Origin of the sequence: Flectobacillus roseus, assembly GCF_030056595.1 — a bacterium.
GTDB classification, from domain to species: domain Bacteria; phylum Bacteroidota; class Bacteroidia; order Cytophagales; family Spirosomataceae; genus Flectobacillus; species Flectobacillus roseus.
This window is the reverse complement of the sequence record NZ_JASHIF010000029.1, coordinates 1-57,671: the sequence shown is the minus strand read 5'-3', so window position 1 is coordinate 57,671 and position 57,671 is coordinate 1. Positions and strand designations below refer to the sequence as shown.

Annotated in this window: 41 protein-coding genes (1 of these 41 running past the window's edge); 32 read left to right on the top strand and 9 right to left on the bottom strand. The window is 37.9% G+C overall.

Going from position 1 to position 57,671, the window contains the following annotated elements:
- On the top strand, positions 1-1,995 hold the 3' portion of the coding sequence (locus QM524_RS24710) for a glycoside hydrolase family 3 protein (RefSeq protein WP_283346700.1). 327 nt of this gene lie to the left of the window's left edge; the window shows 1,995 of its 2,322 coding nt (coding positions 328-2,322); the start codon falls outside the window, past its left edge; it ends in the stop codon at positions 1,993-1,995.
- Between the two features lie 65 nt (positions 1,996-2,060).
- On the opposite strand, the gene QM524_RS24705 is transcribed toward QM524_RS24710, so the two are convergent.
- Together QM524_RS24705 and QM524_RS24700 are read right to left on the bottom strand one after the other, a co-directional pair.
- Positions 2,061-3,128, bottom strand: coding sequence for a phosphotransferase family protein (locus tag QM524_RS24705; RefSeq protein WP_283346699.1), 1,068 nt, complete (start codon positions 3,126-3,128; stop codon positions 2,061-2,063).
- Positions 3,129-3,139: 11 nt separating this feature from the next.
- Entirely contained in the window at positions 3,140-4,351 is a 1,212-nt protein-coding gene (locus QM524_RS24700; RefSeq protein WP_283346698.1) for an acyl-CoA dehydrogenase family protein, read from the bottom strand.
- A gap of 600 nt (positions 4,352-4,951) precedes the next feature.
- On the opposite strand from QM524_RS24700, the gene QM524_RS24695 reads away from it, so the two are divergent.
- Positions 4,952-5,281, top strand: coding sequence for a hypothetical protein (locus QM524_RS24695; RefSeq protein WP_095168338.1), 330 nt, complete (start codon positions 4,952-4,954; stop codon positions 5,279-5,281).
- 86 nt (positions 5,282-5,367) lie between these two features.
- Here the strand turns inward: QM524_RS24695 and QM524_RS24690 are convergent, their stop codons facing one another.
- From QM524_RS24690 to QM524_RS24680, 3 genes are all read right to left on the bottom strand, one after another.
- Positions 5,368-6,081 carry a recombinase family protein gene (locus tag QM524_RS24690; RefSeq protein ID WP_095168336.1) on the bottom strand — a complete coding sequence of 238 codons (714 nt, stop codon included), beginning with the start codon at positions 6,079-6,081 and terminating at the stop codon, positions 5,368-5,370.
- A gap of 161 nt (positions 6,082-6,242) precedes the next feature.
- Complete coding sequence (locus QM524_RS24685) at positions 6,243-6,659, bottom strand: organic hydroperoxide resistance protein (RefSeq protein WP_095168334.1); 417 nt, start codon at positions 6,657-6,659, stop codon at positions 6,243-6,245.
- An 84-nt stretch (positions 6,660-6,743) separates the two neighbouring features.
- Positions 6,744-7,175 carry a MarR family winged helix-turn-helix transcriptional regulator gene (locus QM524_RS24680; protein ID WP_283346697.1) on the bottom strand — a complete coding sequence of 144 codons (432 nt, stop codon included), beginning with the start codon at positions 7,173-7,175 and terminating at the stop codon, positions 6,744-6,746.
- A 74-nt stretch (positions 7,176-7,249) separates the two neighbouring features.
- Between QM524_RS24680 and QM524_RS24675 the strand changes: the two genes are divergently transcribed.
- Positions 7,250-8,305, top strand: a complete 1,056-nt coding sequence (locus QM524_RS24675; RefSeq protein WP_283346696.1) for a bile acid:sodium symporter family protein — start codon at positions 7,250-7,252, stop codon at positions 8,303-8,305.
- On the opposite strand, the gene QM524_RS24670 is transcribed toward QM524_RS24675, so the two are convergent.
- Positions 8,302-8,907, bottom strand: a complete 606-nt coding sequence (locus tag QM524_RS24670) for an RNA polymerase sigma factor (protein WP_095168328.1) — start codon at positions 8,905-8,907, stop codon at positions 8,302-8,304. The two genes, QM524_RS24675 and QM524_RS24670, sit on opposite strands and share 4 nt — an antisense overlap.
- A gap of 333 nt (positions 8,908-9,240) precedes the next feature.
- Here QM524_RS24670 and QM524_RS24665 point away from each other — a divergent pair, with 333 nt between their 5' ends.
- From QM524_RS24665 to QM524_RS24575, 19 genes are all read left to right on the top strand, one after another.
- Positions 9,241-10,290, top strand: a complete 1,050-nt coding sequence (locus QM524_RS24665) for a FecR family protein (protein WP_283346695.1) — start codon at positions 9,241-9,243, stop codon at positions 10,288-10,290.
- Positions 10,291-10,517: 227 nt separating this feature from the next.
- A complete protein-coding gene (locus tag QM524_RS24660; protein WP_283346694.1) occupies positions 10,518-13,907 on the top strand; it encodes a SusC/RagA family TonB-linked outer membrane protein in 3,390 nt (1,129 codons plus the stop codon).
- A gap of 86 nt (positions 13,908-13,993) precedes the next feature.
- Complete coding sequence (locus QM524_RS24655; protein WP_283346693.1) at positions 13,994-15,547, top strand: RagB/SusD family nutrient uptake outer membrane protein; 1,554 nt, start codon at positions 13,994-13,996, stop codon at positions 15,545-15,547.
- A 246-nt stretch (positions 15,548-15,793) separates the two neighbouring features.
- A complete protein-coding gene (locus QM524_RS24650; protein WP_283346692.1) occupies positions 15,794-17,230 on the top strand; it encodes an arabinan endo-1,5-alpha-L-arabinosidase in 1,437 nt (478 codons plus the stop codon).
- Positions 17,231-17,275: 45 nt separating this feature from the next.
- The gene (locus tag QM524_RS24645; RefSeq protein WP_283346691.1) at positions 17,276-20,686 is read left to right on the top strand and encodes a VCBS repeat-containing protein; all 3,411 of its coding nucleotides are present in this window, start codon (positions 17,276-17,278) and stop codon (positions 20,684-20,686) included.
- A gap of 22 nt (positions 20,687-20,708) precedes the next feature.
- Positions 20,709-22,691, top strand: a complete 1,983-nt coding sequence (locus QM524_RS24640; protein WP_283346690.1) for an alpha-L-arabinofuranosidase C-terminal domain-containing protein — start codon at positions 20,709-20,711, stop codon at positions 22,689-22,691.
- Positions 22,692-22,781: 90 nt separating this feature from the next.
- Positions 22,782-23,744, top strand: coding sequence for an arabinan endo-1,5-alpha-L-arabinosidase (locus QM524_RS24635; protein WP_283346689.1), 963 nt, complete (start codon positions 22,782-22,784; stop codon positions 23,742-23,744).
- 458 nt (positions 23,745-24,202) lie between these two features.
- Entirely contained in the window at positions 24,203-24,904 is a 702-nt protein-coding gene (locus QM524_RS24630) for an NUDIX hydrolase (protein ID WP_283346688.1), read from the top strand.
- A gap of 199 nt (positions 24,905-25,103) precedes the next feature.
- Positions 25,104-26,741: a ribulokinase gene (locus QM524_RS24625; protein WP_283346687.1), complete on the top strand. Its 1,638-nt coding sequence runs from the start codon at positions 25,104-25,106 to the stop codon at positions 26,739-26,741.
- Between the two features lie 111 nt (positions 26,742-26,852).
- The gene (gene araA, locus QM524_RS24620) at positions 26,853-28,358 is read left to right on the top strand and encodes an L-arabinose isomerase (RefSeq protein WP_283346686.1); all 1,506 of its coding nucleotides are present in this window, start codon (positions 26,853-26,855) and stop codon (positions 28,356-28,358) included.
- Between the two features lie 143 nt (positions 28,359-28,501).
- Positions 28,502-30,040, top strand: a complete 1,539-nt coding sequence (locus QM524_RS24615) for an alpha-N-arabinofuranosidase (RefSeq protein ID WP_095168306.1) — start codon at positions 28,502-28,504, stop codon at positions 30,038-30,040.
- A gap of 76 nt (positions 30,041-30,116) precedes the next feature.
- The gene (locus QM524_RS24610) at positions 30,117-30,818 is read left to right on the top strand and encodes an L-ribulose-5-phosphate 4-epimerase (protein ID WP_095168303.1); all 702 of its coding nucleotides are present in this window, start codon (positions 30,117-30,119) and stop codon (positions 30,816-30,818) included.
- A 287-nt stretch (positions 30,819-31,105) separates the two neighbouring features.
- Positions 31,106-32,761 (top strand): sodium/sugar symporter, encoded by a 1,656-nt coding sequence (locus QM524_RS24605; protein ID WP_283346685.1) that lies wholly within the window; start codon positions 31,106-31,108, stop codon positions 32,759-32,761.
- A gap of 159 nt (positions 32,762-32,920) precedes the next feature.
- Entirely contained in the window at positions 32,921-33,865 is a 945-nt protein-coding gene (locus tag QM524_RS24600) for a glycoside hydrolase family 43 protein (protein ID WP_283346684.1), read from the top strand.
- Positions 33,866-33,877: 12 nt separating this feature from the next.
- Complete coding sequence (locus QM524_RS24595) at positions 33,878-34,534, top strand: HAD family hydrolase (protein WP_283346683.1); 657 nt, start codon at positions 33,878-33,880, stop codon at positions 34,532-34,534.
- Position 34,535: 1 nt separating this feature from the next.
- The gene (fsa, locus tag QM524_RS24590; protein ID WP_166579266.1) at positions 34,536-35,192 is read left to right on the top strand and encodes a fructose-6-phosphate aldolase; all 657 of its coding nucleotides are present in this window, start codon (positions 34,536-34,538) and stop codon (positions 35,190-35,192) included.
- A 172-nt stretch (positions 35,193-35,364) separates the two neighbouring features.
- A complete protein-coding gene (locus QM524_RS24585) occupies positions 35,365-36,528 on the top strand; it encodes an aldose epimerase family protein (protein WP_283346682.1) in 1,164 nt (387 codons plus the stop codon).
- A 683-nt stretch (positions 36,529-37,211) separates the two neighbouring features.
- The gene (locus QM524_RS24580) at positions 37,212-39,557 is read left to right on the top strand and encodes an efflux RND transporter permease subunit (protein ID WP_095168289.1); all 2,346 of its coding nucleotides are present in this window, start codon (positions 37,212-37,214) and stop codon (positions 39,555-39,557) included.
- A 155-nt stretch (positions 39,558-39,712) separates the two neighbouring features.
- Positions 39,713-40,582, top strand: coding sequence for a hypothetical protein (locus tag QM524_RS24575; RefSeq protein ID WP_283346681.1), 870 nt, complete (start codon positions 39,713-39,715; stop codon positions 40,580-40,582).
- A 218-nt stretch (positions 40,583-40,800) separates the two neighbouring features.
- On the opposite strand, the gene QM524_RS24570 is transcribed toward QM524_RS24575, so the two are convergent.
- A complete protein-coding gene (locus QM524_RS24570; protein ID WP_283346680.1) occupies positions 40,801-43,401 on the bottom strand; it encodes an outer membrane beta-barrel family protein in 2,601 nt (866 codons plus the stop codon).
- A 320-nt stretch (positions 43,402-43,721) separates the two neighbouring features.
- On the opposite strand from QM524_RS24570, the gene QM524_RS24565 reads away from it, so the two are divergent.
- The 9 genes from QM524_RS24565 to QM524_RS24525 all read left to right on the top strand — a co-directional run bounded on the left by QM524_RS24565 (position 43,722) and on the right by QM524_RS24525 (position 51,087).
- Entirely contained in the window at positions 43,722-44,756 is a 1,035-nt protein-coding gene (locus QM524_RS24565; protein ID WP_283346679.1) for a sensor histidine kinase, read from the top strand.
- Entirely contained in the window at positions 44,746-45,441 is a 696-nt protein-coding gene (locus QM524_RS24560; RefSeq protein WP_283346678.1) for a LytR/AlgR family response regulator transcription factor, read from the top strand. Before QM524_RS24565 ends, QM524_RS24560 begins: the two co-directional genes overlap by 11 nt.
- Positions 45,442-45,676: 235 nt before the next feature.
- The gene (locus QM524_RS24555) at positions 45,677-46,060 is read left to right on the top strand and encodes a hypothetical protein (RefSeq protein ID WP_095168279.1); all 384 of its coding nucleotides are present in this window, start codon (positions 45,677-45,679) and stop codon (positions 46,058-46,060) included.
- Between the two features lie 159 nt (positions 46,061-46,219).
- Complete coding sequence (locus QM524_RS24550) at positions 46,220-47,314, top strand: cytochrome-c peroxidase (RefSeq protein WP_283346677.1); 1,095 nt, start codon at positions 46,220-46,222, stop codon at positions 47,312-47,314.
- Positions 47,315-47,345: 31 nt separating this feature from the next.
- Positions 47,346-48,155: an MbnP family protein gene (locus QM524_RS24545; protein ID WP_283346676.1), complete on the top strand. Its 810-nt coding sequence runs from the start codon at positions 47,346-47,348 to the stop codon at positions 48,153-48,155.
- A 292-nt stretch (positions 48,156-48,447) separates the two neighbouring features.
- Positions 48,448-49,431: a cytochrome-c peroxidase gene (locus QM524_RS24540; RefSeq protein WP_283346675.1), complete on the top strand. Its 984-nt coding sequence runs from the start codon at positions 48,448-48,450 to the stop codon at positions 49,429-49,431.
- Positions 49,432-49,466: 35 nt separating this feature from the next.
- Positions 49,467-50,381 carry a transporter family protein gene (locus QM524_RS24535; RefSeq protein WP_283346674.1) on the top strand — a complete coding sequence of 305 codons (915 nt, stop codon included), beginning with the start codon at positions 49,467-49,469 and terminating at the stop codon, positions 50,379-50,381.
- A 14-nt stretch (positions 50,382-50,395) separates the two neighbouring features.
- The gene (locus tag QM524_RS24530; protein WP_205749670.1) at positions 50,396-50,644 is read left to right on the top strand and encodes a YHS domain-containing protein; all 249 of its coding nucleotides are present in this window, start codon (positions 50,396-50,398) and stop codon (positions 50,642-50,644) included.
- Positions 50,645-50,748: 104 nt separating this feature from the next.
- A complete protein-coding gene (locus QM524_RS24525; RefSeq protein WP_095168266.1) occupies positions 50,749-51,087 on the top strand; it encodes a hypothetical protein in 339 nt (112 codons plus the stop codon).
- A gap of 94 nt (positions 51,088-51,181) precedes the next feature.
- On the opposite strand, the gene QM524_RS24520 is transcribed toward QM524_RS24525, so the two are convergent.
- Entirely contained in the window at positions 51,182-54,919 is a 3,738-nt protein-coding gene (locus QM524_RS24520) for a ThuA domain-containing protein (RefSeq protein WP_283346673.1), read from the bottom strand.
- Positions 54,920-55,177: 258 nt separating this feature from the next.
- Here QM524_RS24520 and QM524_RS24515 point away from each other — a divergent pair, with 258 nt between their 5' ends.
- Positions 55,178-55,921, top strand: coding sequence for an NUDIX hydrolase (locus QM524_RS24515; RefSeq protein ID WP_283346672.1), 744 nt, complete (start codon positions 55,178-55,180; stop codon positions 55,919-55,921).
- Between the two features lie 136 nt (positions 55,922-56,057).
- Here QM524_RS24515 and QM524_RS24510 read toward each other — a convergent pair whose 3' ends face one another.
- Positions 56,058-57,389, bottom strand: coding sequence for an FAD-binding protein (locus QM524_RS24510; protein ID WP_283346671.1), 1,332 nt, complete (start codon positions 57,387-57,389; stop codon positions 56,058-56,060).
- Positions 57,390-57,671: the final 282 nt, after the last annotated feature.

Sequence of the window (57,671 nt, the reverse complement as noted above, 5' to 3'; positions counted from 1 at the left end):
GCACGACCAATGGGTTATTTTTCTGGTACATATAATGGAAAGCCCTACAAAGAAGGTGAAACGGACCCTTCAGACATGACCGACCAGCAGAAATCGTTTTTGGAGAAAGACAATTTACGTCACGTATTGTTAACTACCGTAAAAAGCCCTGAAGTAGCTGCCAAATGGAATAATAAAATGCAGGCATTTGTCGAAAGTACTGCATTAGGTGTTCCTGCCAATAACAGCTCTGACCCTCGTCATGGCACTTTGGCAAGTGCTGAATACAACGCTGCGGCTGGTGGTACGATTTCGATGTGGCCAAGTTCATTAGGTTTAGCAGCCACCTTTAATCCAACAATCACACACCGTTTTGGTGAGGTGGCTTCAGCCGAGTATCGTGCATTGGGAATAGCTACGGCTTTATCTCCGCAAGTGGATATTGCAACAGAACCTCGTTGGAGTCGTGTGAGTGGAACTTTTGGTGAAAATCCTTACCTGAGTGCGGCGATGGCGCAGGCATATTCGGATGGTTTTCAGACCTCTTATGGCGATAGAGAAATTAAGGATGGTTGGGGTTTTGGAAGTGTAAATGCGATGGTAAAGCACTGGCCTGGGGGTGGTTCTGGTGAAGCGGGTCGCGATGCTCACTATGCTATTGGGAAATATGCGGTTTACCCGGGCAAAAATTATGCACAACATTTTATTCCTTTTACAGAAGGTGCGTTCAAACTAAAAGGTAAAACTAAGATGGCTTCGGCTGTAATGCCGTATTATACTATTTCGTGGGGTTTTGATACAAAAAATAATGAAAACGTGGGAAATAGCTATAACAAGTATATTATTACCGATTTGTTGAGAGATAAATATCAGTATGACGGGGTAGTTTGTACAGACTGGAGTATTACCCATGCTCACACGGTGATGGACAACTTTGTGGATGGAAAACCATGGGGCTTGGAAAAACTGACCGAAGCTGAATTGCATTATAAAGCATTGATGGCTGGTGTTGACCAATTTGGTGGTAATAATGATTCAAAGCCTATTATTGATGCTTATGCAATGGGTGTAAAAGAACGTGGGGAAACATGGATGCGTGCTCGTATGGAAAAATCGGCAGTGCGTTTGTTGCGTAATATTTTCCGTGTTGGTTTATTCGAAAATCCGTATTTGGATGTTCAAGAAACTGTGAAAGTAGTTGGTAATCCCACATTTATGCGTGAAGGCTTTGAGGCTCAAACTAGCTCGATCGTAATGCTCAAAAATAAGGGAAGTATCCTACCACTTCATTTGGGTAAAACAGTATATATTCCTAAGCGTTTCGTTGCCAAATCTCGTAACTTCCTAGGCATGGAAACTCCAGAGTCATTGGATTACCCTGTCAACTTGAATGTCGTTAAAAAGTATTTTAATGTGACAGATAATCCTAATGAGGCTGACTGTGCGATCGTGTTTGTCAATAACCCATCTTCAGGTATAGGCTATGATAAAGCTGATTTGGCGAAGGGTGGCAATGGCTATTTGCCGATCAGTCTACAGTTTAAAGAATATACTGCTACTGATGCTCGTGAGACAAGTATTGCAGGTGGAGATCCATTGGAAGCTTCAACGAATCGTTCTTACAAAGGCAAAAGTATAAAAGCTTCAAACTCCACAGATTTGGATATGATTTTGGAGACAAAAGCCAAAATGAAGGGAAAGCCTGTGATAGTTTCTGTTTCGATGGATAACCCTATGGTATTCAATGAATTTGAAAAGGAGGTAGAAGGGATCTTAGTTAATTTTAAAGTACAAGATCAAGCTATTTTTGAGATTATTTCTGGTAAAAAAGAACCATCAGCTTTGTTGCCGATTCAGATGCCAGCTAATATGAGTACTGTTGAAAAACAAGCTGAGGATGTTCCGCAAGATATGGAGTGTCATAAGGACTCTGAAGGAAATGTCTACGATTTTGGTTTTGGCTTAAATTGGAAAGGCGTTATCAAAGACGGACGTGTTAAGTTATATAAAAAATAGTATCAGAGGCTTCATTATTTGTAATTAAAAAGACAGGCGAAAAGAGTTCCTTTTCGCCTGTCTTTTTAATTACTTTTCTTAATAATTCTTTTGCAACGCCAATTCAGATAATTGACCATAAACCAAAAGTTTTTGAAAGCTGGGTTGCTGGTCTGTTTGTGATAATACCGAAAATAAATTTGCTGAATTATCACCAATAACCTAAACAATCCATATACTTCGTAGAAAGTAAAATCTACATTTTGTAGATTCATTCGCTCACAATAATACTTAATAACTTCTTTACGCGTTAACATTCCATTTAAGTGCGTGGGTTGTCTTCTAAACATTTTGAAAACAAAATCATCATCAGCTTGAATCCAATAAGCTAGACTATTGCCCAAATCCATCAATCCATCACCGACCGTTGCCATTTCCCAATCTAGTATACCAATTACCTCCAACTGCTCATCTGCGGAAAGCACTACATTATCAAAACGAAAATCGTTGTGAATAAAGCAGGTATATTCTTCACTAGGAATATTAGATTGCAACCACCGAATTACATATTCGCAGGAAGGTACATTCCATGTTTTGGCCTTTCGAAAACGTTCTACCCAACCTGTGATTTGTCTATTTGCATAGCCACTCCCTTTACCAAATTGCTGTAAATCCGTATTTTCTATTTTGATTTTATGTAAATCAATTAGTTTATCGATTACCCTTACACATAAGTTTTGCACCTTTTCAGGACTTAATTCTAATCCTTTAGGAAGATTTGCTCTAGGAATTATTCCTGATATTTTTTCCATGATATAAAACTCTCGACCTATTACCGCAGTATCGCTACAGTAAAGTTCTACTTTGGGAACGTATGGATAATGAGGAGTCAATACCGACATTATCTTAGATTCCCTTGCCATATCATGCGCTCCTTTGGCTTTTGTACCCTTCGGTGGACATCTCAGAATATATGCTTTTTCATTGATTGTAATCTGATAGGTTAAGTTAGACGCTCCACCGCTAAATTGCTTTAAGGAAATAGAGTGAATAACAATAGAGAATTCTTTTTCTAAATAGCTTTTCAATAGATCCAAATCCAATTGGTCTTCTGTTCGAACGTCCTTTGGAGTGTCAATTAAAATGTTTTCCATTCTCAGTCCATTTATGATTCACCGTACTTTTTCAATTCCAATTTAGCTACCACATTTCTATGAACTTCATCAGGGCCATCGGCCAATCTCAAAGTTCTTGCATATGCATATAGTCCTGCGAGAGGGGTATCATTGCTAAGACCTTTACCTCCAAATAGTTGCATTGCTTGATCTATGATTTTGCAGGCAATAGTAGGTGCAACTACTTTAATTTGTGATACCTCACTCAAGGCGCCCCTGATACCAAAAGTATCTAGTAAATAGGCCGTCTTCATAACTAGTAATCTTACCATATCAATTTCCATACGAGCATTGGCGATGATATCAGCATTTCCTCCAAGTTCAAGAAGTGTTTTGCCAAAGGCTTTTCGAGATTTTCCTCTTTCTATCATCAGTTGGAGTGCCCGCTCACTTGCACCAATTACACGCATACAATGATGGATTCGACCAGGCCCGAGACGTCCTTGTGCTATTTCAAATCCTTTTCCTAGTCCGCCAATAAGATTTGATTTTGGTACTTTTACGTTTTCGAAACTTACTTCCCCATGACCATACGGTGGGTCATAAGTGCCAAATACAGGCAACATTCTTTTGATGGTTACACCTTCAGTATCTAGTGGAATGAGTACCATAGAGTGCTGGGCGTGTTTGGCTGCTTCGGGATTTGATAAACCCATAAAAATAGCAATTTTACAATTAGGGTGTCCGATTCCTGTACTCCACCATTTGGTTCCATTGACTAATAAATAGTCGCCTTTGTCTTCAATTGTAGCCTTCATGTTGGTTGCATCGCTTGAGGCAACTTCTGGTTCGGTCATACAAAAAACAGAACGGATAGAGCCTTCCAAGAGTGGTTTGAGCCATTCTTCTTTTTGTTCTGTAGTACCATATTTCCAGAGTACTTCCATATTGCCTGTATCGGGAGCATTACAGTTAAAAACTTCTGGAGCTAATAATGAATATCCCATCGCTTCGGCAAGGGGTGCATATTCAACATTACTCAAGCCACTAATTTCTGGTAAGAAAAGATTCCACAATCCTTGAGATTTAGCTAAGGTTTTTAAGGACTCAATTTCTTCATCGAGAGACCATTCAGGAAAACTAGGATTTGAGATAAAGGGTTGTTCACGAAATTTTTCCTCAATAGGTAAAATGTGTTCATGGACGAAGTTCTCAACTTTTTGAATTAAGTCAAGGGTTTTTGGGGCATGGGAGAAGTTCATATATTTTTTTCAAAGTGAATTTTGAAAGAAATTTACAAAGAAAAGTTTAATATTTTCTTGAAATGAGAATAATCACTTTAGCATAGGCACAAAAAAAACTGACACCATAAATATTATAGTGCCAGTAACTACACCCAATTTTCTATAAAAACTATGATAATATGTTCTAGCTCAATGAGCTTTCAAAATCACAAGAATTACCTGTTGTACAGGAAAATAGGAATTTTATGTAAAAGTAATATATTACCGCAAATTTGACAACTAAATTAGGATAGTATTCAAATTATTCCAACGAGGATGAATATTTTTTTTATGCAATCGTTATCGGTAACGTTTTCGTCTTGATCACGTATGTATCAAATTTTTTAATATACTTAAAAGGATATCATGGGTATTATTTACTACATAAATTGATTAATTTTTACTCAGAATTATTATTCGGGAACTTAGGTAGGCAAAATTATTTGTGAATTCATTATTACCTAATCATCTTGATTTGACTTTTCTTGAGTTTTTGAGAAATACAAGCTATTGAAAAAATTAGTATCTTTCTGACAGTTTGGTTTGAGTTTGCCAACTCGGTAATTTTGATTGAATCCGATGAGATATTCACTTTTTAACGAACAACCTATTTGGTATTTAGATGTTTTTGCTGAATCTATCCTAGAGCGAGGTCGTGTGAGATTGCGCCCTTTGGATGGACAAACAGCTGATAGCGCACTTCGTATCGAGTGCAGCAGAAAACTTCGTCAAAAATATGGAGTTGGTACTGTTTTTAAATTAGATCTTAGACTGGTACGGCCTCACAATAAAAAACCGTATCTAATTTGTAGAAATAGAAAAGAACTCACTCGTGCACTTGAATATTTTGAAAGAAATAAGCGCGTGCAAATAGACCATCTGATAGGTACTCAACTCTCTCTATTTTAAGGAGTTTGACTAAAAAACAAAAGCGTCGAAGGCGCTGAGAATTGATTATTCTCTAAAACAGCCCACGACGCCTTACAATAAGCTACCTACGACGCCTTCAAAATGCTTGAAACAGGTACTTTTCGGCGCTCAATTAATCTTTTTACGGTAGTAGGGTGAAACAATTTTCCCTTCGAGGTCCTAAACCCTTTCGAATTTAGTTCATCTGCAATCTGTTGAAGGGTGTACAATCCTCGGTCGAATCTTTCAATTAAGGCCGAAGCCAAGCGATTGTTTAAATTTTTTAAGGCTTTTTGTTTTGTTGATGCGGCTCCCACGGCTCTTGATTCATTTGTAAAATTTTCAGGTTTACCTAATTTCACGCCCCGATTCTTCTTTGCCTGCAAGGCTGCTTTGGTTCGGATGCTAATCAGTTCACGTTCACGCTGCGCCAAACCTGCAAAAACTGCTAACGTGAAGGTATCCAAAACTCCGTTTTGGGTAGGAATGTCACAACTTACAAATTTCCCTCGAACTTTCTCTAAAATATCAAAAGTATCTTTTACGTCACGGCTAAGTCTATCCAATTTGGCAACTATCAAAAAAGCATCTTTATCATTCAAACAATCTGCAATTGCTGATTGAAGCATCGGGCGGTTGTCTATCTCTTTACCCGATTCAGCTTCGATGTACTCTTGTGCAACCTCAATCTTATCAAGGTTTGCATAATGATAAATGATGGCTCGCTGTGCTTCTAGTCCCAAGCCTGAGCGTTCTTGTCCTTTGGTCGAAACTCTCAGGTAGGCTATATACTTCTTCATATAACAGTTTAGAAAATTTTACAAGGCTACAATGCTCGTTATTGTCTTGTAAAAATAATAGAAAAATACATAAGTCCAAACGACCTCCAACCTTAAAGACAAAAAGTCTGACCAACTTGTGTGCTGATCAGACTTTCTGAAAAAAAATAAAACTGCAATGCTTAGATAATTTCGAGCGTTACAGGCATATTACCTCTGGTAGCATTTGAGTAAGGACATACCTCATGCGCTTTTTCCACCAATGCTTGTGCTACCTCTCTTTCTACGCCAGGAATATGTACTTTTAATGTTGTTGCTAGTCCAAAACCTCCAGCATCATTTTTACCGATAGCAACTTCAGCTGTTACAGTAGTTGTACCAGTAGTAATTTTTTGCATTCTGATCACAAGGTTCAGTGCACTATCAAAACATGCTGAATAGCCTGCCGCAAAAAGTTGTTCAGGATTTGTGAATGCTCCTCCTGTTCCTCCTAATTCTTTTGGCATTCTTACTTCCAAATCTAATACTCCGTCTGAAGATTTTACCTGTCCGTTGCGACCTCCCGTCGCTGTTGCAGACGCCTGATATAATGCTTGCATGATTGTATAATTTTGTTGCTCAATTAGCGTACTAATTCGAGCAATAGTTGATTTATAGATTTATATTAAAATTGTATTTTTCTGCTATCTAGTATTTGAAGTGGCATCCATTAGTTTATCTAATTGAGCTTTCAAATTGATAAACTCCTCCATCGTAAGTGCCAAGCATGAAGCTAGTTTGAAGGGGATATCTTTTGCTTCATTTTCAAGTTCAATACCCTTATTTGTTAGGCTTACAAATACGACTCTTTCGTCCGCTTTGTCACGTTGTCGATTTACTAAGCCATCTTGTTCCATACGCTTTAGTAGTGGCGTTAAAGTTCCACTATCGAGAAACAGCTTTTTTCCTAAATCTTTTACAGACAAATTTTTGTGTTCCCATAACACTAGCAACACGAGATATTGAGGATATGTCAAGTCTAGTGGTTCGAGCAGTGGTCTATACAAGGCAGTAATTTGCCTTGAAATAGCGTAAAATGGAAAACAAAGCTGGTTTTCTAACTTGAGCTGATTCATGTATTTATTTTTTTGTATAAAATTAAATTGTTTGCAATTTAATTGCAAGCTTTTTTATTAGAATTTTCTAAAAGATGCTAAAACAAAGCTCTGAAGCCCTATTTTTGTTTTTTCAAGAAATCGATAATTGTTGTAATATGAAATTTTTGGCAAAATATGGAGTAGATGGATTCATTCTTTCTTTGATTGGAGCGATTATTCTTGCTTATGTATATCCGCAACTGGGAGCAGTGACCCTTGATAAAGCATTGGGATTTGCAACAACTTATGGGGTGAGCATAACCTTCTTTTTATATGGTTTGAAACTAGATACCAAGCAGTTATTGGTTGGAATCAGTAATTGGAAATTACACACCTTGATTCAAAGTAGTACCTTTATCTTTTTTCCTGTACTAGCACTTTTGGTCAAACCTTGGTTCGATTCTATGGGGCAACCTGTTTTATGGTTGGCTATTTTCTACTTGGGAGCCTTGCCTTCGACAGTCTCATCTTCGGTCGTAATGGTTTCATTATCAGGTGGTAATGTGGTTTCTGCTATTTTTAATGCTACACTATCTAGTTTGTTGGGTATTGTGTTAACACCGTTATGGATGTCGCTATTTATGGGGCAAGTCAATAGCAATTTTGATTTGACAGATGTCCTTATGAAGTTGGTTTTACAAGTAATCGTACCTGTAATTATCGGAATGAGCTTAAATAAATTTGGGGGTGCTTGGGCACAAAAAAACAAAGTTGCCTTAAAGATGGTTGACCAAACTGTAATTATTTTGATTGTATATCAATCTTTCTGTGATTCATTTGACCACCATATATTTGCTACCTTACCAATAAGTAATATCATTTGGTTGTCTGTGGGAATGATTGTACTATTCCAAGTGGTATATCAATTGATTAAATGGTGTGCTCATCGACTTGGGTTTAACGAAGCAGATACCTCAACGGCGATATTTTGTGGTTCTAAAAAATCATTGGTGCATGGTACAGTGATGAGTAAAGTGCTGTTTGGAGCAGGTGCAGAAGTTGGTATTTATTTGCTGCCTATTATGATTTATCATGCCGGACAGCTTATAGGTGCAAGTTATCTGGCTAGTAAGCGCGGCGAAAAAATGGCACAACAATCTAATCATTAATTGGTGCTTAGACATATAGCCCACAAAGCTGTAATGGTCTGTGAAACATGCTGTTGGATGGTCAAATCTTCAGATAGTGATTCTAGGGCACGATAGACTAGGGCTCTCGCTGACTTTACTTTGGTCATAGCCATAATCTGGGCAATTTCTTCATAGCTTAGTCCTTCAAAAAAGTATAAAGCAATAGCTTCTCGTTGTTTTTCGGGAAGCTTTGCACATGCTTCTTTTATGATCTGACTGGTATCTGCTGAAAATATCTGATTAAACAAGTCATTTCCATCCGAAATATTAAGTTCAAAACCGCCTTCTAATCCTACAAAAGCAAATTGTTTTTGTTGCCTTTCTTGTACCCTCATCAATTTGCGTTTCAAACTCGCATACAAGTAAAACTTAATCGAGGTTGTATCTCCTAGACGCCCTCTTGATTGAATCATTTCGCAAAATAAATCCTGAATTGCATCCTTCACTTGGTCTGCTTCAGCACAAAACTGTCTGCCATAATTATATAGCTTTGGGGCATAATGATAGTAGATAAAACTTAAAGCTTCATCGTTCCCATCTTTAAATGCTTTCCAAATTTGCTCTTCGGAGAGATGTTTCATGGCTGTTTAATTAAAGTATATGGCTTGTTAATTCATTTGGGCAACGTATATGTGTCAGACATACACAATTATTACTAAATAAAAAGGGAATAGTTCATTCCTGAAGTCAAATGTAGGATATTTTTTGATTTACTACTCAATAAAATGCAAAAAAAAATTTATAAAGTTATTAAATAGAAAGTATTTGATAATTTTTATTGATAATGTAAATGTTTCATTATCAGAATGTTAAATGGTAAAAATTTTATTTTTCTAAAAAAAGTAAAATTTTTTCTTCGATTACTATGGTCATTCCTTGAGTTTTTGTCTTTCTGTATTTGAAAGAACTAAACTATGGAATCGAATCAACCCAATATAGAGCAATTTCTGAGTAACTCTTCATTTGTAAAATGGGTAAAAGAGCCAGATGATGTTTCAAACGAGTTTTGGAACAATTGGCTTTTAAATAATCCTGACAAAAAAGAGACGTTTGACCTTGCCAAAAGCATTATTCAAAATCTTGCTTACAAGCATCAGTATCATTTAGACAAACAAGAACTTGATGCGATGTTTGAGAGTATCAAATCGACTGTTGCTCAAAACTCAGAGGCAGAAAAACAACAAGCTATTTCAATTTTTAAGAATAGTCTTAAAAGGTTTTGGTGGGTGGCAGCTTCTGTGGTTATTGGTATTACCTATTCATTACAAACAGAATTTGCCAAAGAGCGTTTGATGACTTCTGTTTTGACCATGGGGAATAAGCAATTTTATGGAGCTAATCTAGGAGAAAGAATAAAGGTAATTCTTCCAGATGGTTCAATTGTAACACTTCAGGGAGGAAGTTCAATTTCGTATAATACTGACTTTCAGGATTCTATCAGAAAAGTTGACTTGAATGGTCAGGCTTTTTTTGAGGTTGTGAAAAATCCACAAAAACCGTTTGTGGTAGAATCAAAACATTTGAGAACTAGAGTTTTGGGAACAAGTTTTTCGGTAAATGATTTTGAAAAGGACGTTACTGGCAAAGTTGCAGTAAGAACAGGAAAAGTAAGTATGAGTGTAGTTGAAAACCATCAATCCGAAATACTTACTCCTAGTAAAATGGGAGTCTGGCATGAAGCTCAAAAGCAGATTGAAGTTAGTTCGTTTGACCTGAAATCTGAGCTCGCTTGGAAAGATAACATATTGTACTTTTCTAAGGAGGATATGCCAAGTGTTTTATCCAAAATTGAAGCTTGGTATGGGGTAAAAATTACAGTTGATTCATCCCTAAAATTGAAAGGAAGATACAGTGGTGAGTTTTATGACGAGTCTCTCGAAAATGTTCTGACTGGTGTTGGGTTTACTTCAGGCTTTGATTTTGAAATCAATGGAAAAGAAGTAAGAATCACACCAAACCACTAGGCTGTTTGCCCAATATTATTATTAATCATAGTCATATTTTACGCTAACATATCTAAACATTAATTATGAATTCTTTGCTTCAAAACTCCAGCTAACCAAACAAAAAAAAGCCGACTATGTGTCGGCTCCTTGATTGAGTTCTGAGCTATCTAAAAGATTGGCGTCTGTGCGATAGAGCAGAACTAGGAATTTTAATTATTTCAATCATCAAAATCCCAATCAAATATATGAAAATCCTTCGACCCAAGTCGCTTCTCCAGTTAAAAAAACGATTTACGACTATGTTAATGCTCCTCATGAGTATTTTACAAATTAATATTTTAGGCATTTTTGGAGCACAAGCCAAAAGTGTCGAGAATACTCGTCTGAACATGAAAGTAGAAAAAGCTACGATTGTTCAGGTATTTAAAGAAATCGAAAAGCAAACGCAATTTCATTTTTCATACAATGATGCTTACCTCAATGAGCAGGTGAAAGTTACATTGAACGTGCAAAATAAGAGGCTTTCGGAAGTTCTTAATTTCTTGACGAAAGAAGTCAATCTTCAATTTAAGCAAGTGCGCGGCAATATTCACGTCTTGAATACAGCTAATACCGACCGAAATTATAACCCAAACGTTCAGTCAAACGCTATTCTAGAAGATATTATAGTTTCTGGCGCAGTATTACACGTATCTGGTCGAGTGACAAGCCGTGAAGATAATCAGCCAGTGGCTGGAGCTACCATTCGTATTAAAGGAACAAATAAAGGAACAGTAGCCGATGCACAAGGAAATTACAAAATTGAGGTAGAAGATGCCAATGCTGTTATTGAAATATCTTCGGTTGGCTTCTTAAAACAGGAAATTCGTGTGGGTGGTCGTAGCACCATCAACGTAGAATTGACGGCTGACATCGCTAAACTTGATGAGGTGGTTGTGGTTGGTTATGGTACGCAAAAAGTAAAAGATTTGACAGGTTCGGTGGGTATTGTCAAAATGGAAGATGCCAAGAAAACAGCCACTTATGACGTTGCCAAAATGCTCCAAGGTCAAGTAGCTGGTGTCACAGTGCATGGTTCTGGCGAGCCAGGTGGATTTGTAAGTATCAAAATTCGAGGTATTAGTTCTTTCAATAACAACAGTCCATTGTTTGTGATTGATGGAGTTCCTGTAGATGCACCGTTTGATTTTTCTCCAGACGATATTGAGAGTGTTCAGGTTTTGAAGGATGCCTCTGCTGGTGCTATTTACGGTGCTCGTGCAGCCACTGGGGTTGTGATTATAACTACCAAAAAAGGTAAAGTAGGACCTCTGAAAGTGGATTATTCAGGTTATGCGGGTGTACAAGAAATAGCGAAGCGCATTCCTGTAACCAACCGCGTTGGTTATCAGAATATCACAAGTGCGGCCGAATTGAATGCTGGTTTGTTGGTAGCGCCTGCCAACGACCCGAGAAGTCCATCATACATTAGCAAAGTAGATACGGATTGGCAAAAAGAAGGTTTTAAAACTGGTAAAATTACCGACCATAATCTCAACTTCTCAGGAGGGACTGAGGCTTTGAGAGGAAGTGTTTCGGTAGGTTATTTCGATCAAAGCAGTACCTATACTGGTCCACAAAACTATAAGCGTTATAGCTTGAATGGTAATTTGACAGGTAAAAAAGGTATTTTCTCATTTGGGGCAAAGTTTGCTTACACACAGTCGCATAAGGTAAATAATGCCAATACTAGAGAACACGCCGTTTTTGGAGGGAGTGTAACTAGTTTATTGACGGCCATTCCGACAATGCCTGTGTACGACCCTAATCGTTTGGGTGGTTATGGCGGTAGCGATAACAATACCCAACGAGCGATTACTTTGAACGTAGTAGGCATGAATGCTTTATTGAAAAGTACAGGAGACCGTAATCGTATTTTAGGAAATTTCTGGGGTGAGTTGGAATTGGCGAAAAACTTAAAATACAGATTAAGTGTTAGTTACGACCGTACAGATTGGAAAGACTTCTTCTTTGAACCAAAATATGATTTAGGTTTTTACTACCTTACTCCATTGGCGTTTTTATCTCAAACACGTGGTGGGGCTAATACTTTCTTGATTGAAAATACTGCAACGTATCTGAAAGAAATTGGTAAACATAAGATTGATGTGTTGGCAGGTATTACACACCAAAAAGATGAGTGGGCGTCTATGACTGGTACGGCTTTAGGACTTACTGAGCCTTATTTCTTGACACTAAGTTCTGGATTAGAGGCTTCAGGAGGTCGTGGTATTAGCGAATACCAGTGGAATGCAGCTCTTCAATCCTATTTGGGTCGTGTGAACTACAACTATGGTGATAGATACCTATTGACTTTCAATTTCCGTCGTGATGGCTCTTCAAGATTTAGTCCATCAAATCGTTTCGGTAATTTCATGTCATTGGCCGCAGCTTGGAATGTACACAATGATATTCAGTTGCCAGAATTTATCAATAGCATGAAAGTAAGAGGTGGTTTTGGAGAATTAGGTAATCAGTCTATTGGTCAATATCTCTATGATACCTATATCAACACTAATGCGAATTATGTGTTCAACAATGCTTTGGCTCCAGGTGCTACTCGTACACAAGTGGTTGATCCATCGATTAAATGGGAATCGAAAAGAACCACCAACGTGGCGGTTGATTTTGGTTTCTTGAATGATAAAATCTCATTTACTGCTGAATATTTTGATAACCGTGCCTACGATATGTTGGTGGGTATTCCTATTCCTGCTTCGGTGGGTTCTACCAATGCTAGTGTTACAACAAATATTGCTTCGGTTAGCAACTCTGGGGTTGAATTAACGGCAACTTATCGTAAAAAAACAGGAGATTTTAAGTATGAAATTTCTGCCAATGCACATACGCTCAACAATAAGGTGTTGGCCTTGGGAGGAAACAACGAGCCAATTTATGGTGCAGCGAGTAAAACAGAAGTCGGACATTCTGTAGGGGAGATTTATGGATATATTACAGAAGGTATTTTCCAAAATGCTGATGATGTAAAAAATCATGCTACTCAATTGAATGCTGCCCCTGGTGATATTAAGTTTAAAGACCTCAATGGTGACGGCAAAATCACAGCCGAGGGAGACCGTACTTATTTGGGCTCATCTATTCCAAACTTTTATTATGGTTTGAACTTTGGTGCATCATACAAAAACTTTGACTTATCATTTTTTATGCAAGGGCAGGCGGGGAATAAGGTTTACAATGGTGTATATCGTGATTTAATGGCTCAACAATATGGTAATCATCACGTAGACGCTCTTAATTATTGGACTCCAACTAATACCAATACCAATGTGCCTCGTCCAGTCATTGGAGACCCGAATGCGAATACTCGTGATTCAGACAGGTTTGTAGAAAGTGGAGCTTATTTGCGTATGCAAAATGCGCAAATTGGATACAACGTTCCTCAAAGTATTTTGAACAAAATTAAAGGTGTAAGTAAAATCAGAATCTATGCATCTGGACAGAACATTTTCTTGATTTCTGGCTATCGTGGCTACGACCCAGACTTTGCAAGTGATGGTTTATTGAGTAGAGGTTTAGATTATGGATCATATCCTAATCCTCGTACCGTTATGCTTGGTCTGCAAGTAGGTTTCTAATTTGATAGGGACAGTTGAACGTGCCATTTTAAGAGCATTATATGTCTGTGAGTTACTTTACAAAATCGTTTAATTTTAGATTTTCCATGAATAAAAAATATATAATAGCCTACGTAGCAGCCATGATGTTGGCTACGGGCTGTGAAAAGGACTTGGAGCAAACAAACCCCAACCAGCAAACTTCGGCTACTTTTTGGCAGTCACAAGATGATGCTATAAAGGGAGTGAATGCTGCTTACCAAACCCTTATAATCGACGGCGGGTATATGCGTAGTACCCCTTTATTGCTCGATACGCGTGGCGATGATATTAAGAGTAATAGCCCTTGGGATCAAATGTACAATTCAGGAAAGTTTGCCTTGAATACGGGTAATGATGCGATCTATGGTTGGGCGTTTGGTGCGTATTATGAAGGTATTTCTAAGGCCAATCAAGTGTTGGATTTCGTGCCAAAAATTGCGATGGATCAAGCAGTTAAAGATCGTATTTTGGGACAGGCTTATTTCTTACGAGGACTTTATTTTTACCATTTAGTCAATTTGTTTGGTAACGTGATGCTGCCAACTACTTCAGTAAAGAGCACCGCAAATTTTTATGTTAAACAATCTACCGCAGAGGAAGGTTGGGCACAAGTAATTTCTGACTTAAAAAAGGCCTCTGAATTGCTTCCTGTTAGCTATGATAATGTGGCTGGGCCCGATAAAGGTCAAACAGGTCGTGCGACCAAAGGAGCAGCTTTAGGGTTTTTAGGAAAAGCTTATTTGTTTACTAAAAAATATACCGAGGCCGCTACACAGTTCAAGGCAGTTATCGATTTGGGCGTATACGATTTGATGCCAAATTATCGAGATAATTTTACAGAAGTTGCCGAAAATAATAAAGAATCATTGTTTGAAGTTCAATTTTCTCGTGATGCTGGCGGTAAAGATATGAACTGGGGTGGCGAGCCTGCTCCTGGCTGGGGGGCAGTTTCGGGTCGTGCCATTACTTATGGCCCACGTGGTTTTGGCTGGACAGATGTGCAACCTACTCGCTCTGTATTTAACGAGTTTTTAGTAGAAAAAACTGCCGCAGGAAAAGATGACCCTCGTTTGGAGGCAACGATTTTCTATAACAAACCGGGTGGCATGAAATTGTATGGAAAAGACTTTGCTACTTTTTATACAAACCCCAATGACTTGAATGATTTGTTCTGTCGCAAGTATGAAAATGATGAAACCAAAGCCGATGAGTTTGACTGGCGTTCTGGCATCAATGAACGTTTGTTACGTTATTCTGATATTTTGTTGATGTATGCTGAATGTTTGAATGAAACAGGACAAACCGCACAAGCTTATCAGTACATACAACGAGTTCGTTCGCGCGTAGGGTTACCAAATTTAGCAACCACAAAACCTAATATGACTGTTGCACAAATGCGAGATCAATTAGCTCATGAAAGACTTTTGGAGTTTTGCTTGGAAGGTCACCGTTTTGATGATATTCGTCGTTGGGGTTGGCTACAAGATGCCACAAAGCTAGCAGAATTGAAGCTTCGTGACCCTGAGTTTAACACTTATCAAGCAGGTAGAGAGTTTTATCCAATTCCGCAACGCGAGATAAATACGAATCCAGGCGTTAAGCAAAATGCTGGTTATTAGGGTTTTACCAAAACTCTAATTATTGCACAAATATCAATAAGCTATAGGCAGTAGACAAAGTAAGAGTTTCTTAAAAATTACTTATTTTGATTATTGTCTATGGCTTACTCTTCTAAAATTTAGGACTTATCTCTAAACCTAAAAAATATTTGATGTCTCCCTTTCAATCATCAATACGGTATCTCAATCTGTAGACTTATGCTTTTTTCAACAAAAAAATACTTTTTTATACTTCTAATATTGATCATGTTAGGACTTGGGTCTTGCTCGAAAAGTGCCGTAGACCCCACCCCAACCCCTACGCCTAATCCCAGCCCAACGGCACCAGCTTTTGATATAAACTCTATCAAAGACTCTTATGCAGACGTGGCTGCTGCGAGTAATTATTTGCGTTGGGGACCCTACAACGTACATGACCCATCAATTATCAAGGAAGGCGATACCTATTATTGCTATAATACTGACGTAGCTTACGGAACAGATATTCGCCCGGGAATTCAGATTCGCCAGTCAAAAGACTTGATAGAATGGAAGTTTTATGGTTGGGTATTTGATGGTTTGCCAACATTAGGGGCAAACTTTATCAAGCAAAAAGGCATTCAACCTTTTAATTCTTTGTGGGCGCCATACATAATGAAAGTAGGGAATGAATTTCGTTTGTATTATTCACTTTCCTCTGGAGACCCTCGTTTAAGTGTGATTGGATTGGCTACCGCCAGCTCGCCCTTGGGACCATGGAAAGAGCAAGGTTTGGTAGTGACGTCTCAAAATGACAATACTCGCCAAACCAATGCAATTGACCCAACAGTGGTGGTTACGCCAACAGGTGAACATTATTTTTATTATGGCTCTGCTTGGGATGGTATTTATATGTTGAAACTAAATCCTGCCACAGGTTTACCACTCGTTGCAGGTGATAAAGGTAAACGAATTGCGAATCGTGGTTTTACCAATGGGCAATACAATGGCAATATCGAAGGCCCAGAAATAATTTATAATAAAGAACTCAAAAAGTATTTTCTATTTATTTCTTATGACTGGTTAGCGACAAAATATAATGTTCGAGTAGGGCGATCAGACTCTCCCGAAGGACCTTTTTATGATTTTGAAGGACGTAACCTAAATGAAGATATCGACCATGGTCCGATGATATTGGCGCCTTATCAGTTTGCAGGTCATGCGGGCTGGCAAGGAGTGGCACATTGTAGTGTTTTCGAAAATGCTGGACAGTATTATATGGCACATCAGGGTCGCCCGGGACAGGATATTAATTTTATGATTTTACATGTCCGTAAAATCTTTTGGACAAAAGATGGTTGGCCAGTGGTTTCACCTGAGCGCTATGCAGGAGAATTTACGACTACTATTACGAAAGAAAATTTGGTAGGTAATTGGGAGCAAATTATCCTTGGATATAGAGTAGTACCAGGTTATGATAAAGAACAAAACTCTCCTGATTTTCAAGTAGCTACTACTATTTCATTGGATGCCAATGGTGGTATTAATGGAAGTACAGCCAATATATGGTCATATTCAGCGCCTTGGCTTACTATGAAATGGAGTAATGGTTTTACCGACGAAGTATTGGTTGAAAGAGGTCGCGATTGGGAAAATAAAAAGGAAACTATTCTTTTTTCTGGTTTGAATAATAAAGGGACCGCTATCTGGGGAAAGAAGAAATAACCTTCAGAGAAGCTACATGCCACTAAAATAACTTACAAAATGATTATGAGACATTTTTTTTTGACGACTTCAAAAAGATATATCTTTCTGTTTTTCATCTTTTTGGGTGGATTTACTTCATGTCAAAAGAAGACTAAAAGTCCTTTACATTTTGTTTCTATTTCTAGTAGTCAGTCACATATTGATTTTAGTAATACGCTGACAGAGTCTGATTCGGTTAATTTTTATACGAATGAATACATGTATATCGGTTCAGGCGTGGGAGTTGGCGACTTCGATAATGACGGTTTGCAAGATGTAATTTTTGTAGGTAGTCAAGTTCGTCCTCGCTTGTATTTGAATAAAGGAACAATGCAATTTGAGGACATCACTATAAAGGCTAATATTCCTGAGTTATCGTGGTGTACAGGTGTGAGCATTGTGGACATTAATCAAGATGGTTGGCAGGATATTTATATTTGCGTTTCACACCATAAAAACCCTCAGAATCGGAAGAATATTTTATTAATAAATCAGAAAAACCTGACTTTCAAGGAAGAAGCCCAAGCCTATGGATTGGCAGATGAAGGTTTTTCGACACAAGCTTGTTTTTTAGATTATGATAAAGATGGCGATTTGGATGTATATGTATTGAACCATCAGTTGTTTAACCCTCAACCAAATAAACTTGTGGCGCCTGACTCCTCAGGATTATCGCCTGCCGCTGACCATTTATATCAAAATCAGGGTTTTGACAAAGCACTTGGTCATCCCGTTTTTAAGAATGTCTCTCGACAAACAGGTATTTTAGAGGATGGTTATGGTTTGGGTGTAACCGTCGCCGATTTTAATCATGATACCTATCCTGATATTTATGTGGCCAATGATTATCTCAGCAATGATAAACTGTGGTTAAATCAACAAAATGGAACTTTCAAAAATGTAATAGCTCAAGCTACCCAGCATCAAAGTTATAATAGTATGGGAGTTGATGTCGCAGATTTGAATAATGATTTGTTACCTGATATCATGGTTTTGGATATGCTCCAGCCAACCAATGAGCGTAAAAAAATGATGGCATTGGGATTTAGTCCTGAGAAGTACGATATGCAACGAAAACTAGGATATCAACCTGAGTTTTCACGGAATATGTTACAGCTTCATCGAGGAAATCAACTTGTGAACCAACAGCAAATACCTATTTTTAGTGAGATAGGTAATTTGGCAGGAGTAGCCGAAACAGATTGGAGTTGGAGTGTGCTGTGTGCTGATTTTGATAATGATGGCTGGAAAGATTTACATATCACCAATGGTTTGGCTAAGGATTTGACAAACAATGATTTTCTGAATTTTACTAAAGAAGCCCAACAAAGTAGTTATCAGTTTGGCGGCGGAAGCAATAGTTTAAATACTTTTGATACAAAAAGTATTCATGATTTACGAAAAAAATTGGATGAGTTTGGACCTGTTAAGTTGAATAATTTTTTCTTTCAAAATACTCAAAACCTTAAATTTGAAGATATCACACAAGAGGTTGGACTAGAAAATCCTTCTATTTCGCATGGTGCTGCCTATGCCGATTTTGACAATGATGGCGATTTAGATTTAGTCATTAACAATACTAATCAAAAGGCGTTTCTTTATCAAAATACCTTAAATGATGAGGATAAAAATCGCCATTTTTTAAGTGTTGTTTTACAAGGTAGTCAAAATAATCTGGATGGATTTGGGACAAAGGTTGAGGTACATCATCAAGGAAAAGTACAAATGCTCGAACAGCAACCCGTTCGTGGATATGCTTCTTCTGTCGAAAATCGTTTGCATTTTGGTTTGGGAGAGTATAGTCTAATCGATTCATTAATAGTAACTTGGCCAAATCAAAAAGTACAAAAACTTTTTCGAGTAAAAGTAGATACAAGCTTACTTTTGAAAGAAAGTGATGCTAATGAGTTAGTAGATATTCATACAAAGTTCTTTGAAGATAAAGGTATTGGACTTGATTTTATTCATCAAGAAACACCATTTTTTGACTATTACAATCGTCGTTTGCAACCTCAGAAATACTCACAACTGGGACCATGCTTAGCGAAGGTAGATATCAATAGTGATGGACTGGAAGATTTTTTTGTAGGAGGAGCTTCTCATCAAAATGGATGTTTTTTTATGCAGGAAAAAACGGGTGGTTTTAAAGCGCAAGTATTAGTTCAAACCTCAAAATTGCAAGAAGATTTGGCTTCGGTTTTGGTAGATACCGACAACGATGGCGATTTGGATTTGCTTCTGGCAGGTGGAAGTACCGAGTACCCAAGAGGCTATCACAGCTCAGTACAATTATTTTTAAATGATGGGAAAGGCAATTTTCAGCAGAATTTAATGGCAATCCCTGCACAGCTTCAAACTTTTTGTACTACCTTAGCAGTTGCAGATATTGACCATGATGGCGACCAAGATATTTTTGTAGGTGGTCGTCTTGATGCCGAACATTTTCCTCAACTTCCTCAGAGTTATTTATTGATTAACCAAAATGGCTTTTTTAAAGAACAAACCGCTCAATTAGCACCAGAACTTCAGTATGCTGGAATGATTACAGGGGCAGTTTGGACAGATTACAATCACGATAATCAGATTGATTTAGTAATCGTAGGAGAATGGACTTCCGTTCAATTTTTCAAAAATCAACATGGGGAATTAAGTTTAGATACTCAAACTAGCGAGTTGACTCATAGGAAAGGTATGTGGCGGAGTATAATCGCAAAGGATTTAGATGCCGATGGAGACCAAGATTTGGTGTTAGGAAATTGGGGACTCAATCAAAAATATCATATTTCAGAAACAAGACCTTATCATCTTTTTGCGAAGGATATTGATAATAACGGCACGAATGAGCTGCTTCCTGCCTATTTTTTGAAAAATAAAACAGGAGATTTTGAACTGTATCCCGACTTAGACCGCAATCAATTTGCGGAACAAACGCCCACGATAAAAAAGAAATTCCTATTGCACCGTGATTTTTCTGAAACAACGATGGATGAACTGATAAAACACATTGGAAATGAGTCACTTGTAGATTTGAGTTGTGACTATGCACAAAGTGTTTGGCTTGAAAATCAAGCTGGAAAATTTGTAACGCACGACTTGCCGATTGAGGCTCAAATGGCTCCTATTAACGCTATCGAAGTTACTGATGTCAATGCTGATGGAATGCTAGATTTGATTTTGGCAGGAAATGAATTTCAAACCGAAATAACCACAGGAAGAATTGATGCCAGTTACGGATTAATTTTGTTGGGCACAAAGCAGAAAAGATTTATACCCCAACCTATTGGTTATCAAGGATTATTTTTGAGAGGAGATACCAAAGCAATGCAACTAATTCATGGAGTACAGAAGTCTTATTTGGTGGTAGCAGAAAATAATCAAAGACTAAAATATTACCCCATAGTATCCTATAAAAACAATATACATACGAAACATTAACTTATCCCATTTATCTATTTATATGAACCGTATAATAAAGACCGTTAGTCTATTTGTGGCTACCACTTTGTTGGCGCAAGCACAAGCACCTACTCCGATAAAGGTGAATGTTGCGCAACCAGTTTCAGAAATACAACCTACTATGTGGGGGATATTTTTTGAAGATATCAACCTCGGTGCCGATGGAGGTATTTATGCCGAATTGGTTAAAAACCGCTCTTTCGAATTCCAAAAACCATTGATGGGTTGGAAAATAGAAAGAAAAACTTTTCATGAAGGAGAAGTATTGATTCAAAATCGTGCTGATAAAAACACTGCTAACCCTCGCTTTGTGAGTGTTAAGGTTGAAAATGCACAAAAAGGAGACCTTGGATTGACCAATGAGGGTTTCCGTGGAATGGGTATCAAAAATGGATTAAGATATGATTTTTCCGTGATGTACCGCCAATCAGGAAGTCCTGTTAAAGTTCATGCTGAGTTACTTGATGCTAAAGGACAAGTAATTGGAGAAGGTACGCTGACGCCATCTCAAACGGATGGGCAATGGCATAGACAAGCTGTGAGTTTTAATGCCAAAGCTACTGAGGCAAAAGGTAAACTTCGTTTGTGGTTTGAAGGAAATGGTCAAATCGACTTAGATATGATTTCTCTATTTCCAGAAGATACTTGGAAAGGACGCCCTGGAGGGATGCGTGCCGATATGATTCAGAAGTTGGCCGATTTAAAACCAGGCTTTATTCGTTTCCCTGGAGGATGTATTGTTGAAGGCTTTGATTTGAACAACCGTTACCAATGGAAAAAAACAATTGGCCCAATCGAAGAACGCCAATTGATCATGAACCGTTGGAATATCGAGTTTGCACATCGTCCAGCGCCAGATTATTTCCAAACTTTTGGTTTAGGATTTTTTGAGTATTTACAATTGGCAGAAGATATTGGTTCTGAAGCACTTCCAATCCTTAACTGCGGTATGGCTTGTCAGTTTAATTCAGCAGAAGTCGTGCCTTTGGATCAACTCGAACCGTATGTGCAAGATGCTTTAGATTTGATTGAATTTGCCAATGGAGACATCAATACGACTTGGGGAAAAGTGCGTGCTCAAATGGGGCATCCAGCGCCTTTTAATCTGAAAATGATGGGTGTCGGTAACGAAAACTGGGGACCACAGTACATTGAGCGTTTGAAAGTATTTACGAAAGCTATCAAAGCAAAATATCCTAATTTCAAATTGATAAATAGCTCTGGTACAGACCCTAACGGCGACCGTTTTGACTATTTGAATAAAGAATTGCGTGCTATGAACGCTGATTTTATTGATGAGCATTATTACCGTGCACCAGAGTGGTTCTTGAAAAATGCAGGGCGTTATGATAGCTACGACCGTAATGGTTCAAAAGTTTTTGCAGGAGAATATGCCTCTCATACTAACAATGGCGCTTCTGCTAGCAATCGTAACACTTGGAGAGCTGCGCTTTCTGAAGCTGCATTTATGACTGGCTTGGAACGTAATGCTGCTGTGGTTCAAATGGCCTCTTATGCTCCGTTATTTGCACACGTGGATGGTTGGCAGTGGAATCCTGATTTGATTTGGGTTGATAACTTGCAATCATTTGGTACTCCAAGTTATTATGTACAACAACTTTATTCATTAAACAAAGGCACCCACGTTTTATCGATGACTCAAAATAATCAACCATTGATAGGACAAGACAGTTTGTATGCCTCAGCAAGTTGGGACAAAGCTAGTAATGAAATTATCTTGAAAATTGCGAACAATAATAGTCAAGCTCAAGTGCGTGAAATCCAATTGGATGGTGTAAAAAAACTGGATCCAAACGCTAAATTGATTGTGATGCAAAGTGATCCAAATGCCGTAAATACTTTTGAAGAAGCCCTAAAAGTGAGTCCTACTGAAAAGAAAATTGTGGTGAATGCAAAGACTAAAAAAGTAAGTCTCGAACTGGCACCGTATTCATTTTATGTGGTAAGGATAAAAACACTTTAATAAAATTTGAAAATCTGAGTTAGTTTGAGGGGGAAAATTATGACAATTTTCCCCCTCTTTTTTTAATTCCTCAAATTCCAAATCCTCAAAATGAAATCTATTTCTACTTGTTGTATGGCATTGCTGATGTGGTGCCAATATGAGTTATCTTTTGCCCAAACAGAACATCCTTACTCCCATGACCCAAGTACCGTTGTAAGGGATGGTGACATGTTTTGGTACTTTTCAACAGGCTGGGGTATCACTCCAGCATTTTCAAAAGATTTGAAATATTGGGACGTTAAAACCCCGCCAATATTCAAAAAAGGAGAACATCCTGCTTGGATTGATAGCACTGTAAAAGGCTTCAAGGGGCATTTTTGGGCACCTGATGTGATTTTTATGAACGGAAAATATCATGTGTATTATTCATGTTCCACTTTCGGATCGCCGACTTCTGCTATTGGATTGGTGACGTCATCAAGCCTCAATCCTGATAGTCCCAACTACGGATGGACAGACCAAGGTATGGTTGTAAAATCACAAGAGAAAAAGGATTTTAATGCCATTGATCCAAGCATTTTGAAAGATGATGATGGGCGGGTATATATGGCGTATGGGTCGTTTCATGCGGGTATTGCTGGTGTAGAATTGGATACCCTTACAGGCAAAATTGAAGCGGGGGCTAGCCTGAGCAAATTAGCTGGTGGACGTGAGTCTGACTGGGAAGCAGCATGTTTGATTCGGGAAGGAAAATATTATTATCTTTTTGTTAATAATGGCTTGTGTTGCAAGGGTTTAAATAGCACTTACTATATAGTGGTAGGTCGTTCCGAAAATCCTCTTGGTCCTTTTGTTGACCAATCGGGTCGTAAGCTTACCGAAGGAGGTGGCACAGTTTTACTTCGTAGTCAAGGTTCTCGACTTGGGCCAGGTCATGTGGGATTACTGCGTGATGGAAAAAAGCTGATTACCTCCATTCATTTCTATGATGCTTCTGAGGAAGGGAAATCGAAGTTTGCTTTGATAAATATGAAATTCAAAAATGGCTGGCCAGTTCTTTCTTGGGATTAATTTTAGCTGTTTTCTTGTTTCAATTTTCCCATAAAAAAAGCCACCTACTGCTTTTTATGTGATATTCATACGTTCAAGTACTTTGTTTACAAGGGCTTACAGACTATTGCTGAGATAATCTCCTAAATTTTTCTCATTATTTTTTGTATTAATCAAATATTTGATTTAAAATTGTGTCAAAATAACACGTTTTGAATAATCATAGCGATTTGTATTTCATAAATAGTGTATAGTGAGGGAATCACTGATTCCCTTCACTTCCTGAAAAAGGATTAAAATTGAAATAATTTCTTCATTTTAGTCCTTTTTTGAGTGAAAATAAGTTATTTCGAATTTTTAAAGTAGAAAATCTCGTTTTATACGTATTTTTTACCTGAAGTTAAACGAATAACCATTTTCTAGAAGTAATCAGGCTATTTATGACAAAGCCCAAAGCTTTATAAAAACTATAACAAAGAATGCTAGCAAGATATAATCATAGTACTCGAATCCTTTTGGCTCTGGACTGTATTGTTTTTGGGTTTGATGGAGAAGAGTTGAAGTTATTATTAATCAAACGTGATTTTGAACCTGAGCGTGGCAAGTGGTCATTGATGGGTGGTTTCTTGAATGAGGATGAGGATTTGGAAGTGGCAGCCAACCGTATTTTGTATGACTTGACAGGTTTGAAAGATATTTATTTCGAAGAAATTAAAACTTTTGGCGAGATCAATCGTGACCCAGTAGAGCGAACAGTTTCGGTTTGTTTTTTTGCTTTGATTAATATCCACGCACACAGTCAGGATGCAGCGAAGTCTCAAAATGCTTTTTGGATTAGTTTGAAAAATCGTCCAGAACTCATTTTTGACCACAGTAATATGGTCAACTTGGCACTTGAAAGATTGCGATATCGTGCAGCCTTGCATCCCATTGGATTTGAGTTATTGCCTGAGAAATTTACGATTCCTCAATTGCAAAAACTCTATGAAGCGATTTATGATACGCCTTTAGACCGCCGTAACTTTAGCCGTAAAATTCTATCGACTAAATTGTTGATAGATACAGGTGAAAAGAACGAAAACTCGGCGACCAAGAAGGCGATTTTGTATAAACTAGACCAAGAGAAATATCAGAGACAGTTTAATGCTTTTCATTATTTTGTGTCTGATTTTAAAGTCTAAAATCTGAAAGTACCAAGAGCGAATAAGTGAATCCATATAAACCTGAATAGGTCATGAGTATTTTATAAATAACTTGTGCTTAGGGAAATAACAGAAGGTTTATAAGAAAAAGTACTTATTCGCTTTTTTGAAATATAAAATTGTGTCAATTTAACGCATTTGGCTGATTTCAGCTCGGCTTTAAACATATATTCAACGAATGAAAAATCAATTTGTAATCGGAGTTGATTACGGAACAGACTCGGTAAGAGCACTGGTAGTAAATACCGCAACAGGCGAAGAAGTAGGTACAGCCGTTCACTATTATGCACGTTGGAAGCAAGGTTTGTATTGCGATCCAGCTTCATCGCAGTTTAGACAACACCCTTTGGATTATTTGGAGGGTTTACAAAATTCGATAGCTGGTGCATTAGAAGGTTTGAGCGATGAGGTAAAACAAAATATTGTAGGTATTTCGGTAGATACTACAGGTTCTACTCCTGTGGCCGTTGACCAAAACGGCACACCTTTGGCATTATTACCAGAGTTTGCTGAAAATCCGAATGGGATGTTTATTCTTTGGAAAGATCATACTGCAAATGCCGAAGCTGAAGAAATCAATCATTTAGCACATCATTGGGATACCGATTTTACAAAATATGTTGGAGGAATTTATTCATCAGAATGGTTTTGGGCAAAAATCCTTCGTACCCTACGCGTAGATGAAACCATTCGTGAAAAGGCCTATTCTTGGGTTGAACATTGTGACTGGATTTCGGCTGTATTAACAGGAAATACTGACCCAATTGCGATGAAAAGAAGCCGTTGTGCCGCAGGACATAAAGCGCTTTGGCATCAAGAATTTGAAGGACTTCCTTCTGAAGAATTTTTGACAAAATTAGATCCACTTTTGGGTGGATTAAGAGATAGACTTTTTAGCGAGACTTATACTTCAGATAATAGTATGGGTACCATTTCAAAAGAATGGGCTGATAAACTAGGTATTTCAGATAAAGCTGTAATTGGTGTAGGTGCTTTTGACTGTCACATGGGGGCAGTTGGGGCAGATATTCAGCCCTATTCTTTGTGTAAAGTAATCGGAACATCAACTTGCGATATGTTGGTTGCGCCAAACGAAGAAATTGGACATTTGTTGATTCGTGGTATTTGTGGTCAAGTAGATGGCTCAATCATTCCTGGCATGTTAGGAATGGAAGCTGGACAATCGGCATTTGGTGATTTGTACGCTTGGTTCCAAAAAGTAATTGTAGGGCCAGTACGCGACCTATTGGGTCAGGAAGCTGCCGACAAACTTAGTGCTGAGTTGATTCCTTATCTTTCAGAAAAGGCCTCAGAACTACCTATTAAAGCTACCGATATTGTATCTGTTGACTGGATGAATGGTCGTCGTACACCCGACGCTAAACATACACTCAAAGGAGGAATCATTGGCTTAAACTTGGGTAGCGATGCTGTGAAAATCTTCAAATCGTTGGTTGAGGCAACGGCTTTTGGTGCAAGAGCTATTTCTGACCGTTTCCAACAAGAGGGTGTTCCTATCAAACAAGTGATTGCGATTGGTGGGGTTGCCAAAAAATCACCATTTGTCATGCAAACTTTGGCAGACGTATTGAACATGCCAATCAAAGTAGCGAGTTCAGACCAAGCTTGTGCTTTGGGTGCAGCGATTTGTGCTTCAGTAGCAGCCGGTGTATATCCAGATATGGCCTCAGCACAGAAAAATATGGCTTCCGCATTTGATGCAACTTACGAACCTCGTCCAGAAGTTGTGCCTACCTACGAAGCATTATATCAAAGATACCAAGGCATCGGACAGTATATTGAGGAGAATATATAAATAGCAGTCGGCATTCAGCAGTCAGCTTTCAGTTTTTCCCGATAGCCGACTGCCGATAGCCGATTGCCAAATCTAGTTCCAAAAAATTAAAACATCAAGACAATCAGAACAATGAGTAATTTAAAAACATTTGGCGGTTTGCCATTAGAAGTGTGGTTCGTAACAGGTAGCCAACATTTATACGGTGAAGAAACACTTCGTCAGGTAGATGAACATTCGAAAATCATTGCGGACTCGTTCCAAGCATCTTCGATTATCCCTGTAAATGTGATTTTCAAGCCAGTGGTGAAAACACCAGATGAGATTTATAATATCTGTCAAGAAGCAAACTTTGCCCCTAACTGTATTGGTATTGTCGCATGGATGCACACTTTTTCTCCTGCAAAAATGTGGATTCGTGGTTTGAATATTTTGAAAAAACCATTGTTGCACTTGCATACACAGTTCAACCGTGATATTCCTTGGTCGAGCATCGACATGGACTTTATGAACCTTAACCAATCGGCACATGGTGACCGTGAGTTTGGTTTCATTATGTCTCGTATGCGTTTGAGCCGTAAAGTAGTGGTTGGTCACTGGCAGCAAGAAGATGTTTTACAAAAAATCAATATTTGGGCACGTGTAGCGGCAGGTCGTTTCGAAATGCAACGTTTGAAAGTAGTTCGTTTCGGTGACAACATGCGTCAAGTAGCAGTAACAGACGGCGATAAAGTAGGTGCTGAAATGACTTTTGGATTCTCAGTAAATACACACGGTGTTGGTGATTTAGTAAAAGTAATCAACCAATTCTCTGATGCTGAAATCAATCAATTAGTAAAAGAATACGAAGATACCTACCAAGTAATGGATTCTTTGAAAGCAGGTGGTGCTATGCGTGCCTCTTTGTTTGAAGCTGCTCGCATCGAACTTGGTTTGAAAGCATTCTTGGAAGATGGTGGCTTTGGTGCTTATACCAATACCTTCGAAGATTTGTACGGTATGAAGCAATTGCCTGGTATCGGTTCACAACGTATGATGGCTGCTGGCTATGGTTACGGTGGCGAAGGTGACTGGAAAACTTCTGCGATGGTTCGTGTGATGAAGTTTATGGCTAGTGGTTTGGAAGGTGGTAACTCTTTCATGGAAGATTATACTTATCATTTCGATCCAGCTAATCCAATGGTATTGGGTGCACACATGTTAGAAATCTGTCCAAGTATTGCGAAAGGTGCTGTAAAATGTGAAGTACATCCATTAGGAATTGGCGGTAAAGAAGATCCAGTACGTTTGGTATTCAATGGTGGTGCTGGTGCAGCCTTGAACGTTTCTTTGATCGATATGGGTAACCGTTTCAGAATCTTAGTAAACGAAGTAGATGGCGTAGATGTAACAGAAGAGTTACCAAAATTACCTGTAGCGCGCGTATTGTGGAAACCACAACCAGATATGGCAACAGGATGTGCTGCTTGGATTTTGGCGGGTGGTGCTCACCACACCGTATTTAGCCAAAACCTTACAACTGAATATATCGAGGATTTGGCTGATATGTTTGGTGTTGAGTTGGTAGTAATTAATAAAGATACTCAGTTGCGCAATCTTAAAAACGAGTTGCGTTGGAATGAAGTAGCATACAAATAAGCAGTTTTGGGCGAATGGTGTTATACGCATTATTCGCCCAAATATCACAGAAATGATGATGTAGGGTTTTGTTTTAGAATCAAACAGACTCACTACTTTGTCGACTGAAAACAAACTATCCTCCTAAATTAATTAACTAAACTATGAAAAAATGGATTTCGACATTAGCGCTTGCAGCTATGTCATTACAAGGATTTGCTCAAAACGAAGTAACGCTTGATGCCTCGCAAGCCAAAACACAAATCAACCGCCAGATATATGGTCACTTTGCGGAACATTTGGGGGCTTGTATTTATGGAGGTTTGTATGTAGGTGAAAATAACACGAAAATTCCTAACATCAACGGTGCTCGTAAGGATGTGATTGAGGCCTTGAAAAAAATGAAGATTCCTAATCTTCGTTGGCCAGGGGGATGTTTTGCAGATACTTACCACTGGAAAGATGGTATTGGTCCTAAAAAACAACGTCCTTCGATCGTGAATGCTTGGTGGGGCGGTGTAACAGAAGATAATAGCTTTGGAACACATGATTTTTTGAATTTGTGTAAAGAATTAGGTACAGAACCCTATTTGGCTGGTAACGTAGGTAGTGGTACTGTAAAAGAATTGTCTGACTGGGTTCAATATGTAAACCATAATGGCGTGAGTCCAATGGCCAATTTGCGTAAGGAAAATGGTCAGGATAAAGCTTGGGGAGTAAAGTACTGGGGTGTTGGAAACGAAGCTTGGGGTTGCGGTGGTAACATGAAGGCAGAATACTATGCCAACATTTATCGTCAATACGCCACTTTTATGACGGATTGGGATAACGGTTCGAAGTTGTTCAGAATTGCTTCTGGTGCTAACTCGAAGGATTATAATTGGACAGAGGTTTTGATGCGTGATATTCCTCATCACATGTTGGAGGGTATTGCATTACACCATTACTCGGTGATTAACTGGGACAAAAAAGGTCCAGCAGCCAATTTCACAGAAGAACATTATTTCAAAACTATGCAGCAGGCTTTGTTTATGGATGAGCTAATCCAAAAGCATACCGCTATTATGGATAAGTATGACCCTAAAAAGAAAGTGGCATTGGTAGTTGACGAATGGGGTGGCTGGTACGAAGTAGAGCAAGGAACAAACCCAGGGTTTTTGTACCAACAAAATACCATGCGTGATGCTGTGTTAGCGGGCGCAACTTTGAATATTTTCCACAAACATTCTGAACGTGTGAGAATGGCAAACTTGGCTCAAATCGTAAACGTGTTGCAAGCGGTTGTGCTAACAAAGGAGGAAAAAATGATTTTGACTCCAACTTACCACGTAATGGAAATGTACAATGTTCACCAAGATGCGACCAATATTCCTGTTGAAATAAAGTCGAATGACTATGTATTTGGTACTGAAAAATTGCCAGCGGTTTCTGTTTCGGCTTCAAAAGACCAAGCGGGTGTTGTTCATATTTCATTAACGAACATTGACATTAACAAAGGACAAGAGATTTCTATCAACTTGAAAGGAATCACGGCGAAAGCGGTTACAGGTCGTGTGTTAACGTCGGCAAAAGTACAAGACCACAATACTTTTGATAATCCTGAAAAAGTAAAGCCAACTACTTTTACAGGGGCAAGTATTTCTGGAGGTACGCTTAAAGTAAAATTACCTGCTACTTCGGTAGTAGTATTGGAGCTGAAATAATAAAGCTTTTACTATACAATTGTAAAAACTCGCTAGAAACCTCTGGCGAGTCTTTTACCTAAAATTAATTACAATCATGACTTATCAATCTCTACGTGAGGAATGTTATGAAGCAAACATGCAGCTTCCTAAACTGGGTTTGGTGCTTTTTACTTTTGGTAATGTAAGTGCTGTTGACCGTTCGCAAGCGGTGTTTGCTATCAAACCAAGTGGTGTGCCTTATGAGTTTTTGAAACTTGAGGATATCGTTATTATGGACTATGATGCCAAAGTAGTAGATGGCAAAATGCGTCCTTCTTCAGATACCAAAACACATGCTCAGTTATACAAAAACTGGGAAGGTATCGGTGGAATTACACATACACATAGTACCTATGCTGTGGCTTGGTCACAAGCTGGTTTGGACATTCCTATCTTCGGAACTACGCACGCGGATCATACTCACCAAGATATTCCATGTGCTCCTGTGTTGACTGACGAAATGATTGAAGGTGATTATGAATTTGAAACGGGTAATCAAATCTTCAACTGTTTTGCCGACAAAGGTCTTTCTTACAAAGAAATGGAAATGGTTCTTTTACAAAACCATGGTCCATTTACTTGGGGAAAAACGGCTGAAAAGTCAGTTTATAGCGCAGCTGTTCTCGAAGAAGTCGCACGTATGGCTTATTTGACATTACAGATTAACCCTAACACTCCTCGCATCAAGGACACTTTGCGTTTGAAACATTACGAACGTAAACATGGCAAAAATGCTTATTACGGTCAAGGTTGCTAAGCGAAGTGAAAAGTTTAGATTTCGGAGTTTTGAAAACTAAAAATTCGAAAGCATTTCTCTAAAAGTACCCATATTTCTGCTATTGGTTTTTGAAAAATAGAAACCAATAGCAGGACAACCTGCAAGTCAAACACTATAAAATAATGAAGCGTGCTGAATTGGGAAGATTACGAAGGTGTCTATGTACTAATTTTTCATTCTCAATTCAGTACAGCAATGAAATTTTCAAATTAAACCTGAAATCCTTTGGTGACGCCTCACCATCTTTTATCTCCTTCTATTAATCTATGAAGCTCGGATTAGAATCTCTCGACTACATTATTTTCTTTGTTTACTTCGTAATCGTGGCGAGCTACGGTTATTGGGTTTACAAAAATAAGGGTAAGCAAACTGCTGACTCAAAAGACTTTTTCTTGGCGGAAGGTTCACTTACATGGTGGGCTATTGGTTCGTCAATTATTGCCTCAAATATCTCAGCCGAGCAGTTTATCGGTATGAGTGGACAGGCTTTTCAATTAGGTATTGCTATTTCGGTGTACGAATTGGTGGGTGCTTTCTCGCTGATTTTGATTGCGGTATTCTTTTTACCGATGTATATCCGAAATAATATTTACACGATGCCCCAATTTTTGGCAAGCCGTTACGACAATCGTATCAGTACTATTATGGCGGTGTTTTGGTTGTTTTTGTACATTTTGGTAAACTTAACATCCATCATTTACTTGGGTGCATTGAGTCTTGAAACGATGACAGGCTTTAGTTTTATGGCTTGTGCAACTTTCTTGACCATTTTTGCGATTTTTATTACCCTTGGTGGTATGAAAGTAATTGGTTATACCGACGTAATTCAGGTGGTTTGTTTGGTTGTAGGTGGTTTGGCAACGACTTACTTGGCATTAGATTTACTTTCAGCAAAAGTAGGTTCGGGCGCGGGTATTTTTGAAGGATTGAGTTTGATTAAGGATAAAGCTGATAGCCATTTGCACATGATTTTTGCTAAAGGACAATACCAAGTGCATGATGGTCAAGGCGGTATGATTGATGCGTACAACCAATTGCCTGGCTTGTTGATGTTTATTGTTGGAGGTCAATGGATTGTAAACTTGAATTACTTTGGTTGTAATCAATATATCACGCAACGCGCTTTGGGGGCTGATTTGAAAACGGCTCGTTCGGGTTTGTTGTTTGCTTCTTTCCTCAAAATGTTAATGCCAATTATCGTAGTGTTGCCGGGTTTGGCGGCGTATGTATTGTTCCAAGAAAATGCAGATATGGCAATTGTCGAAGGAATTAGAGAAGGCGGTATTGTAAAACCAGATAATGCATATCCAGTTTTGTTAAATATCCTTCCTACAGGTTTGAAAGGTATGGCGTTTGCAGCACTTACTGCAGCGATTGTAGCATCATTGGCAGGAAAAGCCAACAGTATCTCAACGATTTACGTTTTGGATATTCATAAGAAATTCTTTGCACCAGACCTCAACGAAAAGCAAATGGTATGGATGGGTCGTGTATCTATTGTCGTTTCATTTGTGATTGCATTGGCTATTAGTCCATTGTTGAAAAACTTAGGTCAAGGTTTCCAATACATACAAGAATACACAGGCTTCATTTCTCCGGGTATCTTGGCAATTTTCTTGTTAGGTTTCTTCTGGAAAAAAGCTACAGCCAACGGTGCCTTAGCAGCGACTATCTTGAGTATTCCAATGTCGGCATTCTTGAAAGTTCAAGCACCAGATATGCCTTTCCTTAACCGCATGGGCGTTGTATTCTGGATTTGCGCTCTGGTAACCGTTGTTATCAGTTTGATAGAATCAAAAGGGAAAGACCATCCAAAAGCTTTTGTTGTAGATAGCAGCTGGTTTAAGTCAGATAAAGCGTTCCGTTTTGGAGCACTATTAATTACTGCCGTTGTTGTATTGATTTATACGATTTTCTGGTAGGATTATCGATTTGAAAATTTGAAGATTTGATAATTTGAAAATGAATTTGTATCTGTGGTGAGTACTCCTAACCATGGATACAAATTTCAAAAAATCACTAAACCACTAATTCAATAAATCACTCAATACTTATCCCCACCCAATATTTCAGTTATTGATATGAAAATTCGATTTTTTTTAGGACTCTTTGTTGGAATGCTTCTTGGACTTGGAACAACATCTATGGCACAGAATGATGTCTATTTGTTTTCTTCTTTCAGAGATAATGGTCAAGATGGTTTGCATTTGGCTTATAGTTATGATGGTTATAATTGGACTGCATTAAAAAAGGATAGTTCATTTTTACGTCCAACAGTTAGCAAAGACAAGCTCATGCGTGACCCTTGTATTTTGAAAGGTCCAGATGGTTACTTTCACATGGTATGGACAGTTTCTTGGAATGATCTTGGCATCGGCTATGCACGTTCGAAAGATTTGGTGCATTGGTCAGAACAACAATTTATCCCTGTGATGTCACATGAGCCAACTGCGCTTAACTGCTGGGCACCAGAGATTAATTATGATGCTAAAACCAAGGAATATTTGATTTATTGGGCTACTACCATTCCTGATAGATTTCCTAGTACTGAAGGTGGCAAAGGCGATGGCAAATACAACCACCGTATGTATGCGACTACAACAAAGGATTTCAAAACCTTTACCCCTACTCGCTTGTTTTATGACCCTGGTTTCAACGTAATTGACGTATCAATTTTTCAAGTTTCCAAGAAAAAATATGCTATGATTATGAAAGATGAGACTAAAAACCCTGTAAAAAAGAATTTGAAGCTTGCTTTGAGCAAACATTTGAACAGTGGTTTTTCGCCTGCATCTGAGCCAATCTCAAAATTAGATTGGATTGAAGGGCCTACGGTAACTAAAATTGGTGAAGATTGGGTTGTATATTTCGACCAATATACACGCCACAAAATGGGAGCTTTGAAATCGAAGGACCTAAAAAATTGGGTAGATATTTCTGAAGAAGTTCATTTTCCGAAGGGTACTCGTCATGGTACGGTATTTAAGGCAAGTAAGGCAGAGTTGGAGTTTTTATTAAAACAATAAAAATCATTGGTGATGCAAAATGCTCTAATTTTTGATATGGACGGAACTATGGTGGACAACATGATGGTTCATCACCGTGCATGGCAAAAGAAACTCGCCGAACTAGGAAAAATAATGACTTTGGAAGAAGTTATCGCTACATGTCATGGCAAAAATGATGAAATTTTACAGCGCATTTTCGGAGAACAATACTCTTTTGAAGAGCGGGATAAAATTTCATTTGAGAAAGAGGCGATTTACCGTGAGGTGTTTTTGCCTGAACTCAGGTTGGTGGATGGGTTAGCACAATTGCTACAAACGGCTCATGAGGCTGGCATTCCGATGGGAATTGGTACAGCTGCACGTGCCGAAAATGTAGATTTTGTGTTAGACAATTTGAACATTCGTCATTATTTCAAGTCGATTGTTTGCGATCGTGATGTGACTTTGGGTAAACCAGATCCGACGGTATTCTTTAAGGTAGCCGACCAATTGGACGTGCCTTATGAGCAGTGTTTAGTATTTGAGGATTCGCCCACAGGAGCACGCACGGCGCTCAATGCTGGAATGAAGGCTGTCATTATTACGACGACGCACAAAGCGGAAGAATTCGAAGGGTTTGCAAGCGTATTGTTTTGCCTACCCGATTACACAACCCTTAATCTGTTTTCAACTTTAAAACGTATTTGACATGAAATTTTTTATTGACACTGCCAATTTGCAGGAAATTCAAGAAGCACAAAACTTAGGTGTTTTGGATGGTGTAACAACCAATCCATCATTGATGGCCAAAGAAGGTATCAGTGGTAAAGATAATATTATTGCTCATTACAAAGCCATTTGTGCGATTGTAGATGGCGACGTAAGTGCTGAGGTAATCTCAACAGATTATGAAGGCATGATTGCTGAAGGTGAAATTCTTGCGGCCTTAGATGAAAAAATTGTGGTAAAAGTGCCCATGATTAAAGACGGTATTCGTGCCATTCGCTATTTTTCTGATAAGGGCATCAAGACAAACTGTACGCTGGTATTCTCAGCAGGACAGGCCTTATTAGCGGCAAAAGCGGGTGCTACCTATGTTTCGCCATTTGTGGGACGTTTAGATGATATTTCATTTGATGGTATAGAGTTGATTGAGCAAATTCGCACAATTTATGACAATTATGGTTTCGAAACAGAAATCCTAGCAGCGTCTATTCGTCACCCAATTCATATCTTGAAATGTGCTGAAATCGGTGCAGATGTGATGACTGGTCCATTAAGTGCTATCTTGGCATTACTTAAGCATCCTTTGACTGATATCGGTCTTGAGAAGTTTATGAAAGATATGGCAGGAAAGTGGAACTAATTGCGTGAAGAAAGAAGAGTGCGGCGTTTTGAATTATTACTAAAAAATAGACAATTTTGGATAGGATTTTTGATTTCAAGATATGAGAATTTTTATCAATTCGAAATCAAAAATCCGACATCCGATATAATTCTTGATAACCCAAATTTTTCCATTTTACAGTAAAAAAACTATGAAAAAAAACAATCTCCTCGTAGCAAGTTTATTGACAGCCAGTTTGTTGTGGGCTTGCGAAAGTAAAAAATCTGAATCTACTCAAGGAACTTCTGATAGCTTGAAAATCGAACAATCGGCTTTCGGAAAAGTTTCTGATAGCACACAAGCTACGCTTTACACCTTGCACAATGCCGCAGGAGCTACTGTTCAAATTTCTGATTTTGGTGGTACAATCGTTTCTTGGACAGCTCCAGATAAAAATGGAAAATTTGATGATATCACGCTTGGTTGCGATTCACTTTCGGGTTATCAGAAAGGTGTTCCATATTTCGGCGCTTTGATTGGTCGCTATGGCAACCGTATCGCCAAAGGACAATTTACTTTAGACGGAAAAGCTTACTCTCTAGCTAAAAATAACGGACCAAATGCTTTGCATGGCGGTTTGAAAGGGTTTGATAAAGTACTTTGGAAAGCTACGCCAATCGAAGGTGAAGAACCATCATTGAAATTGACTTACACAGCAAAAGATGGCGAAGAAGGTTATCCAGGTAATTTGTCAGTAGAGGTGGTTTATACTTTGCAAAAAGATAATTCTTTGAAAATCGACTACAAGGCGACTACAGACAAAGCAACGGTAGTAAACTTGACAAACCATGCTTATTTCAACTTGAAAGGTGGTTTTGATAGCGATATCTTAGACCACGAAGTAACATTGAATGCTGATAAATTCTTACCAGTAGATGCAACGTTGATTCCTACGGGTGAATTGAAACTAGTAGCTGGAACTCCATTTGATTTCACTAAGCCATTCAAAATTGGTGCTAGAATCAATGATGCGAAGGATGAGCAAATTAAATTTGGATTAGGCTATGACCACTGCTGGGTATTAACGGATTCAACGAAGAACTTGAAATTGGCCGCTTCGGTGTATGAGCCAACAAGCGGACGTGTGTTGGAAGTATTCACAACCGAACCAGCGATTCAGTTTTATACAGGTAACTTCTTGGATGGTACTATTACAGGAAAAGGTGGCAAAGTGTACAAGCACCGTTTTGGTTTGTGTTTAGAGACTCAACATTATCCTGACTCTCCAAACCAAGCAAAATTCCCAAGCACTGTATTGAAACCAGGAGAAACATATGAAACAACTACGGTTTATAAGTTTTCGGTAAAGAAATAAGAAAAATACAAAATATATAAGAGAAGACAGCTCGTGATGGGCTGTCTTTTTTGTTTTTTTAGAAATATAAAATTTAATTTTTTGTATTTTTTTTGTAAATATAAAATGAAAAATAGGGAAAAGTCCTATTTTTTTGGGCAAAACCGACATCTACACTAATTTTGTAGTAAATCATGATATATTTTAAAAGTAACATATTGCCCGCCTTTGCTATGATGCTCGCTATAATAATGATGAGTTATGGCATTACGGGTAAGATTGTGTTACAATATCAGATTGAAAGTAAACTAGCGGCTAACATTTCACTAGAACAAACCGATAGCTATTTTGACGACATAGCGTTGAGTTTTTCGAAATGTTTTGAAAGCTTTGTAAAAATTTTACACGACTTTGACAAACTAGGCTTTGGTCTGAAGTTTCATTGCCAACACGCACTCATAAGATTTTATCCTTCATTTGCGTTAAGTAATATATTTCTTCTCATTCCCTATCAGTTATTAACCCAATATTATATTGACATCAATGCTCCGTGAATTTTGGGTCTATCAACTGAACTCTTCAGACATACAATTTATTTTTACAATTAGGAATAAGCCAAATCACTGAAAATCGCTCTAGATAGAACAACTCATGACATTGAGGAGTTGTAAAAGAGCCAACTGTATCATTTAACATTACACTATATGTGGAATAAAATCGCAGAACTAATCATCCGAAATAGATTATTTTGGATTGGATTAATTATCGTATCAACCATTTACATGGGGTATCAGGCTAGCCGAATCCAATTATCTTATGAATTTGCCCGTATTCTTCCTGCAAACGACCCAATTGAACAAGAATATCAACGCTTTAGGAAATTATTTGGTGAAGATGGTAGCCTTATGGTGATTGGATACCAATCGCCTGACTTATATAAATTAGAGAATTTTAATGATTGGTACGACCTTTCGCAGGCGATCAAAAAGCATGAGGGAATCAAAAATGTAATCTCTCTAACAAATCTGATTGACTTGAAAGTAAATGAAACAACCAAGCGTTTTGAGGTAAAACCTTTGTTGACTCAAAAACCAAAGTCTCAGGCTGAGGTTGATTCAATTAAGGAAAAAATTGCCAATTTGAAGTTCTATGACGGTATGGTGATTAATACAAAAACCAATACCACCTTGATGGCGATTACTTTCAATGAGAAAGCTTTGAACTCAAAGAAACGTATTTCAATTGTTCAAGAAATCAGAGATTTAGCACATCAGTTTGAGGAAAAACACCATACTACGCTTCATCTTTCAGGTATGCCTTTTATTCGTACTGCTACGATGCAAAAGGTATCGCACGAAATGGAGTTGTTTATGGGATTGGCCGTACTAGTGACTGCGGCTATTTTATGGTTTTTCTTCCGTTCTATTCGTTTCACCCTAGTATCAATTTTGGTGGTATTGATTGGTGTGGTATTCTCGGTGGGAACACTCGTAATGATGGGTTATAAGATTACGATGCTAACAGGTTTGATTCCGCCATTATTGATTGTGATTGGTGTACCAAACTGTATTTTCTTGATTAATCGCTACCAAGCAGAATTGTCGGCTCATGGAGACAAACAGCTTGCGATTCATAATATGATTACGGGGATTGGTTTATCGACATTCCTTGCCAATATGACAACAGCGATTGGATTTGGGGTGTTTTATTTTACTAACAGTAGTTTGTTGGTTGAATTTGGCGTTGTGTCTGCCCTGAATGTAATGGTTACTTACGTGCTTTGTTTGGTTTTAGTTCCAATTTCAGTGTACTACATGGGATTGCCTCAAGTGAAGCATTTGAAGCATTTGGACGGAAAATGGGCTAAGAAGTTCTTGTCATGGATTGATCATACAGTTCATAACCACCGTCCAGCGATTTATTTGACAGCCTTAGTAGTTGTGTTGGTATCTGCTTATGGTGTTACCAAAATCAATGTAATCGGATATGTTGTAGATGACCTTCCTAAAAAAGATCCTATTTATGCTGATTTACGCTTTTTCGAAGAAAATTTCAATGGTGTTTTGCCTTTCGAAATTATGGTAGATACGAAGCATAAAAATGGGGTATTTGATAACCAAGCCGAAACCCTATACAAGATAAAATCTTTACAAAATCGTTTAAAGCAATACAAGGAGTTTTCAAAACCATTATCGATTGTTGAGGCAGTTCGTTTCCTATACCAATCTTATAAAGGAGGCGAAGGACGATACTTTATTATGCCTAGTGTTTTTGAGTTGTCAAAACTATCTGAATATCTACAAACTGATTCTTCCTCAGCCTCAAAACAAATCAAACCGTTCTTGAATGATGATAAAAGTATTACCCGTATCAGTTACCAAATGGCTGATGTAGGTTCGGTACGTATCAAAGAATTGATGAAAGAAATCCAGCCACAAGTGGATGAGATTTTCCCGAAAGACCAATATAAAGTAAGCTTGACAGGACATAGCTTGGTGTTTTTGAAAAGCAATGACTACTTGTTGGGCAACTTGTACGAAAGTTTGTTGATTGCCATTGTGTTGATTGCTTTGGTGGGTATGGTGCTTTTCCGCTCGATTCCTATCATTATTTTATCAAAATTACCTTGTTTGATTCCATTGGCATTGACAGCGGGAATTATGGGCTTTTTCGATATTCACTTTAAGCCTTCTACGATTCTAATCTTCAGTATTACTTTCGGTATTGCCTCAGATGGAACAGTTTATTTCTTGACTCGTTATCGTCAAGAATTGGAAGAAAAAGGCAATAGTGTACGCGAATCTATCACTAACACCATTTTTGGTACAGGTTTGAGTATGATTTACACAGCCGTAATTTTGTTCTGTGGATTCTCTATATTTGCTGCATCAAGTTTTGGCGGTACCGCTGCAATGGGTGTGATGGTATCTATTACACTTTTGATTGCGATGTGTACCAACTTGATTTTATTACCAGCATTACTGTTGACAATCAATCGTAAAAAATTGGATGTTAGAAAAACTAAAGCCGTAGTGTTAGAAGAACAATAAAATTGCTTTAAGCAGAATATAATATATCAGAGGGATGTTTGTCTTGTACAATCATCCCTCTTTTGTTTTTGACCGAATAATAGATTATCATGTTTTATGAAGGTTGAAATGCCTATTTTGCAGAAAATCTATCATAACACACATTTTAATCTCTCATGAAACACCTACTACCACTTTCTTTGCTAAAGCAGTCTGTTTTAGCCATAATTTTGTCCATTCTTTTTGCCTCCTGTAATGTTCTCAAAAATGAGGTTGACAAAATTGACTTGACCAAACCCCTCAACAAAGCCGAACCTGCCTTGAGTAATTTAACTTCAAAAGCAGGTGAAAACTTCGTGCTGGGTGCGACCAAAGCTCTTCCACACGCTGCGTCGAGTTTAAAAGGATTTGCAGATACGTTAAATCCTGATATTAAAAAACTCATTCATGCGATTGCCATTGCTGGAGATACAACAAATATTCAATTGACAAAGCTGGGGGATAATCTACATTGGCAAATCGGAAGACTCAAAGGCGATTTGAAATTCACGGATGAATTGGTTGTCAAAATCATGCGAACACTCGACAAAAATTCGCAAAGGCTTTTGACCAATATGTTACAAAATGCCTTGGATTCAATGAATAGTCCAGCGTCGAAAGCAAAATTGGATTCTATTATTGGAAATATTTTAAGTGAAAAAACTTCCATGCGTACTCAGCAGTTGGTTAACAATACACTTCAACCGACCATAGACACACTTACGAGTAGGATTGATAAGATTGTTCATAAGGATATCCCTTTTGTGCAACGTCAGGCATCCATGATTATTGGCGGTATTACTTTGGCAGCATTACTGATTATTGGTTTTGTGTGGTATCAAAGAAGAAAATATTTGAGACTGATTAAAGTATTAACCTACCAAATAGACCAAATCGGCGATCAATCTATTTACGACAATCTTACGAAGCATATTAGCTCACAAACCAAAAAGGAAGATTTAGAGCCACTTCTTAAGAATATCCTTAGCGAGCAAGGAATCAATTAGTAGTGCGGAGTTTTGAATTATGAGTGATGAATTTTCCTTTGTCCTTGCCTAAAATAGTTTGCCCTGAAAACTGAACTCGATTTTAGCTTGTATTCCAAAGCTTGCTACTCAAAGCCAAACAAAAAACCACCGCCCAAGATGTGCGGTGGTTTAACCAGTGCATTACAATATCACATAATACACCTTGTCACTATTTCTATGATTTATTATCCAAAAAACTACTGCATTTGCATACCTTCCATTGATGAGGCATTTTTAGAACTTCTCTTAAATATGCTCATATCCATCTGTCCGAAACGAATAGAGAGGTTCAATCTCACCAATTGTGGATTATTCAAACGATAGTAAGTTTGTGTAAATCCTTCACCGTACGATACCTGTGTGTTTCCTCTTGTTCTGAAAATATCGTTTACCGAAAGTGTTGCCGAGGCAATATCGTTTTTCAAGAAACTCTTTTTGATCGCAATATCAACTCCATAAAAAGGCTTGATATATCCTTGTGATGAACTTTGCGCCTGACTCATTGGAGGTCCAAAACCTTGATTTTGCGTGATAGGCATATTGGTTTTGCCTTGATAATCGCCAGATAACTGGATTACCCATTTTTGTGGTAAGGTAAAGTTATTGTTGATTTTACCAAACACTGTCCAAAGGGCATCGGTTGCTTGTGCATTTTCGATGTTTTGGGTATTGATTTTTGAGTTATAAAAGTTCAAGTTCGCCGTCAAATCCCAAAATGCTTTCAATTTAGTTGTGTAAGTAAACTCTGTACCATACGTTACACTCGAATTGGCATTGATATAGGTATTAATCAAGTCAGTTTTGCCACTAATCGGGTTGATTTCTTGACTCAAATATCTTGTAATGAGGTTATTCGTGTATTTGTAATAACCTGATGCCAAGAAAGTGGAATTACCTTTTGAGTGGCTATATGAAATTTCACTTGAGGTCGTAAACTCTGGTACTAAGTTGGGATTACCTCTAGTAATATTCAAGCTATCGCTATAGTCTACGTAAGGAATCTGTTGGAAAAAGTTAGGTCTGTTAACACGTCTTGTTACGCTCAATTGCAATTGATCTGTTTTAGACAATTCTCGTGTTAAAAATATCGACGGAAACAAGCTGATTGGATATTCGTTACTAAACTTTTGATTATTGGCTAAAAGAGAACCATCATATTTTGAGCTTTCGCCACGTAAACCAACTTTGTAAGAAAACAATTTTGGTAACTTTCCTGCAAATGACAAGTAAGCAGCATACACATAATTTTCACCTTCATAATTCACCGAAGCAGAAGTTATATCTTTATAAATGTCTGACCCTACAGCCTTCAAGGTGTTGTTATTCAGGTTTTTATTATAATTGATTTGGATTTTTGCACCTGTTTCTAAAGTGATTTTTCCTTTCAATGGTTTTACATAATCTGTTTGAACTGTCAAAACTTTGTTATTCCCTTCACCAATATTTTTCTGGATTTGATTTCCTGTAATGACATTTTGAGCATTATAATAATTGGTAGAGTAAACCGCATTGGAAGAGTTGTCGCCACCAAAGTAATTCAAGTCAGCAGAAAGTTCTTCGCCTTCTGTTTTGAAGTTTTGTTTGAAACCTAATTGCAAACCTCTTGGTTTAAATGCTCTTTCAGTATTCGAAAGTCTATTGCTAAAACTTGTTACGCCGTTAATTTTTGTCGTGATTTTCAAGTCTTCAGTTGGGTCAAATTTACCTTGTCCGAAGAAACCAGCCACCGAAAGTGTCGCACGGTTCGATACATAGTAGTCCATACCTAAGCGACCAAAAGTCATGTTGCCTTTTGTTTTGCTATTGATGTCCTGCGCGATACTCGATTGTGTACCACCAATGGTGCTTGAGCGGTCGCTATTACCTGTAACGTTGTTACGCATACGCATATTCATAAACATCATCGTTACGTTTACTTTATTTTGACGTACACTAAGGTTTCCCATGATATTTGAGCCACCAAAACGGTCAGCTCCTACGTTTACCATACCATTGTAACCACTCTTTTTATTTTTCTTCAAAACCAAGTTCAAGATACCAGCAGTACTTCCAGAAGCATCGTATTTAGCTGAAGGGTTGGTGATTACCTCAACTTTTTCGATAGCATCCGCAGGGATTTGGTCAAGGCTCAATGTTGTTGGGCGACCGTCGATATACAAAACAGGAGACGCATTTCTTAGCTTAACATTACCATCAATATCTACTTGTAATGAAGGAATATTGCGCATGATGTCTACCGCAGTACCACCCGAAGTAACTAAGTTTTTAGAAACGTTAAAGCTTTTTTTGTCAATATCCATTTCCAATAATGGCTTAGAACCATTGACTGTTACACCATCGAGAAGTGTGGACTCTGAGGCTAATTTGATGTTACCCAAATCTTTGTCCATCGCAGCCATCATTTTTGCCATCATGGCAGGGTCAGGCTGTTGACCAGGTTTGGGAGCACCACCCTCCATTTTTGGCATAGATACAGCCAAGGGCATTTCTAGGGTTTTGTAGCCTACCGAGCTAATTTTGAGCTTTAACTTTGCCATCATGGGAAGACCTGAAAAACTAAAGTCACCATTTAATTCAGTTTGCATGGCTTTTACCAAAACATCCTTGTCTTTTTTGGTATCCTTATCAAATACAGACTTTAGGACAACGACAGAAGCAAACTCCACAGGTTTACCTTGTTCGTCTACTACTTTACCATAGGCTTTCCATTCTGGCATTTTGCCAGCACCACCCGAAGGCATTTGTGCAAATCCCGATATTGAGAGAAGCACTAACATAATTGTTAATATCTTATTCATGATTGATAGAGTTAATTCGAGAGTTTATCAGAGGAAAATATTTACTTACTACATTTTGAATAACATCACTCTCACTTGCGATTGATGATTCAAATTTGCGGGCAATTTCTCGAATTTCCATTCAGCTGTAGACGCAATGATGTGAACTGTATATGGATGAACATCGTGGATTAGAATCTATTCAGTAAGTTTGTTCTCTGAATAGTTTGATGATGAATAGCTTTCATTTTTAATAGGACTATTCTTATTATCAAAGGTTTAGCTTTGGCCTAGTAACTGGCTGTTAACTAAACCTAGTTTCTATCTCAATTGTATACAACATGATTAAGCAAGTCATTAAACCCTATATAGGACATATCCTCACTTGGACTATTCTGTATTTGTTTCCATATATCATTTTTTTATATGAGCCCAGCAAGCTTCAAAAGCTTGATTTTGCTTTTTTCAAAACTCATACAACCAACATGATTGTTTGGGCGATTATTTTTTATTCGCATCTACTCTATATTGGTCCAAAGCTTTTCTTCTCTCTCAAAAGATGGAAATATTTTAGTATTCTACTATTTGGAGGGTTGACTTATGCGGGTATCAATTATTTAATTTCGTTGATGGGACCGCCACATCCTGTAAAAGTAGGTACTTTGGATTTTTTGTTTGCTAGAATTATTGGTCCTTTATTTTTTTATACAGTTTGTATTTTGGCAAGTACGATGTTGTTTTTATACAATGAGCAAGCTCGCCAGAAAGAACTATATAAGCAGATGGAGCTTGAGAAAACAGTGGCAGAACTGAATATGCTTAAGCTTCAAATAAGCCCCCATTTTTTGTTCAATACCCTTAATAATATTCGTTGGCTAGTACGCAAAAGTCACCCTAACTCGGAAGATACTATTATTAAACTTTCGGAAATATTACGGTATATCATTTATGAAGTGACTGATTCGAATGTTGACATCAATAAAGAAATAGAACACCTGCGAAACTACATAGAATTACAAGCTTTGCGATTGCCCATTGAGGGGAAGGTGGAGTTTCAAGTGTCTCCATCTATCAAGCCGTATAGCGTTGCACCTTTGCTTTTTATCCATTTTGTTGAAAATGCCTTTAAGTATGGAATAGATAGTAAAAATTCACCAGAAATTATCTTCACCTTACAGAATACCGAGCATGGAATTTTGTTTTTATCCAAAAATAAAGTGCTGTTAAAAAAGACCACTCTCAACTCAGAAGGTATAGGGTTGAGTAATATCAAACGAAGATTGGAGCTATTGTATCCACGAAAACACACCTTAGAAATCAATAATCAAGAGGGCTATTTTGAGGTAAAACTTGAACTTACACTAGATGAAAATTAGATGTATTTTACTTGACGATGAGCCATTTGCGCTCAATATTCTGGAAGATGATTTACTGCAATTTCCAGAAGTAGAAGTACTGGGGAAATTTCATGACCCGAACGATGTCCTAGACTTTCTACAAACTCAAGAAGTTGATGTGTTGTTTTCGGATATCCAAATGCCTGAAATTTTAGGGACACAATTTGTGAAGTCTTTAGAAAAGCCTCCCTTGGTGGTTTTTACGACGGCTTACAATCAATATGCGGTAGAGGGTTTTGAATTAAATGCGGTCGATTATTTGGTGAAACCTATTCGAAAAGAAAGAATATCGGCGGCTCTTAAAAAGATAGAGGATAGATTAAAATTGAGAGATTTGCCCCCACAAGAAGAGCCTCAGCAATATATTGTTGTAAATGCTGAGTACAAAAAAGTCAAGATATTCTACGACGAAATCATCTATATCGAAGGACTAAAAGACTATGTAAAAATCTATATTCATGAAAAAACTTACCCTATTTTGACACGTAGCAATCTGCGAGGAATCGAAAGCCGATTGTCGGAACAAATCTTTGTAAGGATACATAATTCCTATATCGTTAACAAACAGAAAATCACAGGATTCCACCATTCGAAAGTCCTATTGTCAAAGCTTGAATTACCCGTCGGCAAGAAATATATCGACAATATCAAAGCACTCGAATAAGGCAGATATTGAGTCAAAAATTGGATTATTATGACGAAATCATAACAAAAAAAAGGATACAACGTTAGTACTATTGGAAAGAATATAACGCCATAACTCCTTAATTCAATTTGTCAAAATACTACTTTATTCAAAACTAAATACAAAAGCAAGTATCAGTTGGGTCAATTCCTGATTCTTGTCATTTTTTGAAAAAAACGTAGTATGACTCAAATTACAGGTTTATCTTTGCGCCATGGTAAACAAAGTCATAGCAATACTTCTACTGTTTTTACTAAACATTCCGTTGTTTAGTAAGTGGAGTTTTGTGGTGTATTACCAAGTCAACAAAAGTTATATTGCCAAAGAGCTTTGTATCAACAAAAACAGACCTATGCTTCATTGTGATGGTAAATGTTTTTTAGCAAAGAAGTTAAAAGCTGAAGAAGAAAAAGAACAAAAAGCAACCTCTGAGAAATTAGAGAAGATGCCTGAAATAGTACTTTTCTTCGATAACAACCTTGTTGACTTTTCGGGAAATAGCTCTTTTGAAGAGCTTCCTAAGCTCCATTCTTTCTCTTATTTAGAGCCGAAATACGGTTCTCCTCTTCTTGGGATTTTTCAACCTCCCAAAATCTAATCCAATGTTTCCTACAATGTAATGGAATTGCTCGCTTGAGGGTATGGATTGACTATTGCTTTATGTTTCAGGATTTTAACTTGCGAGTGTTTAAGTACTTTTTGTGGTACTTTTACCTACGCTTGTCCATGGATTTCTTAAATACGAATCACGATAGTCATGAAAAAACACTTGTTATTAATGTTGGTTTTTGTTGTTGCTTGTCAAAAAAAGTCGGATGAACCTAATCCTGAAACTTATTTTGTGGCACCTAGTCATTTTCCTAAGCCTGTATATCCTATTGATTCTAATGTGATTACAGCAGCAGGCTTTGATTTAGGGAAAAATCTATTTTACGACGGAATCTTATCGAAAGATAGCACCATTGCTTGTGGGGAATGTCATCGACAAACCTACGTTTTTACCCATCACATGCACGATTTGAGTCATGGGATTTATGGAAGAGTCGGTCTACGTAATGCTCAATCTTTACAAAACTTAGCTTGGCGTGAGCGTTTTCAATGGGACGGTAAAGCGGCTACTTTAAACGAACAACCTATACTACCGATTGAACATCCTGACGAAATGGATGACAATATCGATAATGTGGTTGCCAGGGTAGGTCGCCACAAAGGGTATCAAGATAAGTTTAAGGCTGCTTTTGGCTCTGAGGGCGTTACCAAGGATCGCTTGCTCAAAGCACTCACTCAATTTATGTTGAGCTTAGTTTCGTATCAATCTCGTTATGACAAATACGTTCTGAAAGATGCATCGGCGAGTTTTACGCAAGATGAGCTTGATGGTATGAGTTTGTTTAACTCAAAAGGTTGCTCAAATTGTCATAAAGGTGTATTGTTTACGGATGAAAGTTTTAGAAATAATGGACTTGCAAAATTCGAGCGAACAAAAATTGAATATGTAAATGAAAAGCCAGTACTCCAAATTGTAGTTGATGAAGGAAGGTTCAGAGTTACAGGAAATGCGAATGATAAATTCAAATTTAAGGTGCCAAGTCTCCGAAATGTAGCAGCCTCTTCTCCATATATGCACGATGGACGGTATACAAGCTTGCTTGAAGTATTGAATTTTTATGATGCTAGTGTACAAGATTATGGAACATTAGACCCGATTTTACGACAATCCAATGGGCGCTTAGGTATTCAGATGACCGCAGAGGAGAAAAGAAAGATTATCGCTTTTCTGAATACACTCACAGACGACACTTTTTTAAAAGACAAACGCTTTGCAGAGCCTGATGGCTTTCCTGTAAGGTAAATCAAAAACATTATAAAAGACATTTTACAAAATGAAATCTTTATTCAAATCATTATCAATTATTGCTCTTACGTTTTTTACGGTAATTTCATGTACTAAAGATGATGTAGAGCCAATTGGCGCAAGTGATAAAAACAATGTAAGTCTTGAGTTTGATAACTTGATGGGCGGACAAAAAATTGTGTTGGGTTCTACCACTGCTAAAAATGCTGCTGGTGAGGATTTTACGATTACTACTCTAAATTATTATATCAGTAATGTTTCATTGAAAAAAGTTGATGGTAGTAAAGTTGACCTCAAAAATCAATATTTTTTGGTTCGTCAAGCAGATAGCAAAACCTTGATTCAATCATTAAAAGATGTTCCTGCGGCTGATTATAAGGAAGTTACCTTTACTATTGGTGTAGATAGCGTAAAGAGTATTTCGCCAGTAGAAGAACGTACAGGTGTATTAGACCCAGCAGGATTCTCAGATGATGGTATGTACTGGTCATGGAACTCAGGTTATATCTTCATGAAATTAGAAGGGACATCGTCAGCAGTAGCTGCAAATGCAGCTGGTCTGAGAAAATATCAATACCATGTAGGTGGTTTTGGTGGTCGTACCAGTGTTACTCCAAATAACTTAAGAACCGTTACGCTTTCATTGCCAAGCACGATGACCGTGCGCAAAAGTATTGCTCCGACGATTCATTTTGTGGCTGATGTAACTAAGGTATTTTCTGGTACTACAACGCTTAAATTGGCAGATGCTGCTGTAATTATGTCTCCTGCACTGGCTACTCCGATTGCCAATAATTACAAAAACATGTTTGTAGTAGACCACGTACATAATGACTAATTAATAACATAGAGGGACAAAAATCTTTGTCCCTCTATCGCTGTTTAGACTAATCAAGATAGCAAGAAATGCTTAGAAGATACGAACTTGAAAAGTGGCTTGAAGGCACTGGAATTGTGTTACTTCCCAAGCCAAGTTTTGCCGAAAGGTTATTTGAAATTATCCGTTTGACTACTGAAAGCAGATTAGTTTTTTGGCTATTTCTATTTCATTTATTCTCATTTGGACTATTGCTTGTGGGAATATTATCAATCTACCTGAAATGATGAAATGTGTTCAATTCATATTTTTGATGACTTTTCTAAGTCTGATAGCATGTACAAAATCTGAGACAACGCCAACAATACGCTTTGAGCAACCTAGTAATTTCCCAGCGCCAACCTATGATTTAGCGCGTAATCCTATTACACCCGAAGGATTTGAATTGGGCAAAGCTTTGTTTGCTGACCCACTTTTGTCGCGCGACAATACGATTAGCTGTTCAGAATGTCATAGCCAGAGTTTTGCTTTTACACATCATGGTCATGATTTGAGCCATGGGATTGATGGAAAAGTCGGGATAAGAAATTCGCTGCCAATTCAAAATTTAGCTTGGCAGTCGGAATTCTTTTGGGATGGAGGTGTTGGTGATCTAGATTTTGTACCCCTCGCTCCTATTGAAAATCCCGTTGAAATGGATGAGAAAATTGGGGTTATTCTCGAAAAACTTCGCAAGACTTCCTACTATCCTAGTCAGTTTAAAAAGGCTTTTGGAACAGAAGAAATCAATACACAAAGATTCTTGAAGGCACTTTCTCAATATATGTTGACCTTGGTTTCTGCTGATTCAAAATACGATAAAGTCATGAGAAAAGAAGCAGGGGCAGTTTTTACAGCGGATGAACTGGCGGGCAAAAGCCTTTTTGAACAAAAATGCGCTTCTTGCCATAGTGGTGTTTTGTTTACGAATCAATCCTACCGTAATAATGGCTTGAGAATTCAAGGTCCTGAGGATTTTGGTCGAGGAAAAATTACCGAATTAGAAACCGATAAATACAAATTTAAAGTACCGAGTTTGCGAAACATCGAAGTATCAGGACCCTATATGCACGATGGTCGTTTTTATACCTTGGAGGCTGTTTTGAACCATTATACCGATGACGTTCAGAATACTCCAAATCTAGACCCTGCACTGAAAGGTGGTGTTTCGTTGACAGATGAACAAAAAAAGCAGGTAATAGCTTTTCTGAAAACGTTGACAGACAAGACTTTTTTAACCGACAAAAGGTTACAATAGTTCTATTGGTCGGTGTCATTCTTAATTATGTTTTTATGCGAATCAAGATATTTTTACTCATATTCTGTTGTATATTTTTTTACGAAAGTCGTGCCTGTGATATTTGTGGATGCTCCAATGGGAATGCCTTTTTTGGTATATTGCCACAATCTCACCGAGGCTTCTTAGGATTGCGTTATCGCTATTCAAATTTTGATTCGCATCTCAACTCGCAATTACTGAAAACTAAAGAAAGTTTTCATACCACCGAACTTTGGGGACGATTTTACCCTTTGAAAAAAGTGCAAATTCTGGCTTTTGTACCTTATAACTTTAATGCTCAAACGCAGATTTTACCAAATATCACCAATACCATTCAAGGATTGGGCGATATTACAGTATTAGGTCATTACAATGTGCTAAATACTTTTTGGGATAGTACAGCACACACCGTAAACCATAACTTAATGCTGGGTGTTGGGATAAAAGCTCCAACGGGTAGATTCAAATATGATTTGAATAGTTCAGAGGAAGTAGCTAATCCTAATTTTCAGCTAGGTACAGGTAGCACAGATTTTTTATTGAATGCGATTTATACAGTTCGTTATGATCAATGGGGTTTGAATACCGATTTCACTTATAAGATCAATACTGAAAATAGTAATCAGTATCGGTATGGTAACAAGCTAACAAGCGCCTTGACAGCGTTTTATGCAAAAGATTTTGGCCAAGGAAATACCCTTATGCCCAATGCTGGCGTTTATTGGGAATATGCTCAAAATGACCATGATAAGGGTATTGTGAACAAAGATACTGGTGGTTATATGGCCTCAGCAAATATTGGATGTGAGGCATTTTTTAAGAAATTTAGCCTTGGCGTAACGCATCAGATGCCTTTTGCACAAGAGTTATCGAGGGGCGAATTAAAAGCAAATGCTCGTACGACTGCCCATATTACTTTTATGTTTTAATCCAGAATTCCAAAATGAAAACAATCTTATGCTCAATGTTGGTACTTGTAGCAAGTTTCCAACAAGCCCCTAAAGACAAAAAAGCAGGGAGTGAAAGTAAAAAAGAGACAGTGGCAATGGAAGCCAAAGATCCAGTTTGCAAAATGCACGCTGAAAAAGATACGAAGTTTACGAGTACCTACAAAGGCAAGCAATATGGCTTTTGTAGCGTAGTTTGTAAGGAGATGTTTGATAAAAAACCTGAAAAGTTTGTGAAGAAATAAAGAAAAAGGGCTGGGAATTTCTTCCAGCCCTTTACTTTTGTGAAAATCTTTTGGGGTGCGTCCTAGAAGATTTTACCTAAATCCAAACAAACTATCGCTAAAGCATGAGAAGTACCTATATCATCAGAACAGTTATTTTATTAGGAATGATTTTTATCCTTGTCGACCTTGGCTTCTTTTTAAAAGGTGATTTTCACACTGGGATCAATGATTATTTCAGAATTATTGATTGGAGCTGTTTTGGATATTCTTTATACCAAGTTTTTCAATTGAGTCGCTACCGTTTACCAGACCAAATGATGAATAAATTGACTGTACGTTTGGTAGCATTTACCCTGATTTACTTTTTGTTTATATTCGTTTTCAAAAGTTATGTCGTTCCAGCAGGGGTGTTTATTGGACATATTTTGATTTTGAGAAATGAGCTAAATCGAATAGGATAAGGTTGTAGTTTGCTGATTTTCAGTAGAATTTCTTGAAAATGAATAAGGGGAATGGCACATTTGTGCCATTCCCCTTATTCATTGAGTATTTATGTTACTGTTTTTTACCTTCAAAGCTCATACCCATTGCTTCGAGTTTAACGCCATTGACTTTTCCAGCGTCATCTCTTACAAATTGTACTTTCGCTTTTCCGTCAGCATCATATTTATCAGGCTCTAGTTCTGTTAATGCACCGCCTTGTCCTCCAGCGTTAAGGATGACTTTATTATCTTTTATCTCAACCTCAATGAATTCAAAAGGTAATCCTGTCATTTTGTATTTACCAGCATAATCGCTCAAGTCCTTCGATTTGGTTGGCTCAGCCGCTTGTGCTGGAGCACTATTTCCCAGTTCATCTTTGAAAGCTGTTCCCATAATTACCATCAAAGAACCTTCGGCTTTTGGATTTTGGAAAACGATATACAAATCATGCGATCCTTCTGTTGGATTAATTGGAACGCTTAACGGCGAAGGAGCAAATCCTGCTTTGTCACTGGCTTCCAAGAACGTTGACTCTCCCACTAGCTTACCCGTTGGCGAATCGAGATGTATTTCTACTTTACCGCCTTGAGCATTGAGTTGTGCTTTTGGCGCTGTGGCCAATAACTCTAATTGTTTGATATTAGTCAAATCAGCATTTTTCAACACTATGTAAGAACCTGATTTACTTGGAATCATTAATTCATTCCCTCCAAAACTCATTTTTGAAACAGCCTCATATTGGTCATATCCATGTGGACTGATACGTGGGTTGCGCAAGGTAAAGGTTTGTTCTGAACTCAATGATGGAATACCGTTTGCTCCTTGGTCTTGATACGAAGCACGCAAAATATATACACCTTGTCCTTTGTCGCCAGCGCCAACTTTTGCAGTAAAGCTACCTTTTGTCGGAAGAGTTTCTTTTGCTTTTTCGTCAGCTAAACTTAAGATATATTTTACCATTTCAGCTGCATCACCTGTTGATAATTGTGGGTGACCAGCCATGGCTACTTCGCCCCAAACACCGCTACCACCAGAGATTACTTTTTTGGTCAAACGCTCTAAAGCACCAGCATCGCCTTTGTATTTTTTAGAAACTTCACGGTAAGTTGGTCCAACCGATTTTTTGTCCATACTATGACAAGCTTGACAATCACTCGCATCAATTAATTTTTTACCTTTTACCAAACCTGTGCTAGCATCAGCTGAACGGTGACCTTGTGCAATGGCAATTTTGTCAAATCCTTCAGCCAAGTAATCAATATTTACTGCTACTTGCTCTGGTTTGATTTTGCCGTTTTCAAGACTACCATCTTCCTTGTCTTTTACTTTTACTTCATAGTCAAAAGATTTATTAGGGAAGAAGAAGGTCTTGTTACTTTTTGGTAAATCAAAAGACAAAACTGGAGGCTCGTTTCCTGCTGATACTTCCATGGCTTGAGTACTAATGCCACCTTTCCCGTCAGATACAGTCAATGTTACATTGTAAATTCCAGATTTTGTGAGAGTCACATCGGCTGATGGAGTTGTGATTACTTTATTAAAGCCATTTTTCGAAGAAATTTTCCAAGAATAGGTCAAAGCGTCGCCATCTGCATCTTTTGTGCCTTTTGAGTCAAGACTAAGCTTGAAAGGAAGTGCTCCACCCATTTGATTCGCGGCCATTTGGATAGCTGGTTTACGATTACCACCGTTATATTCGATACGAATCAAACGAGCATCGTCGTTGGCTGTAAACCACCCCGAACCGTATTCGAGCATATACAAATCACCATTAGCATCAAATTCCATATCCATTGGATTACTAAAGCGATAGCTTGGCATAAACTGTTCCATATCGGTCAGATTACCTTGTTTATCCATCGTTACAGCCATAATCCATCCTCGCATCCAGTCATATACCAACAACTTTTCATTGTAGTATTTTGGAAAAGCACGTTTAGCATTTTTGAAATCTTCACTATAAAATACTGGTCCTGCCATAGCATTACGACCACCACTACCAACTAATGGAAATTCAGCTGAGGCAGCATAAGGATACCATATAAATGCTTTTTGAGCAGGAGGTAGTACTTTCAAGCCAGTGTTATTGGGTGAAGTATTAGTTGGAGCAGCGGCATCCCATTTTTCCAATGAAACATTTTTAACAAAGTCATATTTATTGTATGCTTTGTTATCACCTACAAAATGAGGCCAGCCAAAATTGCCAGGTTTACGTGCTTGTCCTACCTCATCATGTCCTTCAGGTCCACGGTCGGCCGCTGGTTTGCTAGCATCTGGCCCCACCTCGCCCCAATACACATATCCCGTTTTTTGATCGACCGAGATACGGAATGGGTTACGGTGTCCCATCGTATAAATTTCAGGACGAGTATTTGGCGTACCCTTAGCAAATAAATTACCTTCAGGAATTGTATAAGAACCATCAACAGTAGGTTTGATACGAATAATTTTTCCTCTTAAATCGTTAGTATTTGCCGAAGATTTTTGAGCATCCCACGGTGCACGATCAGGGCGTTCGTCGCTCGGACTATAGCCATTTGAGCCGTGAGGATTGGTATTGTCACCTGTCGAAAGATAGAGGTTCCCCATTTTATCCCAAGCAATCGAGCCACCTGTATGACAGCACTGTTCACGTTGGGTAGGAATATCTAACAAAATCTTTTTCGAAGACATCACTAATTCATCGCCCTTCAATTCAAATCTAGCTAATACGTTTTTAGATTCTTTCGGGTCTGAATAATACAAATAGATCCAATGGTTTTGAGCAAAATTTGGATCTTTGTTCAAACCTAATAATCCATCTTCTGCTTCAGATTCTTTACCTTCCTTGTCTTTATATTTTGTACTTACCTCGATATTGGCAATGGTTTTAAGCTGTTTTGTTTTCAAATTATACAAACGAACAGCTCCATGACGCTCGATAAACAAGATACGTCCGTCATTCAACACGCTCAATTCCATTGGCTCGTTGAGCTTTTCTTCTAAAATAACTTTAGCAAAACGGTTTTCTTCTGGACGAGCTTTTGAAAAATCCAAAGGCTTCGGCGAATCTCCACCCATCACATAGTTTAATCCCGCCCAAACGTGGTCTAGGAAAAGAGGTTCTGCAAAGGTTTCATCGGTATGACCCATAGCAGTATAGAACGAACGACCACCGTCAAATTCATGATACCAGCTAATAGGATGGTTATCACCATTTTTTCCACCGATATAACTTTTCTCATCAATTTTTACTACAACATTAATGGCAGGATTGATATTTTTGAAGCTATAAAACTCATCACTACGCTCAAACTCACTTGGCATATTTTTGGTAGCCCAATTGTTTTTGTCAACTACAAAAAACTTACCTTTTTGAACATTGCTTGGAGTCATTGGGTGGTCAAGAAAATAAGCACCTGCCAACTTGCCATACCAAGGCCAATCATACTCAGTATCTGTAGCCGCATGAATGCCTAGATAGCCACCACCTGCTTGAATATAACGCTCAAATTCAGCTTGTTGGGTTGGATTAAGCACGTCACCTGTTGTACTCAAAAATACAACAGCATTGTATTTGCGAAGATTCTCATTGGTAAAAGCATTAGCATCTTCCGTAAGGTCTACAGAAAAGCCTTTATCTTTTCCCATTTTTTGAAAAGCAACTTTACCTACTTCGATAGATCCATGTCTAAATGCAGCAGTTTTGCTGAAAACTAATACTCGTTTACCTACATTTTGAGCATAAGTACCAAACTGAAGAATGGTACAGCCAAAGGCTAACAACAAGAGATTCAGTTTTCTCCATTGATTGAAAAGAAGGTTCTTCATTGGAATAGTGTTCTGAAGGGTTGTGTTAATTGGATATGTTAAATTTTAAAAAGGTATATTTTTATTATTTTCCCATTTTGGGACAATAATACTTTAAATTTTAGAAGTAGCAAAATATTTATATAATTTTGTGATTAACCGTACTGATTGTGTAGACCGATGACATAAAATAAATAGTGTAGCCCAAATCGGGTATCTGACGGGTATAAATTGTTACTTTTAGCTCATAGTAGAAAATTAAATGGTAGAAGGTATCACATGGAGAGAAAAATTGATTTGAATAGTTTTTTGGAAAATAAGCAAGATTTTATACCTCACTTATCTATTGATAGTGTCATTTTTGGTTTTCATCAAGATCAGTTGAAAGTACTTTTGCTCAGAGTTCATGATTCGGGGGTTTGGAGTTTGTCGGGAGGCTTTGTGCGTATGGACGAAGGTATCGATCCTGCCGCTTTGAGGATTTTACGAGAAAGAACAGGTTTAGAAAATATCTATTTGGAGCAATATCATACGTTTGGTCATGAAGACCGCTCCAAGACAAATACTTTAGCTGAGATTCTCGATTTTGGTCATACAGAGGAATTTAGAAACTCGTGGCTCAACAAGCGATTTGTATCGATTGGCTATTATGCTCTCGTTGATTTCTCTAAAGTAAATCCAACGCCAGATCCTTTTAGTGATAGGGCTGAATGGTTCGATTTAAAGGATTTGCCACCAATGATTTTTGACCATCGAGAAATGATTGATAAAGCTTTGGAGAGTCTTCGTGCCAACTTGGATACCAAATTGGTGGGATTTAATTTATTGCCTGAAACATTTACTATGCCCGAGCTTCAAAGTCTTTATGAGACAGTTTTGGGATACCCACTTCGAAGAAATAATTTTCAGCGCAAAATGCTAAGTATGGATATTTTGGAAAGAATCGAAAAACTGTACACTGGTGCAGCCAATAAGGCTCCTTATTTGTACAAGTTTAAAGCACCAAGCATAGAAGAAGTTTAAGTATGAGTTGTGAAAATGACTAGTTCAAGACTTTGTCTTGGACTTATTTTTTAAACAGTTTAAAAGCTGAAGCAAAACCTAGTCCGAGACTTAGTCTCGAACTAGGTATTTTACATTCACAACTCTACCTTAATCCTCAATACAAATTCTGTTGAATAAATGGATTTCTGAACTTTCCTTTTGGGTCGTAGGTTGCCAATAATTCCTTAAACTGTGGTAATGGTTTGATAAGCGATTGAAGCTTTTTAGGGTTCATAGTAAATAATTTACCCCAGTGCGGACGAGCATTGAATGGTGCTAGTTGCGCTTCGATTAGTGGTAAAAGTTGTTTAACGGCATTCCAATCTTGTTTCCATGTAAAGTGAAAAGCAACTGATGGTTGATGATAATTCGCGCTCATCCAAAGGTCGTCGCCTGTCATCGTTCTTATTTCTGAAATAAATAAATGTGGACTCACTTTTTCATGTAGTTTTTCGATAGCCATCATGGCTTTGTAACCATGCTCGAAAGGAACAAAATATTCGGATTGCAATTCTTTTCCACTACTTGGAGTAAAGCCCATTCTGAAATGGGGCATTCGCTCATACCATGGGCCAGATACGCCCATTTGTCCTGTACAGTTTTCCGCCGAAAGGTCCTCTAATGGATGCAGATTGCGTGTTGCCAATTTTGCACCAAAGTACTCCGCATCTGGCGTCGAAACATCCTCACTACGTTTTTTCAACCAAACTTGATTGACATTTTTGTTACGCCAATCTGTAAACAAACTTACACTGTAACCATTGGAAACGATGCTTTCAAAGTTTTTTTCCAAAGCTGACATGGGCATATTTTGATAGACCAATTGCTTCATCTCAAAGGTGTCTTGTAATGCCAAAGTCATTTTTGAAACAATACCTAAACCACCAAGAGCAACTACAGCTCCTTTTAATGCATCATTATTTTCGTTTTTTGAAAAACTCACGATGTCGCCGTTAGCAGTGATAATGTCTAATGCTCTTACACTAGTAGCCAAATTCCCATTTTTCACACCAGAACCATGTGTTCCTGTTGAACATGCTCCTGCCACCGAAATATGTGGAAGTGATGCTAAGTTTGCCAGTGCAAAACCAGCTTCGTGGATTTCTTTGCAAATTTGTCCATAGGTGGCGCCACCTTCAATAGTTACTTCTTTGTTTGCTTTATCTATCGATAAAACTTTCTGCATTAATTTCAACGAAATCTGAGTCGCAGGAGTATCAGCAATGCTATTGAAAGAGTGTCTGCTACCCAAACCACGAATGATGGGTGCTTTTTTGACAAGCTCTTGTGCTTCCGCAATCGTCTGGGGTTCGAAGTATTGTTTGGCACTGTATCGTAAGTTACCTGCCCAGTTGGTGCGAGGAGTATCGTTAGCTAGTATCATTTTGGGTAAAAAAGCGCTTCCCAACATCAGGGAAGAAGATTTAATAAAGGTACGTTTATTCATAGTTAATAAGGGGATTTGAAATTTTGATTATTTTAATACTAAAGCAAGATAAAGTATTAATTATTAAAGAGTAATTTACGGAAAACTTACTGTACATACCCCTTCAAAATCCCTGATTAATTATGAGAAAAATTTCACACTTACAGCTTTTGTTGTTTTTCCTTACTCTACCCAGCTTTTTTTAAGTAGATATATTTTTTTGATAATGAGACATTTGCATTTTTATCCATCTTAAAAAGCTGAATATTCTATTCTCAATAGCTGTATCTGTCAGTATTATTT

Excerpts from the sequence above, each read along its gene's own strand:
- araA (WP_283346686.1), top strand. The coding sequence starts at position 26,853 with ATGAGTAATTTAAAAACATTTGGCGGTTTGCCATTAGAAGTGTGGTTC.
- QM524_RS24565 (WP_283346679.1), top strand. The coding sequence starts at position 43,722 with ATGATTAAGCAAGTCATTAAACCCTATATAGGACATATCCTCACTTGG.
- fsa (WP_166579266.1), top strand. The coding sequence starts at position 34,536 with ATGAAATTTTTTATTGACACTGCCAATTTGCAGGAAATTCAAGAAGCA.
- QM524_RS24515 (WP_283346672.1), top strand. The coding sequence starts at position 55,178 with ATGGAGAGAAAAATTGATTTGAATAGTTTTTTGGAAAATAAGCAAGAT.
- QM524_RS24660 (WP_283346694.1), top strand. The coding sequence starts at position 10,518 with ATGAAAATCCTTCGACCCAAGTCGCTTCTCCAGTTAAAAAAACGATTT.
- QM524_RS24605 (WP_283346685.1), top strand. The coding sequence starts at position 31,106 with ATGAAGCTCGGATTAGAATCTCTCGACTACATTATTTTCTTTGTTTAC.
- QM524_RS24580 (WP_095168289.1), top strand. The coding sequence starts at position 37,212 with ATGTGGAATAAAATCGCAGAACTAATCATCCGAAATAGATTATTTTGG.
- QM524_RS24555 (WP_095168279.1), top strand. The coding sequence starts at position 45,677 with ATGGTAAACAAAGTCATAGCAATACTTCTACTGTTTTTACTAAACATT.
- QM524_RS24535 (WP_283346674.1), top strand. The coding sequence starts at position 49,467 with ATGCGAATCAAGATATTTTTACTCATATTCTGTTGTATATTTTTTTAC.
- QM524_RS24570 (WP_283346680.1), bottom strand. The coding sequence starts at position 43,401 with ATGAATAAGATATTAACAATTATGTTAGTGCTTCTCTCAATATCGGGA.
- QM524_RS24700 (WP_283346698.1), bottom strand. The coding sequence starts at position 4,351 with ATGAACTTCTCCCATGCCCCAAAAACCCTTGACTTAATTCAAAAAGTT.
- QM524_RS24645 (WP_283346691.1), top strand. The coding sequence starts at position 17,276 with ATGAGACATTTTTTTTTGACGACTTCAAAAAGATATATCTTTCTGTTT.
- QM524_RS24630 (WP_283346688.1), top strand. The coding sequence starts at position 24,203 with ATGCTAGCAAGATATAATCATAGTACTCGAATCCTTTTGGCTCTGGAC.
- QM524_RS24625 (WP_283346687.1), top strand. The coding sequence starts at position 25,104 with ATGAAAAATCAATTTGTAATCGGAGTTGATTACGGAACAGACTCGGTA.
- QM524_RS24695 (WP_095168338.1), top strand. The coding sequence starts at position 4,952 with ATGAGATATTCACTTTTTAACGAACAACCTATTTGGTATTTAGATGTT.
- QM524_RS24655 (WP_283346693.1), top strand. The coding sequence starts at position 13,994 with ATGAATAAAAAATATATAATAGCCTACGTAGCAGCCATGATGTTGGCT.
- QM524_RS24635 (WP_283346689.1), top strand. The coding sequence starts at position 22,782 with ATGAAATCTATTTCTACTTGTTGTATGGCATTGCTGATGTGGTGCCAA.
- QM524_RS24560 (WP_283346678.1), top strand. The coding sequence starts at position 44,746 with ATGAAAATTAGATGTATTTTACTTGACGATGAGCCATTTGCGCTCAAT.
- QM524_RS24520 (WP_283346673.1), bottom strand. The coding sequence starts at position 54,919 with ATGAAGAACCTTCTTTTCAATCAATGGAGAAAACTGAATCTCTTGTTG.
- QM524_RS24585 (WP_283346682.1), top strand. The coding sequence starts at position 35,365 with ATGAAAAAAAACAATCTCCTCGTAGCAAGTTTATTGACAGCCAGTTTG.
- QM524_RS24665 (WP_283346695.1), top strand. The coding sequence starts at position 9,241 with ATGGAATCGAATCAACCCAATATAGAGCAATTTCTGAGTAACTCTTCA.
- QM524_RS24690 (WP_095168336.1), bottom strand. The coding sequence starts at position 6,081 with ATGAAGAAGTATATAGCCTACCTGAGAGTTTCGACCAAAGGACAAGAA.
- QM524_RS24615 (WP_095168306.1), top strand. The coding sequence starts at position 28,502 with ATGAAAAAATGGATTTCGACATTAGCGCTTGCAGCTATGTCATTACAA.
- QM524_RS24680 (WP_283346697.1), bottom strand. The coding sequence starts at position 7,175 with ATGAATCAGCTCAAGTTAGAAAACCAGCTTTGTTTTCCATTTTACGCT.
- QM524_RS24550 (WP_283346677.1), top strand. The coding sequence starts at position 46,220 with ATGAAAAAACACTTGTTATTAATGTTGGTTTTTGTTGTTGCTTGTCAA.
- QM524_RS24685 (WP_095168334.1), bottom strand. The coding sequence starts at position 6,659 with ATGCAAGCATTATATCAGGCGTCTGCAACAGCGACGGGAGGTCGCAAC.
- QM524_RS24675 (WP_283346696.1), top strand. The coding sequence starts at position 7,250 with ATGCTAAAACAAAGCTCTGAAGCCCTATTTTTGTTTTTTCAAGAAATC.
- QM524_RS24595 (WP_283346683.1), top strand. The coding sequence starts at position 33,878 with ATGCAAAATGCTCTAATTTTTGATATGGACGGAACTATGGTGGACAAC.
- QM524_RS24540 (WP_283346675.1), top strand. The coding sequence starts at position 48,448 with ATGACTTTTCTAAGTCTGATAGCATGTACAAAATCTGAGACAACGCCA.
- QM524_RS24575 (WP_283346681.1), top strand. The coding sequence starts at position 39,713 with ATGAAACACCTACTACCACTTTCTTTGCTAAAGCAGTCTGTTTTAGCC.
- QM524_RS24600 (WP_283346684.1), top strand. The coding sequence starts at position 32,921 with ATGAAAATTCGATTTTTTTTAGGACTCTTTGTTGGAATGCTTCTTGGA.
- QM524_RS24650 (WP_283346692.1), top strand. The coding sequence starts at position 15,794 with ATGTTAGGACTTGGGTCTTGCTCGAAAAGTGCCGTAGACCCCACCCCA.
- QM524_RS24670 (WP_095168328.1), bottom strand. The coding sequence starts at position 8,907 with ATGAAACATCTCTCCGAAGAGCAAATTTGGAAAGCATTTAAAGATGGG.
- QM524_RS24545 (WP_283346676.1), top strand. The coding sequence starts at position 47,346 with ATGAAATCTTTATTCAAATCATTATCAATTATTGCTCTTACGTTTTTT.
- QM524_RS24640 (WP_283346690.1), top strand. The coding sequence starts at position 20,709 with ATGAACCGTATAATAAAGACCGTTAGTCTATTTGTGGCTACCACTTTG.
- QM524_RS24510 (WP_283346671.1), bottom strand. The coding sequence starts at position 57,389 with ATGAATAAACGTACCTTTATTAAATCTTCTTCCCTGATGTTGGGAAGC.
- QM524_RS24705 (WP_283346699.1), bottom strand. The coding sequence starts at position 3,128 with ATGGAAAACATTTTAATTGACACTCCAAAGGACGTTCGAACAGAAGAC.
- QM524_RS24610 (WP_095168303.1), top strand. The coding sequence starts at position 30,117 with ATGACTTATCAATCTCTACGTGAGGAATGTTATGAAGCAAACATGCAG.
- QM524_RS24530 (WP_205749670.1), top strand. The coding sequence starts at position 50,396 with ATGAAAACAATCTTATGCTCAATGTTGGTACTTGTAGCAAGTTTCCAA.
- QM524_RS24525 (WP_095168266.1), top strand. The coding sequence starts at position 50,749 with ATGAGAAGTACCTATATCATCAGAACAGTTATTTTATTAGGAATGATT.